The 56035-nt window shown below is 55.3% G+C and carries 60 protein-coding genes and 4 tRNA genes (1 of these 64 cut by a window edge); 12 read left to right on the forward strand and 52 right to left on the reverse strand.

The genetic code is table 11. The features are described from left to right. Positions 1-63: 63 nt before the first annotated feature. The 46 genes from rplQ to ACT3TY_RS07390 all read right to left on the reverse strand — a co-directional run bounded on the left by rplQ (position 64) and on the right by ACT3TY_RS07390 (position 33404). On the reverse strand, positions 64-450 hold the full coding sequence (gene rplQ / locus ACT3TY_RS07165) for a 50S ribosomal protein L17 (RefSeq protein WP_018917717.1): 387 nt from the start codon (positions 448-450) through the stop codon (positions 64-66). A 39-nt stretch (positions 451-489) separates the two neighbouring features. Continuing rightward, positions 490-1485 carry a DNA-directed RNA polymerase subunit alpha gene (locus ACT3TY_RS07170; RefSeq protein ID WP_172117703.1) on the reverse strand — a complete coding sequence of 332 codons (996 nt, stop codon included), beginning with the start codon at positions 1483-1485 and terminating at the stop codon, positions 490-492. A 120-nt stretch (positions 1486-1605) separates the two neighbouring features. After that, positions 1606-2226, reverse strand: coding sequence for a 30S ribosomal protein S4 (rpsD, locus tag ACT3TY_RS07175; RefSeq protein ID WP_087108925.1), 621 nt, complete (start codon positions 2224-2226; stop codon positions 1606-1608). A gap of 12 nt (positions 2227-2238) precedes the next feature. Beyond that, complete coding sequence (rpsK, locus tag ACT3TY_RS07180; protein WP_009099028.1) at positions 2239-2625, reverse strand: 30S ribosomal protein S11; 387 nt, start codon at positions 2623-2625, stop codon at positions 2239-2241. 52 nt (positions 2626-2677) lie between these two features. Continuing rightward, positions 2678-3034 (reverse strand): 30S ribosomal protein S13, encoded by a 357-nt coding sequence (rpsM, locus tag ACT3TY_RS07185; protein ID WP_192536496.1) that lies wholly within the window; start codon positions 3032-3034, stop codon positions 2678-2680. Between the two features lie 123 nt (positions 3035-3157). Beyond that, complete coding sequence (rpmJ, locus tag ACT3TY_RS07190; RefSeq protein ID WP_009099023.1) at positions 3158-3271, reverse strand: 50S ribosomal protein L36; 114 nt, start codon at positions 3269-3271, stop codon at positions 3158-3160. Positions 3272-3321: 50 nt separating this feature from the next. Continuing rightward, complete coding sequence (secY, locus tag ACT3TY_RS07195) at positions 3322-4653, reverse strand: preprotein translocase subunit SecY (protein WP_087108929.1); 1332 nt, start codon at positions 4651-4653, stop codon at positions 3322-3324. Beyond that, positions 4654-5088: a 50S ribosomal protein L15 gene (rplO, locus tag ACT3TY_RS07200; RefSeq protein ID WP_444627775.1), complete on the reverse strand. Its 435-nt coding sequence runs from the start codon at positions 5086-5088 to the stop codon at positions 4654-4656. Between the two features lie 3 nt (positions 5089-5091). Continuing rightward, positions 5092-5274 carry a 50S ribosomal protein L30 gene (gene rpmD / locus ACT3TY_RS07205; RefSeq protein WP_087108933.1) on the reverse strand — a complete coding sequence of 61 codons (183 nt, stop codon included), beginning with the start codon at positions 5272-5274 and terminating at the stop codon, positions 5092-5094. 6 nt (positions 5275-5280) lie between these two features. Beyond that, on the reverse strand, positions 5281-5781 hold the full coding sequence (rpsE, locus tag ACT3TY_RS07210; protein WP_172117708.1) for a 30S ribosomal protein S5: 501 nt from the start codon (positions 5779-5781) through the stop codon (positions 5281-5283). A gap of 11 nt (positions 5782-5792) precedes the next feature. Then, complete coding sequence (rplR, locus tag ACT3TY_RS07215; RefSeq protein ID WP_008959159.1) at positions 5793-6143, reverse strand: 50S ribosomal protein L18; 351 nt, start codon at positions 6141-6143, stop codon at positions 5793-5795. 9 nt (positions 6144-6152) lie between these two features. Further along, positions 6153-6683, reverse strand: coding sequence for a 50S ribosomal protein L6 (gene rplF, locus ACT3TY_RS07220; RefSeq protein WP_193053641.1), 531 nt, complete (start codon positions 6681-6683; stop codon positions 6153-6155). A gap of 9 nt (positions 6684-6692) precedes the next feature. Next, positions 6693-7085, reverse strand: coding sequence for a 30S ribosomal protein S8 (gene rpsH, locus ACT3TY_RS07225; protein WP_444627777.1), 393 nt, complete (start codon positions 7083-7085; stop codon positions 6693-6695). A 32-nt stretch (positions 7086-7117) separates the two neighbouring features. After that, positions 7118-7423, reverse strand: coding sequence for a 30S ribosomal protein S14 (gene rpsN / locus ACT3TY_RS07230; protein ID WP_172117711.1), 306 nt, complete (start codon positions 7421-7423; stop codon positions 7118-7120). Between the two features lie 10 nt (positions 7424-7433). After that, complete coding sequence (gene rplE / locus ACT3TY_RS07235; RefSeq protein ID WP_193053642.1) at positions 7434-7973, reverse strand: 50S ribosomal protein L5; 540 nt, start codon at positions 7971-7973, stop codon at positions 7434-7436. Positions 7974-7991: 18 nt separating this feature from the next. After that, the gene (gene rplX / locus ACT3TY_RS07240) at positions 7992-8306 is read right to left on the reverse strand and encodes a 50S ribosomal protein L24 (RefSeq protein ID WP_009723895.1); all 315 of its coding nucleotides are present in this window, start codon (positions 8304-8306) and stop codon (positions 7992-7994) included. A gap of 14 nt (positions 8307-8320) precedes the next feature. Continuing rightward, a complete protein-coding gene (rplN, locus tag ACT3TY_RS07245) occupies positions 8321-8692 on the reverse strand; it encodes a 50S ribosomal protein L14 (RefSeq protein ID WP_172117712.1) in 372 nt (123 codons plus the stop codon). 51 nt (positions 8693-8743) lie between these two features. Then, a complete protein-coding gene (gene rpsQ / locus ACT3TY_RS07250) occupies positions 8744-9004 on the reverse strand; it encodes a 30S ribosomal protein S17 (RefSeq protein ID WP_009723897.1) in 261 nt (86 codons plus the stop codon). Position 9005: 1 nt separating this feature from the next. Further along, positions 9006-9197 (reverse strand): 50S ribosomal protein L29, encoded by a 192-nt coding sequence (rpmC, locus tag ACT3TY_RS07255; protein WP_027337514.1) that lies wholly within the window; start codon positions 9195-9197, stop codon positions 9006-9008. Continuing rightward, positions 9197-9610: a 50S ribosomal protein L16 gene (gene rplP / locus ACT3TY_RS07260; RefSeq protein ID WP_007112000.1), complete on the reverse strand. Its 414-nt coding sequence runs from the start codon at positions 9608-9610 to the stop codon at positions 9197-9199. The genes rpmC and rplP overlap by 1 nt, the downstream gene beginning before the upstream one ends. Positions 9611-9625: 15 nt before the next feature. Next, positions 9626-10330, reverse strand: coding sequence for a 30S ribosomal protein S3 (rpsC, locus tag ACT3TY_RS07265; RefSeq protein WP_193053643.1), 705 nt, complete (start codon positions 10328-10330; stop codon positions 9626-9628). Between the two features lie 11 nt (positions 10331-10341). Next, the gene (gene rplV / locus ACT3TY_RS07270) at positions 10342-10674 is read right to left on the reverse strand and encodes a 50S ribosomal protein L22 (RefSeq protein ID WP_009723900.1); all 333 of its coding nucleotides are present in this window, start codon (positions 10672-10674) and stop codon (positions 10342-10344) included. Between the two features lie 18 nt (positions 10675-10692). Further along, positions 10693-10968 carry a 30S ribosomal protein S19 gene (rpsS, locus tag ACT3TY_RS07275; protein ID WP_027337511.1) on the reverse strand — a complete coding sequence of 92 codons (276 nt, stop codon included), beginning with the start codon at positions 10966-10968 and terminating at the stop codon, positions 10693-10695. A gap of 33 nt (positions 10969-11001) precedes the next feature. After that, positions 11002-11832 carry a 50S ribosomal protein L2 gene (rplB, locus tag ACT3TY_RS07280; protein WP_193053644.1) on the reverse strand — a complete coding sequence of 277 codons (831 nt, stop codon included), beginning with the start codon at positions 11830-11832 and terminating at the stop codon, positions 11002-11004. Between the two features lie 17 nt (positions 11833-11849). Continuing rightward, complete coding sequence (rplW, locus tag ACT3TY_RS07285; RefSeq protein ID WP_087108950.1) at positions 11850-12146, reverse strand: 50S ribosomal protein L23; 297 nt, start codon at positions 12144-12146, stop codon at positions 11850-11852. Next, on the reverse strand, positions 12143-12748 hold the full coding sequence (rplD, locus tag ACT3TY_RS07290) for a 50S ribosomal protein L4 (RefSeq protein ID WP_172117714.1): 606 nt from the start codon (positions 12746-12748) through the stop codon (positions 12143-12145). The genes rplW and rplD overlap by 4 nt, the downstream gene beginning before the upstream one ends. A 15-nt stretch (positions 12749-12763) precedes the next feature. Next, complete coding sequence (gene rplC / locus ACT3TY_RS07295; RefSeq protein ID WP_172117715.1) at positions 12764-13402, reverse strand: 50S ribosomal protein L3; 639 nt, start codon at positions 13400-13402, stop codon at positions 12764-12766. A 149-nt stretch (positions 13403-13551) separates the two neighbouring features. Continuing rightward, positions 13552-13863, reverse strand: a complete 312-nt coding sequence (gene rpsJ / locus ACT3TY_RS07300) for a 30S ribosomal protein S10 (RefSeq protein ID WP_087108956.1) — start codon at positions 13861-13863, stop codon at positions 13552-13554. 159 nt (positions 13864-14022) lie between these two features. Continuing rightward, positions 14023-15216 carry an elongation factor Tu gene (tuf, locus tag ACT3TY_RS07305; protein WP_444627780.1) on the reverse strand — a complete coding sequence of 398 codons (1194 nt, stop codon included), beginning with the start codon at positions 15214-15216 and terminating at the stop codon, positions 14023-14025. A 29-nt stretch (positions 15217-15245) separates the two neighbouring features. Next, complete coding sequence (fusA, locus tag ACT3TY_RS07310) at positions 15246-17369, reverse strand: elongation factor G (protein WP_444627782.1); 2124 nt, start codon at positions 17367-17369, stop codon at positions 15246-15248. 233 nt (positions 17370-17602) lie between these two features. Next, complete coding sequence (gene rpsG / locus ACT3TY_RS07315) at positions 17603-18073, reverse strand: 30S ribosomal protein S7 (protein WP_018917738.1); 471 nt, start codon at positions 18071-18073, stop codon at positions 17603-17605. Between the two features lie 155 nt (positions 18074-18228). Further along, the gene (gene rpsL / locus ACT3TY_RS07320) at positions 18229-18603 is read right to left on the reverse strand and encodes a 30S ribosomal protein S12 (protein ID WP_009098973.1); all 375 of its coding nucleotides are present in this window, start codon (positions 18601-18603) and stop codon (positions 18229-18231) included. Between the two features lie 188 nt (positions 18604-18791). Continuing rightward, a complete protein-coding gene (rpoC, locus tag ACT3TY_RS07325; RefSeq protein ID WP_193053649.1) occupies positions 18792-23006 on the reverse strand; it encodes a DNA-directed RNA polymerase subunit beta' in 4215 nt (1404 codons plus the stop codon). A gap of 10 nt (positions 23007-23016) precedes the next feature. Further along, a complete protein-coding gene (gene rpoB / locus ACT3TY_RS07330; RefSeq protein WP_172117719.1) occupies positions 23017-27093 on the reverse strand; it encodes a DNA-directed RNA polymerase subunit beta in 4077 nt (1358 codons plus the stop codon). A 257-nt stretch (positions 27094-27350) separates the two neighbouring features. Continuing rightward, positions 27351-27722 (reverse strand): 50S ribosomal protein L7/L12, encoded by a 372-nt coding sequence (rplL, locus tag ACT3TY_RS07335; RefSeq protein WP_087108966.1) that lies wholly within the window; start codon positions 27720-27722, stop codon positions 27351-27353. A 111-nt stretch (positions 27723-27833) separates the two neighbouring features. Next, positions 27834-28337, reverse strand: a complete 504-nt coding sequence (rplJ, locus tag ACT3TY_RS07340) for a 50S ribosomal protein L10 (RefSeq protein ID WP_018917742.1) — start codon at positions 28335-28337, stop codon at positions 27834-27836. A gap of 301 nt (positions 28338-28638) precedes the next feature. Further along, complete coding sequence (rplA, locus tag ACT3TY_RS07345; RefSeq protein ID WP_087108968.1) at positions 28639-29331, reverse strand: 50S ribosomal protein L1; 693 nt, start codon at positions 29329-29331, stop codon at positions 28639-28641. Positions 29332-29333: 2 nt separating this feature from the next. Further along, a complete protein-coding gene (gene rplK, locus ACT3TY_RS07350) occupies positions 29334-29765 on the reverse strand; it encodes a 50S ribosomal protein L11 (RefSeq protein ID WP_018917744.1) in 432 nt (143 codons plus the stop codon). 104 nt (positions 29766-29869) lie between these two features. Beyond that, positions 29870-30403 carry a transcription termination/antitermination protein NusG gene (gene nusG / locus ACT3TY_RS07355; RefSeq protein ID WP_087108970.1) on the reverse strand — a complete coding sequence of 178 codons (534 nt, stop codon included), beginning with the start codon at positions 30401-30403 and terminating at the stop codon, positions 29870-29872. Between the two features lie 8 nt (positions 30404-30411). After that, positions 30412-30795 carry a preprotein translocase subunit SecE gene (gene secE, locus ACT3TY_RS07360; RefSeq protein WP_444627785.1) on the reverse strand — a complete coding sequence of 128 codons (384 nt, stop codon included), beginning with the start codon at positions 30793-30795 and terminating at the stop codon, positions 30412-30414. 70 nt (positions 30796-30865) lie between these two features. Continuing rightward, positions 30866-30941: transfer RNA gene (locus ACT3TY_RS07365), tRNA-Trp, on the reverse strand. Positions 30942-31114: 173 nt separating this feature from the next. Further along, positions 31115-31189 (reverse strand) — tRNA-Thr (locus tag ACT3TY_RS07370). 14 nt (positions 31190-31203) lie between these two features. Then, positions 31204-31277: transfer RNA gene (locus ACT3TY_RS07375), tRNA-Gly, on the reverse strand. Positions 31278-31381: 104 nt separating this feature from the next. Next, positions 31382-31465: transfer RNA gene (locus tag ACT3TY_RS07380), tRNA-Tyr, on the reverse strand. 119 nt (positions 31466-31584) lie between these two features. After that, positions 31585-32424, reverse strand: coding sequence for a type III pantothenate kinase (locus ACT3TY_RS07385; RefSeq protein ID WP_192527310.1), 840 nt, complete (start codon positions 32422-32424; stop codon positions 31585-31587). After that, positions 32421-33404: a biotin--[acetyl-CoA-carboxylase] ligase gene (locus tag ACT3TY_RS07390; protein ID WP_444627787.1), complete on the reverse strand. Its 984-nt coding sequence runs from the start codon at positions 33402-33404 to the stop codon at positions 32421-32423. The genes ACT3TY_RS07385 and ACT3TY_RS07390 overlap by 4 nt, the downstream gene beginning before the upstream one ends. 163 nt (positions 33405-33567) lie before the next feature. Between ACT3TY_RS07390 and typA the strand changes: the two genes are divergently transcribed. The 6 genes from typA to ACT3TY_RS07420 all read left to right on the forward strand — a co-directional run bounded on the left by typA (position 33568) and on the right by ACT3TY_RS07420 (position 41110). Beyond that, complete coding sequence (gene typA / locus ACT3TY_RS07395) at positions 33568-35394, forward strand: translational GTPase TypA (protein ID WP_444627789.1); 1827 nt, start codon at positions 33568-33570, stop codon at positions 35392-35394. Positions 35395-35710: 316 nt separating this feature from the next. Further along, positions 35711-37144, forward strand: coding sequence for a sodium-dependent transporter (locus ACT3TY_RS07400; RefSeq protein WP_444627791.1), 1434 nt, complete (start codon positions 35711-35713; stop codon positions 37142-37144). Between the two features lie 63 nt (positions 37145-37207). Beyond that, positions 37208-37978: an ABC transporter ATP-binding protein gene (locus ACT3TY_RS07405; protein WP_444627793.1), complete on the forward strand. Its 771-nt coding sequence runs from the start codon at positions 37208-37210 to the stop codon at positions 37976-37978. Between the two features lie 62 nt (positions 37979-38040). Beyond that, positions 38041-38766, forward strand: coding sequence for an ABC transporter ATP-binding protein (locus tag ACT3TY_RS07410; protein WP_444627795.1), 726 nt, complete (start codon positions 38041-38043; stop codon positions 38764-38766). A gap of 14 nt (positions 38767-38780) precedes the next feature. Further along, a complete protein-coding gene (locus tag ACT3TY_RS07415; RefSeq protein WP_444627796.1) occupies positions 38781-39785 on the forward strand; it encodes a branched-chain amino acid ABC transporter permease in 1005 nt (334 codons plus the stop codon). After that, complete coding sequence (locus ACT3TY_RS07420; protein WP_444627797.1) at positions 39785-41110, forward strand: branched-chain amino acid ABC transporter permease; 1326 nt, start codon at positions 39785-39787, stop codon at positions 41108-41110. Before ACT3TY_RS07415 ends, ACT3TY_RS07420 begins: the two co-directional genes overlap by 1 nt. Before the next feature lie 137 nt (positions 41111-41247). On the opposite strand, the gene ACT3TY_RS07425 is transcribed toward ACT3TY_RS07420, so the two are convergent. Next, positions 41248-42456 carry an ABC transporter substrate-binding protein gene (locus tag ACT3TY_RS07425; protein ID WP_444627798.1) on the reverse strand — a complete coding sequence of 403 codons (1209 nt, stop codon included), beginning with the start codon at positions 42454-42456 and terminating at the stop codon, positions 41248-41250. A gap of 139 nt (positions 42457-42595) precedes the next feature. Continuing rightward, positions 42596-42832: a hypothetical protein gene (locus ACT3TY_RS07430; RefSeq protein ID WP_172117733.1), complete on the reverse strand. Its 237-nt coding sequence runs from the start codon at positions 42830-42832 to the stop codon at positions 42596-42598. Between the two features lie 67 nt (positions 42833-42899). Here ACT3TY_RS07430 and ACT3TY_RS07435 point away from each other — a divergent pair, with 67 nt between their 5' ends. Beyond that, the gene (locus tag ACT3TY_RS07435; protein ID WP_172117734.1) at positions 42900-43703 is read left to right on the forward strand and encodes a TlpA disulfide reductase family protein; all 804 of its coding nucleotides are present in this window, start codon (positions 42900-42902) and stop codon (positions 43701-43703) included. Between the two features lie 115 nt (positions 43704-43818). Next, a complete protein-coding gene (gene rapA, locus ACT3TY_RS07440; protein ID WP_193053657.1) occupies positions 43819-46764 on the forward strand; it encodes an RNA polymerase-associated protein RapA in 2946 nt (981 codons plus the stop codon). Positions 46765-46768: 4 nt separating this feature from the next. Here the strand turns inward: rapA and ACT3TY_RS07445 are convergent, their stop codons facing one another. After that, positions 46769-47680: a TIGR01777 family oxidoreductase gene (locus ACT3TY_RS07445; protein WP_444627799.1), complete on the reverse strand. Its 912-nt coding sequence runs from the start codon at positions 47678-47680 to the stop codon at positions 46769-46771. Between the two features lie 475 nt (positions 47681-48155). Between ACT3TY_RS07445 and ACT3TY_RS07450 the strand changes: the two genes are divergently transcribed. Further along, positions 48156-49076 (forward strand): MerR family transcriptional regulator, encoded by a 921-nt coding sequence (locus ACT3TY_RS07450; RefSeq protein ID WP_444627800.1) that lies wholly within the window; start codon positions 48156-48158, stop codon positions 49074-49076. Positions 49077-49178: 102 nt separating this feature from the next. Further along, a complete protein-coding gene (gene phrB / locus ACT3TY_RS07455; protein WP_444627801.1) occupies positions 49179-50603 on the forward strand; it encodes a deoxyribodipyrimidine photo-lyase in 1425 nt (474 codons plus the stop codon). Here the strand turns inward: phrB and ACT3TY_RS07460 are convergent. Further along, a complete protein-coding gene (locus ACT3TY_RS07460) occupies positions 50600-52438 on the reverse strand; it encodes a putative bifunctional diguanylate cyclase/phosphodiesterase (RefSeq protein WP_444627802.1) in 1839 nt (612 codons plus the stop codon). The two genes, phrB and ACT3TY_RS07460, sit on opposite strands and share 4 nt — an antisense overlap. A gap of 375 nt (positions 52439-52813) precedes the next feature. Between ACT3TY_RS07460 and fabA the strand changes: the two genes are divergently transcribed. Next, positions 52814-53329 carry a 3-hydroxyacyl-[acyl-carrier-protein] dehydratase FabA gene (fabA, locus tag ACT3TY_RS07465; RefSeq protein WP_087109007.1) on the forward strand — a complete coding sequence of 172 codons (516 nt, stop codon included), beginning with the start codon at positions 52814-52816 and terminating at the stop codon, positions 53327-53329. Between the two features lie 12 nt (positions 53330-53341). Then, a complete protein-coding gene (fabB, locus tag ACT3TY_RS07470) occupies positions 53342-54559 on the forward strand; it encodes a beta-ketoacyl-ACP synthase I (RefSeq protein ID WP_087109009.1) in 1218 nt (405 codons plus the stop codon). Between the two features lie 101 nt (positions 54560-54660). Here fabB and ACT3TY_RS07475 read toward each other — a convergent pair whose 3' ends face one another. Both ACT3TY_RS07475 and ACT3TY_RS07480 read right to left on the reverse strand, forming a co-directional pair. Then, positions 54661-55404 (reverse strand): lysophospholipid acyltransferase family protein, encoded by a 744-nt coding sequence (locus ACT3TY_RS07475; RefSeq protein WP_087109011.1) that lies wholly within the window; start codon positions 55402-55404, stop codon positions 54661-54663. Beyond that, positions 55401-56035: the 3' portion of a sugar nucleotide-binding protein gene (locus ACT3TY_RS07480; RefSeq protein WP_193053663.1), read on the reverse strand. 256 nt of this gene lie beyond the right edge of the window; only the last 635 of its 891 coding nucleotides appear in the window; the start codon falls outside the window, past its right edge; the stop codon is at positions 55401-55403. The genes ACT3TY_RS07475 and ACT3TY_RS07480 overlap by 4 nt, the downstream gene beginning before the upstream one ends.

Here is a 56035-nt window from a genome sequence, read left to right on the forward strand (position 1 = left end):
TAAAAAAAACCGACCCAGCTGGGTCGGTTTTCATTCTGCTTTAAAGAGGCAGCAACTAAAGATTTACTCTTCAGCAGCGGCTTCTTCAGCAACCGGACGGTCTACTAGCTCAACGTACGCCATAGGCGCGTTGTCGCCGGTGCGGAAACCGCACTTGAGAATACGGATGTAGCCACCCGGACGCTCGGCGTAACGCGGACCCAGCTCATTGAACAGCTTGCCAACGGCTTCTTTGGAACGTGTGCGAGAGAACGCCAAACGACGGTTCGCAACGCTATCCTGCTTGGCTAAGGTGATCAGCGGCTCGATAACGCGACGCAGTTCCTTGGCCTTGGGCAGGGTTGTCTTGATGACTTCATGTTCGACCAGCGAGACAGACATGTTCTTGAACATGGCCTGACGATGCGAGCTGGTGCGATTCAGATGACGACCACTCTTACGATGACGCATGGTTGTAATTCCTTACCAAACTGGGACTCAAGTCGACACTCACGCGGTGGCCTTGTCGTCCTTCAGGCTAGCGGGCGGCCAATTTTCCAACCGCATGCCGAGGGACAAGCCGCGCGCCGCCAAAACGTCCTTGATTTCATTCAAGGATTTTTTACCGAGGTTCGGTGTCTTCAACAGCTCAACTTCTGTGCGCTGGATAAGATCACCGATATAGTAAATATTCTCGGCTTTTAGGCAGTTCGCGCTGCGAACGGTCAACTCAAGATCGTCTACGGGGCGCAATAGGATTGGATCAACGTGATCTTCTTCCTCTTCGACTTCCTGCTCTTTATCAGCTTCAAGGTCGACGAAGGCGGCCAGCTGCTCTTGCAGAATGGTCGCACTGCGACGGATAGCCTCTTCCGGATCCAAAGTACCGTCGGTTTCCAGATCGATAATCAGCTTATCGAGGTCGGTGCGCTGCTCAACACGAGCGGCTTCAACCGAGTAGGAAACGCGGCGGACAGGGCTGAAGGTGGCATCCAGCTGCAGGCGGCCAATAGCACGGGTCTCTTCATCAGAGCCACGGGCGTCAGCCGGTTCGTAGCCACGACCCAGCGCTACCTTAAGCTGAATTTTCAGCTCGGCACCTTCATTGACGTGTGCAATGACGTGGTCCGGGTTGACGATTTCGACGCTATGATCAAGCGCAATGTCGCCAGCAGTGACGACGGCTGGGCCCTGCTTGTTCAGCGAGAGCACCGCCTCATCGCGGCTGTGCATCTTGATCGCAACATCTTTCAAGTTCAGGAGGATTTCGATGACATCTTCCTGCACCCCTTCGAGCGCACTGTACTCGTGCTCTACACCCGCAATTTCAGCCTCTACCACGGCAGCGCCGGGCATAGACGAAAGCAGAATGCGACGCAGTGCATTCCCCAGGGTGTGACCAAAACCACGCTCGAACGGTTCGAGAACGATTTTGGCATGATGTGCGCTGATTTCTTCGACCTTGATGTCGCGAGGACGAAGAAACTCTGTCACTGAACGCTGCATATGAACACCTTTCAGGCTGCCAAACGGATACTGAGTTCTTAAGAACCGTACTCAAGAGCATCTGGGCGGTTAGCTTTGCTATCCCGCCCAGGCTTCAAGAAGCAGATTAATTAACGCTGCTTACTTGGAGTACAGCTCGACGATCAGGTTTTCGTTGATGTCGGCAGTCAGGTCACCGCGTTCAGGCAGAGCCTTGAAAGTGCCTTCCATCTTCTTGGCGTCGATTTCAATCCAGAGGATATCGCCACGGTTGGCCGCAATGGTCAACGCGTTTTGAATACGTGCCTGGTTCTTCGCCTTTTCGCGAATAGCAACAACGTCACCCGGCTTCACTTGGTAGGAAGCAACGTTAACGGTGCGGCCGTTCACGGAAATCGCCTTGTGGCTAACGAGCTGACGTGCTTCAGAGCGAGTCGAGCCGAAACCCATACGGTAGACGACGTTATCCAGTCGGGATTCAAGCAACTGCAACAATACTTCACCGGTCGCACCTTTCAGGCGAGCAGCTTCTTTGTAGTAGTTACGGAACTGTTTTTCGAGTACGCCATACATGCGACGTACTTTTTGCTTCTCACGAAGCTGCAAGCCGTAGTCTGAAAGACGCTGACGACGCTGGCCGTGTACACCCGGGATTTGCTCGGATTTACACTTTTTCTCGAAGGGAGTCACGCCACTCTTCAAAAAGAGATCGGTGCCTTCACGACGAGACAGTTTGCACTTCGGTCCAATATAACGAGCCATGAATCTGTCTCCTTAAACGCGGCGTTTCTTAGGCGGACGGCAGCCATTATGGGGAATGGGCGTCGCGTCTACGATGCTTTGCACGCGGAAGCCTGCGGCATTGAGTGCGCGCACGGCGGATTCACGACCGGGACCTGGGCCTTTAACCAGTACGTCTACGTTTTTCACACCATACTCGGCTGCAGCAGTCGCTGCACGCTCGCTTGCTACTTGAGCAGCGAACGGGGTGCTCTTGCGAGAACCACGAAAACCCGAACCACCGGCAGTTGCCCAAGAAAGAGCATTGCCCTGGCGGTCTGTGATCGTCACGATCGTGTTGTTAAAAGAGGCATGGATATGCGCAACGGCGTCCACTACCTGCTTTTTAACCTTTTTACGGTTACTACGCGGGTTAGCCATGTTGATGTCTATTCCTGTCGTTACGCCGGCTCTCTATTAAAGAGCCTGCGTATTATTTGCGGATCGGCTTACGCGGGCCCTTACGGGTGCGCGCGTTAGTCTTGGTCCGCTGACCACGCAGCGGAAGACTACGACGATGACGCAGACCACGGTAGCAGCCTAAGTCCATGAGACGCTTAATGTTCAGCGTAACATCACGACGAAGGTCGCCTTCTACGGTGTACTTACCAACTTCAGAACGCAGGGTATCCAGCTCTTCGCCAGATAGGTCCTGGATCTTGGTAGTCAGCGCGATACCGGCAGCAGCACAGATATGCTGCGCGCGAGTACGGCCAATCCCGAAGATATAGGTCAGCGAGATCGCCGCATGCTTGTTGTCCGGGATATTGACGCCTGCAATACGGGCCATCAGCTTACTCCGAAATTTGAGCGGCTTGCTCGTTTATTCATCTACAAAAGGCGCAACAGCATACCCCTTTAAATGCCCTAAGGCAAGGGGTATGCCGAACACCCACTTAAAACAACGTAGGAATTAACCCTGACGCTGCTTGTGCCGTGGTTCGATGCAGATGACGCGAACAGCGCCATTGCGACGAATGATCTTACAGTTACGGCACATTTTCTTTACGGAAGCTCGAACTTTCATCGCTCTTTCTCCAAAAACGGCTCGCGGCGCGCCAATCGTAAGGCGGCGCCTCAGCGCATGATGCCGCCGCTACCGTAGCCTTTCAGGTTGGACTTCTTCATCACCGAGTCATACTGATGCGACATGAGGTGTGACTGCACCTGAGCCATGAAGTCCATGATGACCACCACCACGATCAGGAGCGAGGTGCCGCCAAAAAAGAATGGCACATTCCACGCAACGATCAGGAACTGGGGCATCAAGGAAACCGCAGTGATATACAGGGCACCGAACAAAGTCAGACGCGTCATGACTTTGTCGATATAGCGAGCGGTCTGCTCGCCGGGGCGAATGCCCGGCAGGAACGCACCTGACTTTTTCAAATTGTCAGCTACATCCTTCGGATTGAAGACCAGCGCTGTGTAAAAGAAGCAGAAGAATACCACTGCCGCCGCGAAAAGCAAGATGTAAAGCGGTTGCCCAGGGGCTAATGCTTGTGATGCACGCTGTAACCACTCCATACCTTCACCTGCACCTACCCACTGACCAATAGAAGCCGGGAAGAGTAGGATACTGGACGCGAAGATCGCAGGAATAACACCCGCCATATTCACTTTCAAAGGCAGGTAGCTGCTTTGGCCTGCATACATCTTGTTGCCAACCTGGCGACGTGGGTAGTTCACTTTCAAGCGGCGTTGACCGCGCTCAATGAACACCACAAACGCGACGGTGGCAATACCTAGCACTGACAGCGCTAACAGCGGAAGGACATTCCAGGCCCCTTCGTTACGAGCAAGTTCAAACGCTTGCCCCACGGCACTGGGCAGCCCAGCGACGATACCAGCGAAGATCAGCAACGAAATACCGTTGCCGATGCCCTTCTCGGTAATCTGCTCACCTAGCCACATCATAAACACCGCGCCTGACACAAACGTAATCACGGCGGTGAAATAGAAGCTGAAGTCAGCGCTGTAAGCGATGCCTTGGCTAGCCAGACCGACCGACATACCGGTAGCCTGGACAAGAGCCAGTATCACCGTGCCGTAGCGGGTGTACTGGCTAATCTTGCGGCGGCCGGACTCACCTTCCTTCTTGAGCTGTTCAAGATGGGGTGAGACCGCAGTCATCAGCTGCATGATAATCGACGCAGAAATATAAGGCATTATGCCCAAAGCGAGGACGCTCATGCGCTCCAGGGCGCCACCCGAGAACATGTTAAACATGCCCAGGATGGTGCCCTGTTGCTCCCTAAACAAGGCAGCAAGCTGGTCAGGATTGATACCGGGAACGGGAATGTGGGCACCGATACGGTACACCACGATGGCGAGGAGCACGAAGCGCAAACGCGCCCACAGTTCACTCAGACCGCTGCCCATCGCCGGCATATTTCCTGACTTGGCCATTTAGTCCTCTACCTTGCCGCCAGCAGCTTCGATCGCTTCACGGGCACCTTTGGTGACCTTGATACCACGAACGGTAACTGCCTTGTTCAGTTCGCCTGAAAGGATGATTTTTGCGTGTAGCGTTGCATCCTTCAGCACGTTGGCTTGCTTCAGCGTTTCCATAGTGACTTCGTCACCGGAAACCTTGGCAAGTTCAGCCAGGCGTACTTCTTCAGAGACCAATGATTTAGCAGACGTAAAACCGAATTTCGGCAAACGACGCTGCATGGGCATCTGACCGCCTTCGAAACCAGGCTTGACGCTACCGCCACTGCGTGATTTCTGACCTTTGTGGCCACGGCCGCCGGTCTTACCAAGACCGGAACCGATACCACGACCAACGCGCTTTTCAGCGGGTTTGGAGCCCGGGGCCGGGCTTAAGGTATTAAGTTTCATGGATTACTCTCCCTCAACACGCACAAGGTAATTTACCTTGTGGATCATGCCGCGAACGGCAGGGGTGTCTTCCAGTTCAACCGAGTGACCGATGCGACGCAGGCCCAAGCCTTTCATAGTAGCCTTGTGCTTGGGCAAAACGCCGATGGTGCTGCGGATCTGGGTAACCTTGATCGTTGCTGCCATGGTGCCTTACCCCGTGATCGCGTCGACAGACAGACCGCGCTTGGCGGCGATGTCTTCCGGTGCATGCATAGCAGAGAGACCTTTAACAGTCGCTCGTACCACGTTAACCGGGTTGGTGGAACCGTAGCACTTGGCCAGTACATCGTGGACGCCAGCAAGCTCTAATACAGAGCGCATAGCACCACCGGCGATGATACCGGTACCTTCGGAGGCTGGCTGCATGTAGACCTTGGAAGCACCGTGACGGGCTTTCACAGGGTACTGCAGCGTGTTGCCTGCAAGGTTAACCTTGACCATGTTGCGACGAGCCTGGTCCATTGCTTTCTGAATTGCGACCGGCACTTCACGCGCCTTGCCACGACCGAAACCAACACGACCTTTACCATCACCTACGACGGTCAGCGCGGTGAAGCCGAAAATACGACCACCCTTGACCACCTTGGCGACGCGGTTAACCTGCACTAACTTCTCTTGCAGATCACCGTTTTGCTGTTCGTTCTTCGCCATCGTAAAACCCTTTAGAATTCCAGGCCGCCTTCACGAGCGGCGTCGGCCAGAGCCTTGACGCGACCGTGATACTTAAAGCCAGCACGGTCGAAGGCCACCTGGGTGATGCCTGCTTCTTTAGCGCGTTCAGCAATCAGAGCACCGACCTTGGAGGCCGCATCTGAGTTACCGGTCGCACCCTCGCGCAGTGCTTTGTCCAGCGTTGAAGCGCTGGCCAACACTTTGCCACCATCCGGCGAGATAATCTGCGCGTAGATGTGACGCGGGGTACGGTTGACGCACAGGCGATACACGCCCAGCTCGCGGATCTTGGCGCGAGCACGGCGGGCACGACGGAGACGAGATTCTTTCTTCGCGTTCATAACCCTGCCTTACTTCTTCTTGGCTTCTTTGCGACGCACCTGCTCGTCGGCGTACCGAACACCCTTGCCTTTATACGGCTCAGGCGGACGGAAAGCGCGGATTTCCGCGGCGCACTGACCGAGCATCTGCTTATCCGCGCTTTTCAGCACGATCACGGTGTTTTTCGGCGTTTCCGCTGTGACACCTTTCGGCAGTTCGTAGTCGACCGGGTGCGAGAAGCCCAGTGAAAGATTGAGCGTCTGGCCCTTAGCTTGGGCACGATAACCGACGCCAACAATTTCGAGAGTTTTTGTGAAACCCTCGGATACGCCCGTTACCAGGTTCTGAACCAAGGCGCGGGTAGTACCGGCCATTGCCCAGCTCTTGGCAGATTCGCTCGGGGCGAAGGTCAGCTGGCCATCTTCTTGACCAATCACCACGTCCTGGTGAATGGGCAGTGACAGCGTGCCTTGGCCGCCTTTGGCGGTCAGCTGGCTAGCATCGATTTTGATCTCGACACCAGCAGGCACTTTAACCGGATATTTCGCTATGCGGGACATTCCAGCCTCCTAGAATACGGTGCAGATGACTTCGCCACCTACACCCGCCTGGCGTGCGGCACGAGCGGTCATGACACCATTAGAGGTGGTGACAATCGCGATGCCCAGACCATCGGCAACCTTGGGCAGGTTGTCCTTGCCCTTGTACTGACGCAAAGACGGCTTGGAAACCCGCTGAATGTGCTCAATGACCGGCTTACCCTCAAAGTACTTGAGAGTGACGGTTAGTGCAGGCTTAGCGCCTTCAGCAACCGCAAAGTCGGTAATGTAGCCTTCTTCCTTTAGCACGCGGGCCACTTCCACTTTCAACTTGGAAGACGGCATGACTGCCGTCTCCTTGGTGGCCATCTGCGCATTGCGGATACGGGTAAACATATCCGCCAGAGTGTCTTGCATGCTCATTTAATGTGCGCTCCTGATGATTCTACGTGGCGTTACCAGCTGGACTTTTTCAGACCAGGGACGTCGCCACGCATGGCGGCTTCACGCAGCTTGTTGCGGCCAAGGCCGAACTTGTTGTAAAAACCGTGCGGACGACCCGTGATACGGCAGCGGTTACGCTGACGTACCGGGCTTGAGTCGCGCGGCAGTTGCTGCAGCTTCAGCGTCGCCTCGAAGCGCTCTTCCTCAGACGTATTCACGCTTGAGATGATTGCCTTGAGCTCAGTACGCTTGGCCGCATACTTCTCGACCAGCTGCGTACGTTTGAGCTCACGCTCTACCATACTTTTCTTAGCCATGATCCAACCCTTATTTCTTAAACGGGAAGTTCAGTGACGCTAGCAGCGCACGACCTTCCTCGTCGGTGTTGGCAGTAGTAGTGATAGTGACGTCCAGCCCCCGAATGCGATCGATTTTATCATACTCGATCTCCGGGAAGATGATCTGCTCACGCACACCCATGGAGTAGTTGCCGCGACCGTCAAAAGACTTCGGGTTAAGACCACGGAAGTCACGCACGCGAGGAATCGCAATGTTAACCAGACGATTCAAGAAGTCCCACATACGCTCACCGCGCAGCGTTACTTTGACACCAATCGGCCAACCTTCGCGCACCTTGAAGCCCGCGATGGACTTACGTGCTTTGGTCACCAGCGGCTTTTGACCGGACAATTTCTCCAGGTCACCGACGGCATTGTCGATCAGTTTTTTATCACTAACCGCTTCACCGATACCCATGTTCAGAGTCACTTTCGTGATCCGGGGTATCTGCATAACGTTGTTGTAGCTGAACTGCTCTTTGAGTTGAGCTACGACCTCGTTTTGATAACGTTCTTTCAAGTTCGCCATTTTGCTACCCGACTCGCGTTAGGCGTCGATCTGCGTCTGCGTCGACTTGTAGATACGTACCTTGGTACCGTCTTCCTTAACTTGGAAGCCGACGCGATCCGCCTTACCGGTCTCCGAATTGAAGATGGCTACGTTGGACGCGTGAATCGGAGCCTCACGCTCGACGATACCGCCCTGATTTCCCGCCATGGGATTCGGCTTGGTGTGACGTTTAATCATGTTCACACCCGATACCACGAAGCGGTTTTCTAATACCCGCTTAACGGTACCACGTTTGCCTTTATCCTTCCCGGCGATGACGATGACTTCATCGTCACGTTTGATCTTTTGCATATCCGCCTCGCTCCTTACAGCACTTCAGGCGCTAGGGAAATGATCTTCATGAACTTCTCATTACGAAGCTCACGAGTAACCGGCCCGAAGATGCGCGTGCCGATCGGCTGTTCGTTGGTGTTATTCAACAAAACCGCCGCATTTCCATCGAAACGGATCAGCGAACCGTCACTACGACGGACGCCACTACGGGTGCGAACCACTACCGCTTTCATGACTTGGCCTTTTTTGACCTTGCCACGCGGAATAGCTTCTTTCACCGTTACCTTAATGACGTCACCAACGCGGGCGTAGCGACGGTGTGAACCGCCTAGCACCTTGATGCACTGCACCCGGCGCGCTCCGCTGTTGTCGGCGACATCCAGCATTGTCTGAGTCTGAATCATCGGTTTTCTCCAAACCTAATCTGACTGCACTGATCGGCAGACTTTAGGTAATTAACCCTTAGCCTGCTCAACCACCTCGACCAGCGTCCAGGCTTTCTTTTTGGAAAGCGGACGGCACTCCTGAATGGAAACCGTATCGCCTGCCTTAGCCTGGTTCGCCTCATCATGGGCGTGCAGCTTGGTGGAGCGCTTAACGTATTTTCCGTAGATCGGGTGACGTTCACGACGCTCGATCATAACGACGATGGATTTATCCATCTTGTCGCTCACCACCTTACCGGTGAGCGTACGGGTTTTTTTCTCTTCGGCCATCTCAATCACCTGCCTTCTCGTTGAGCACAGTCTTAACGCGGGCGATATCCCGACGGACCTGCTTGAGCAGATGAGTCTGGCTCAGTTGGCCAGTGGCCTTCTGCATGCGCAGGTTAAACTGCTCGCGGAGTAGCTCGAGGAGCTGCTCTTTGAGCTCTCCTGCTGACTTTTCACGAATTTCCTGGGCTTTCATCACATCACCGTCCGTTTCGCAAAGGTGGTGGATAAGGGCATCTTCTGTGCGGCCAGTTCAAACGCTTCACGGGCCAGCTCTTCGGATACGCCTTCAATTTCGTACAGGACCCGACCCGGTTGGATCTGGGCTACCCAGTACTCAACAGAACCTTTACCTTTACCCATACGAACTTCGAGCGGCTTCTTGGAAATCGGCTTATCAGGGAAAACGCGGATCCAGATTTTACCGCCACGCTTAACGTGACGTGTGATCGCACGACGGCCGGCTTCGATCTGACGCGCAGTGATGCGGCCGCGACCAGTAGCTTTCAGACCGTACTCCCCGAAGCTGATCTTGCTTCCGCGATGCGCCAGGCCACGGTTGCGGCCTTTCATCATCTTGCGGAATTTCATACGCTTGGGCTGTAACATCGACTCGCTCTCCCCTTACCTGGAACCTTTCTTCTTGGGCGCGTTGCCGGCAGGCTGCTGTTGCTTAGCCTTGGCACGTACTTCCTCGATACCGCCGAGGATTTCGCCCTTGAAGATCCACACTTTAACGCCGATGACGCCATAGGTGGTGTGAGCTTCGTAAGTGGCGTAGTCGATGTCCGCACGCAGAGTGTGCAGCGGAACGCGACCTTCGCGGTACCATTCGGTACGTGCGATTTCGGCACCACCAAGACGACCTGACAGCTGAATCTTGATGCCGCCAGCGCCAAGACGCATTGCGTTCTGTACCGCGCGCTTCATGGCACGACGGAACATGACGCGACGCTCAAGCTGACCCGCTACGTTAGCAGCGACTAGCTTGGCATCCAGCTCTGGCTTGCGAACTTCTTCGATGTTCACATGAACCGCAACGCCCATCATTTCGGTAAGATCGCGACGCAGACGGTCGACATCTTCACCTTTTTTACCAATCACGATACCCGGACGGGCAGTGTGAATGGTGATGCGGGCATTGTTAGCCGGACGCTCGATGTGAATGCGGCTTACGGAAGCGCTTTTAAGACGCTCTTCCAGGAAGCTGCGCACTTCGAGATCGTTATTGAGCTTATCGGCATAGGCGCCGCGCTCGGCATACCAGACAGAAGCATGGTCTTTGACGATGCCCAGTCGAATGCCTGTTGGATTGACTTTCTGACCCATCTGGTCGACTCCTACTTCTCGGCTACCTTGACGGTGATGTGGCAGGTGCGCTTCAAGATACGATCCGCACGGCCTTTGGCGCGCGGCTTGATACGCTTGAGCGTCATGCCCTCATCGACGCAGATGGTCGAGACACGCAGCTCGTCGATGTCCATGCCGTTATTTTCTTCCGCATTCGCGATGGCGGACTGAAGCACTTTCTTGACCAGTTTGGCAGCCTTCTTCGGTGAGAAGGTCAGCAGGTCAATAGCTTCGGCGACCGGTTTACCGCGCACCTGGTCAGCCACCAAACGGGCCTTCTGTGCGGATAAAGCAGCGCCACTCAGCTTAGCTGTGACTTCCATCTCTAAATCCTCTCTGGCTTACCGTTTGGCTTTCTTGTCCGCCACATGCCCGCGATATGTGCGAGTAGCAGCGAATTCGCCAAGTTTATGACCCACCATTTCCTCGGAGACGTGCACCGGGACATGCTGGCGTCCGTTATGGACCGCAATAGTCAGACCTACCATATTGGGCAGGATCATCGAACGACGCGACCAGGTCTTGATCGGTTTACGGTCGTTCTTCTCCACTGCAGCCTCTACCTTCTTCAAAAGATGAAGGTCAATGAAGGGACCTTTCTTTAGTGAACGTGGCACAGCCGTTACCTCTTAAGTTCTTGGCAATTTCGATTAACGCGTCTTGTTACGACGACGGATAATCAGCTTGTCGGTGCGCTTGTTCTTACGCGTCTTGTGACCCTTAGTCGGCATGCCCCATGGGGATACCGGGTGACGACCACCGCTAGAGCGGCCTTCACCACCACCGTGCGGGTGGTCTACCGGGTTCATCGCGACACCGCGAACAGTCGGACGCACGCCTCTCCAGCGCTTCGCACCGGCCTTGCCAAGTTGACGCAGGCTGTGCTCGGAGTTGCTCACTTCACCCAGCGTTGCGCGGCACTCAGCCAGGATCTTACGCATTTCGCCAGAGCGAAGACGCAAGGTGGCGTAGTTACCTTCACGAGCAACCAGCTGAGCGCTAGTACCGGCACTGCGAGCAATCTGCGCGCCTTTACCCGGCTTCAGTTCGATACCGTGAACGGTAGAACCAAGCGGAATGTTGCGCAGCGGCAAGGCATTGCCTTTTTTGATGGGCGCGTTGACACCAGATTCCAGCACGTCACCCGCGCTGACACCTTTCGGTGCAATGATGTAACGACGCTCGCCATCTGCATATTTCAATAGTGCAATATGCGCGCTACGGTTCGGATCGTGCTCAAGACGCTCAACAGTGGCTGGGATGCCATCCTTGGTGCGTTTGAAGTCGATCAAACGGTAGTGCTGACGGTGACCACCGCCCACGTGGCGGGTGGTGATGCGACCGTTATTATTACGGCCACCGGACTTGGACTGTTTTTCCAAAAGCGGTGCATACGCACGGCCCTTGTACAGCCCCTCGCCAACGATCTTGACGACGTGGCGACGACCGGCGGATGTGGGTTTGGTCTTGACGATTGCCATTATCCGTACTCCTGCCCTTATTCGGCGCCAGAGAAGTCTTCGAGCGTTTCACCCGCAGCCAGGGTCACATACGCTTTGCGGTAACCCTTACGCAGGCCAACGCCGTGTGCAGTACGTTTGGTTTTACCCTTAACGTTCAACACTTGAACGCTGCCGACCTGTTTGCCGAACAGTATTTCAACGGCTTTCTTGATCTCGGGCTTGGTAGCATCAGATGCCACCTTGAAAACGTACTGGTTGCGCTCTGCAGCCATCGCGGCCTTTTCGGTCACGTGCGGTCCAAGCAGAACCTTGAATACGCGTTCCTGGTTCATGCCAGCTTCTCCTCGAATTTACGCAGGGCGGAGACGGTGACCAGGACCTTATCAAAGGCAACCAGGCTCACCGGGTCAGCTGCCGCGACATCCACCACGTCAACGTGGGGAAGGTTGCGTGCGGCTAGATAGAGCGTTTCGTCCATTTCTTCAGTGACGATCAACACTTTCTCAAGGTTGAGCTCTTTCAGCTTGGCAGCTACCTGCTTGGTCTTGGGCGCTTCGACGCTGAACTCTTCAATTGCGACTAAACGCTCTTGACGGACAAGTTCAGACAGGATGGAGCGCATCGCCGCGCGGTACATTTTGCGGTTAACCTTCTGGGTATAGTCTTGCGGACGTGCCGCGAAGGTTACGCCGCCACTGCGCCACAGCGGAGAACGGATGGTACCAGCACGTGCACGACCGGTACCTTTCTGACGCCACGGTTTTTTTCCACCACCGCGAACATCGGAACGGCTCTTTTGAGCGCGAGTACCTTGACGGCCACCAGCCAAATAGGCGGTAACAACCTGGTGAACTAGCGCTTCGTTGAATTCTTTGCCAAAAGTGGCGTCGGCTACTTCAACGGTACCCGTGCCTGCAGCAAGATTCAGATTCATTGGTAATTATCCCCTTCAGCCAGCTTTCACGGCGCTGCGAACGATAACGTCGCTGCCGGGTGCTCCCGGTACGGCGCCCTTGATCAGCAGCAGGTTACGCTCGGCGTCAACACGGACGATCTCAAGGCTCTGTACGGTGCAACGGGCGTTACCCATTTGACCGGCCATTTTCTTGCCTTTAAATACGCGACCTGGTGTTTGACACATGCCGATAGAACCCGGCGCGCGGTGCGACAGGGAGTTACCGTGACTGTTGTCTTGGGTACGGAAGTTCCAGCGCTTAACAGCACCCTGGAAGCCTTTACCCTTAGAGGTACCGGTCACATCGATCATTTGACCAGCTTCGAAGAGGGATACGGTGAGTTCGCCACCCACTTCTGGAGCTTCTTCGCCTTCTGCAAGGCGGAATTCCATCAGTGAACGACCAGCCTCAACACCCGCTTTGGCAAACTGACCAGCCTGCGCTTTGGTGAGGTGTTTGGCTTTACGAGAACCTGTAGTGATCTGAATCGCTGCGTAGCCGTCAGACTCAATGGTCTTAACGCGCGTCACACGATTAGGATCAACTTCAATAACGGTCACGGGCACGGATGCGCCATCTTCGGTAAAGACACGGGTCATCCCGGCCTTTGTACCGACTAAACCGATAGTCATACTCAGTCTCCTATAGTGTACGGGGCTATCACCCGCTATGGCTGCCCTTTCCAGAGCATTCCACTAGCACATTGTGTGGCGCCTCACGGCGCGGCGGCTGCTGTTCATGCGATAAATGATGAACGCTGGGCCGCAAGTGTCTAGTGTAATTAGTTGAGCTTGATTTGCACGTCTACGCCAGCGGCGAGATCAAGCTTCATCAACGCATCAACGGTCTTTTCAGTTGGCTCAACGATGTCGAGCACACGCTTGTGCGTACGAATCTCATACTGATCACGCGCATCCTTATTGACGTGCGGTGAAACCAGGATGGTATAACGCTCGCGGTTGGTCGGCAGCGGGATCGGCCCACGAACCTGAGCACCAGTACGCTTAGCGGTTTCAACAATCTCCGCTGTGGACTGATCGATCAGGCGATGGTCGAACGCTTTCAACCGAATGCGAATCTTTTGGTTCTGCATTTGCCCTAAACTCCAATGGATGTCGACGGCGCGAGCCGTCTACCCACGCATTCAAAGGATGCGCATTATAGGCACGCCAAAAGCCCATGTCAAACATTTGCTATTGGTGCGCAGAAAAGGGGGCTCGCGAGAGCCCCCTTCATCGATCAAGTAAATCGATTACTTAACGATTTTTGCCACAACGCCAGCACCAACGGTACGACCACCTTCGCGAATAGCGAAGCGCAGACCGTCGTCCATAGCGATCGGAGCAATCAGGGTAACAACCATCTGAACGTTGTCACCTGGCATTACCATTTCAACGCCTTCCGGCAGTTCACAAGTACCTGTAATGTCAGTGGTACGGAAGTAGAACTGCGGACGGTAGCCCTTGAAGAAAGGCGTGTGACGACCACCTTCTTCTTTGGACAGTACGTAAACTTCGGCTTCGAACGTGGTGTGCGGGTTGATAGTACCCGGCTTGGCCAAAACCTGACCACGCTCAACGTCATCACGCTTGGTACCACGCAGCAACGCACCAACGTTCTCACCCGCACGACCTTCGTCGAGCAGCTTACGGAACATTTCAACACCGGTAACGATGGTTTTCGTGGTGTCGCGGATACCCACGATTTCCACTTCTTCACCGGATTTAACGATACCGCGCTCTACACGACCAGTAACAACAGTACCACGGCCAGAGATAGAGAAGACGTCTTCGATCGGCATCAGGAACGGCTGATCAATAGCACGCTCCGGCTCAGGAATGTAAGCATCCAGAGCTTTGATCAGATTAGCAACGGCGGTAGTACCCATACCGTTCTCATCTTCACCGTTAAGAGCCATCAGCGCTGAACCAGTGATGATCGGCGTGTCATCGCCCGGGAAGTCGTACTCGTCGAGGAGCTCACGAACTTCCATCTCAACCAGCTCAAGCAGCTCTTCGTCATCGACCATGTCCGCTTTATTCAGGAACACAACGATGTACGGAACACCAACCTGGCGAGACAGCAGGATGTGCTCACGCGTCTGCGGCATCGGGCCGTCAGCAGCAGAACATACCAGGATCGCGCCGTCCATCTGCGCAGCACCGGTGATCATGTTCTTGACGTAGTCAGCGTGTCCTGGGCAGTCAACGTGCGCGTAGTGACGCTCTTCAGACTGATATTCCACGTGGGAAGTCGCGATAGTGATACCACGCTCGCGCTCTTCAGGAGCGTTATCGATAGTATCAAATTCACGCCAATCGCCGCCGAAAACCTCAGCAGACACGCGGGTCAGAGCCGCAGTCAGAGTCGTTTTACCGTGGTCGACGTGACCGATGGTGCCGACGTTGACGTGCGGTTTGGAACGTTCGAATTTTTCCTTAGCCACTGCTATAACCTCTTTACGTTAGCTAACGGTTAACCGTTTTGATTGATGACGGCTTCAACGACGCTGGAGGGCGCCTCGTCGTACTTCGAGAACTCCATAGAGTAGCTCGCACGGCCCTGGGTTTGTGAGCGCAGGTCGGTTGCGTAACCGAACATCTCACCCAGCGGCACCGTTGCACGAATGACTTTACCAGAAGAAGAGTCATCCATACCCTGCACCAGACCGCGACGACGGCTCAGGTCGCCCATGACGTCACCCATAAATTCTTCGGGAGTCACGATTTCGACCTTCATCACCGGCTCCAGCAGCACGGCCTTGGCCTTCCTGGCACCTTCCTTCACTGCCATAGAAGAAGCAATCTTGAACGCAGTCTCGTTAGAGTCTACGTCGTGGAAGGAGCCGTCGAACAGCGTCACTTTAACGTCGATCATCGGGTAACCCGCGATGACACCGTTTTTAAGCTGCTCGTAAGCGCCTTTCTCAACCGCGGGGACGTATTCCTTGGGAACCGTACCACCTACGATCTCAGAGTTGAACTTGAAGAAAATCTCATCTTCGCCTTCACCCTTGTCTTCAGCAGTCAGCGGCTCAATACGCAGCCAAACGTGACCGTACTGACCACGACCACCGGACTGACGTACAAACTTACCTTCCTGCTCAATGCTGCCACGAATAGTTTCGCGGTACGCTACCTGCGGCTTACCGATGTTAGCTTCCACCTTAAACTCGCGACGCATACGGTCAACGAGGATATCCAGGTGCAGCTCGCCCATACCAGAGATGATGGTTTGGCCGGTTTCTTCGTCGGTTTTAACCTGGAAAGAAGGATCTTCCTGAGCCAGCTTGCCCAGTGCAATACCCATTTTCTCTTGGTCAGCCTTGGACTTCGGCTCAACGGCTACTGAGATAACCGGATCCGGGAACTCCATGCGCTCGAGAACAATCTTGTTATCGATATCGCACAGGGTGTCACCCGTGGTGACATCTTTCAGACCGATACACGCAGCGATATCGCCAGCGAGTACTTCCTTGATCTCTTCACGTGAATTGGCGTGCATCTGAACGATACGACCAACGCGCTCTTTCTTCTGCTTAACAGAGTTGTATACGCCGTCACCAGATTTCAGAATGCCCGAGTAGACGCGGATAAAGGTCAGCGTACCAACGAAGGGGTCGGTCGCGATCTTGAATGCCAACGCTGCAAACGGCGCGCTGTCATCGGCTTCACGCGTAGCGATGGTGCCGTCTTTATCGTCCAGCTCACCTTCGATCGCCTTAACTTCAGTTGGCGAAGGCATGTACTCGATAACACCGTCCAGCACCGCCTGAACACCCTTATTCTTAAAGGCAGAACCACAGGTAACCAGAACAATATCGTTGGCCAGCGTACGCGCGCGAAGACCAGCCTTGATCTCTTCGATCGTCAGCTCAACGCCTTCCAGGTACTTCTCCATTAGCTCGTCAGAGCCTTCGGCAGCCGCTTCAACCATCTGCTCGCGATATTTCTCGGCAGTCTCTTGCAGCTCAGCCGGAATATCCACGAGTTCGAAATTCATGCCCAGGCTAGCCTCATCCCACAGGATAGCCTTCATCTGAATCAGGTCGATAACGCCCTTAAAGTCTTCTTCCGTACCCCAGTTAATCTGGATCGGCACGGCATTCGCACCCAAGCGCTCTTTCAACTGGTCAACAACCATGAAGAAATCAGCGCCAGTACGGTCCATCTTGTTAACAAAGACCATACGCGGTACTTCGTACTTATCGGCCTGACGCCATACTGTTTCGGTCTGCGGCTGAACGCCGGAAGACCCACACAGTACGACAACCGCACCATCAAGAACGCGCAATGAACGCTCAACTTCGATAGTGAAGTCAACGTGCCCAGGCGTATCGATGATGTTGATACGGTGCTCATCAAACTGCTTGGCCATACCTTGCCAGAAGGTGGTGACAGCGGCAGAGGTGATCGTAATACCACGCTCCTGCTCCTGCTCCATCCAGTCAGTCGTTGAGGCACCCTCGTGTGTTTCACCCAACTTGTGATTCAAGCCGGTATAGAACAGTACCCGCTCGGTCGTTGTGGTTTTACCCGCATCAACGTGCGCTACGATACCAATATTGCGATAACGATTAAGTGGTGTCTTGCGTGCCACGGTGAAACTCCCGTTAGTTGGCGATGCTCGTTAACTTAGCAGTGGCAAAAGTGAGCCTTACGCTACCGCCGCTATCACAGAATGATAACGGCGGGGGTGTTGCAACAAAGCGACTCGACCTACCACTTCCAACGACGCCCTGCTGAAACAACGTGCATATATAAACGCGAACTTTATAAACACTGCGCTTACAAACGCCGTACTTAAAAACGTCACTCTTGAAAGGGACGCTCTTAGAAACGATAGTGCGAGAAAGCCTTGTTGGCTTCGGCCATACGATGCACGTCTTCGCGCTTCTTAACAGCAGAACCTTTACCTTCTGCGGCATCCAGCATTTCACCTGCCAGACGCTGAACCATCGTTTTTTCACCGCGGCGACGCGCCGCGTCTACCAACCAGCGCATAGCGAGCGCTTGGCGGCGAGACGGACGAACTTCAACCGGAACCTGATAGGTCGCACCACCCACGCGGCGCGACTTCACTTCGACCATCGGCTGGATGGTTTCCAGCGCTTTGTCGAAGATTTCCAGCGGCTCTTCACTACTACGCTCGGCAACCTTGTCCAACGCACCGTAAACAATGCGCTCAGCTATGGACTTCTTGCCGCTGACCATCAGGTGGTTCATGAACTTCGCCAGACGCTCACTTCCGAACTTAGGATCCGGCAGGATTTCGCGTTTAGCTACAACTCTTCTTCTAGGCATGATAAGCCCTCAATTAAGGATCCTTCAGGTAAACCCGGAACTCGCGCTTAGTATCGACTACCCTGCACTGCCCGACCTTACTCTTATCAGACCATCATATTCGTGTTGGACATTACGTTACATACGCTGCAAACACAGCGTGACGGCAAGCTGTCTTAAGACTTCGGACGCTTAGTACCGTACTTGGAACGGCCCTGCTTACGATTCTGTACGCCAGAGGTGTCAAGGGCGCCACGAACGGTGTGATAACGCACACCTGGCAAATCCTTTACACGACCGCCGCGAATCAGAACAACAGAGTGCTCCTGCAGGTTGTGACCTTCACCACCAATGTAAGAAGAAACTTCGAAACCGTTGGTCAGGCGCACACGGCAAACCTTACGCAGGGCCGAGTTCGGCTTCTTGGGAGTAGTGGTGTATACGCGCGTACATACGCCGCGCTTTTGCGGACAAGCCTGAAGCGCGGGCACGTCACTTTTAGTAACGGGGCGCTTGCGCGGCTTACGCACTAGCTGATTAATCGTTGCCATGGTGTTTAGCTGACTCCAATGGTTGCCTAGCCTTTAACAAATACGGGCAGCGGATGCGGGCGCACCCACCCCACTGTTAAAGGCTGCGCATTCTAAAGGCTGACCCTAGTCGACGTCAAGTCTTGCCGGCGGTTTTACCGGCAAGATAGCGCTTCCAGGGTCAGATGCTCATTTTTTACTACTCATTTTTAGAGCTCGTCGTCAGAATCAAGTGCTGTCAACTGTGCTCCAAGCTCCTGCTCTACCTCAGTCGCTGAGGGATTGAACAGGCGCTCAACGTCTTCGCGTTTGCGGCGACGTTCAGCGTGGTGAGTCAGACCGGTACCTGCCGGAATCAGACGCCCAACTACCACGTTTTCTTTCAGGCCGCGCAGATAATCGCGCTTGCCGGTAACAGCCGCTTCGGTCAGTACGCGGGTTGTCTCCTGGAAGGAGGCCGCAGAGATGAACGATTCGGTCGCCAGGCTGGCCTTGGTGATACCCAGCAACAAGCGCTGATACTTCGCCGGGAATTTACCTTCTTTTTCGAGACGAGCGTTCTGCTCCAGCACGCGCACAAGCTCAGCCTGGTCGCCGGTGATGAAGTCAGAATCGCCTGAATCGGCAATTTCGACCTTACGTAGCATCTGACGCACAATAACTTCGATGTGCTTGTCGTTGATGCCTACGCCCTGCAGACGGTAAACATCTTGCACTTCGGCCGTAATGTACTTGGCAAGCTCCGCTACGCCGAGCAAACGCAGAATATCGTGCGGATTGCTCGGGCCATCGGAGATGACCTCACCCTTCTCAACACTTTCGCCTTCAAAAACGGCGATTTGACGCCATTTCGGGATCAGCGCTTCAAACGGATCGCCAGACCCTGGCGTAATCGTCAAACGACGCTTGCCTTTGGTCTCTTTACCGAAGCTCACCACACCGCTGATTTCGGCAAGGATCGCCGGTTCTTTCGGCTTACGTGCTTCGAATAGGTCAGCAACGCGTGGCAGACCACCGGTGATATCCTTGTTACCTGATGCTTCAACCGGAATACGGGCAACCACCTCACCCACACCGATGGTGGAACCATCATCAACGGAGATAATGGAATTGCCTGGCAGCAGATATTGCACTGGCGTGTTCGAGCCGGAAACCGACACGTACTCACCGGCCGCATCTTGCAGCATGACCATCGGACGCTTGTCGCGACCAGCCATCGGGCGAGCGGCGGACTCAATGACTTCGATAGAGGAGAGACCGGTCATCTCGTCGACTGAGCGGTGCATGGTGACACCTTCGTCGAGATCGATGAACTGCGCCTTACCCTCTACTTCAGCAATGATCGGATGGGTGTGCGGATCCCACTTGGCAACCATCGCACCGGCATCAACCACGTCGCCGTCGCGTACGGAAAGTTCAGCACCGTAGGGCAGCTTGTAGTACTCACGCTCACGACCGTGATCGTCAGCCACCGCCAGGGCGCTAGAACGCGATACCACGACCAATTTGCCGTCGGCACGCTCTACGTGCTTAATGTTGTGCAGACGAACCTTACCGCCGTGCTTGACCTGTACGCTATCGACGGCCGATGAACGCGATGCCGCGCCACCGATGTGGAACGTACGCATGGTCAGCTGGGTACCCGGCTCACCGATTGACTGAGCGGCGATAACACCGACAGATTCACCGATGTTGACCTGGTGACCGCGGGCAAGATCACGTCCGTAACAGGACGAACATACGCCGTGCGGTGTGTCACAGGTAATGGTTGAGCGTACGATAATCTCATCCACACCCATGGTGTCGAGCTCAGCACACCACTTCTCGTCTAGCAGCGTGTTACGTGGGATCAGAACTTCTTCAGTACCTGGATCAACCACATCCAACGCAACCACACGACCCAATACGCGCTGTGATAGCGGTACGATGATGTCGCCACCCTCGATAATCGGGTGCAGGGTCAGACCGTTTTCAGTACCACAGTCAACCTCGGTGATCACTAGATCCTGGGCCACGTCCACCAGACGACGCGTCAAGTAACCGGAGTTAGCCGTTTTCAGAGCCGTATCCGCCAGACCTTTACGTGCACCGTGGGTCGAGATGAAGTACTGAAGTACGTTCAGGCCTTCACGGAAGTTGGCCACGATCGGCGTCTCGATGATCGAGCCATCCGGCTTGGCCATCAGGCCACGCATACCCGCCAACTGGCGGATCTGAGCGGCACTACCCCGTGCACCGGAGTCGGCCATGATGAAGACGCTGTTGAACGATTCCTGCTCAACTTCGTTGCCATCGCGGTCAATAACGGTCTCTTTGGAAATACCGGTCATCATCGCCTTGGCGACTTTATCGTTGGCCTTGGACCAGATATCGATAACCTTGTTGTACTTCTCGCCCGCAGTTACCAGGCCAGAAGAGAACTGGTCTTCGATCTCTTTGACTTCAGCTTCGGCCGCGTCGACGATCTCGGTTTTGGCATCCGGGATGACGAAGTCGTTAACGCCGATAGAGGCGCCGGACCAGGTCGCCAGACGGAAACCGGTGTACATCAGTTGGTCAGCGAAGATGACCGTCGGCTTGAGGCCGGAGCGGCGATATACTTCGTTGATCAGGCCAGAAATCGCCTTCTTCTTCATCGGCTGGTCGATCAGCGCAAACGGCACGCCTTCAGGCAGAATGCGGAACAACAGCGCACGGCCAACCGTGGTTTCGTATAGACGACGATGGAATGACTTCTCGCCGGTCTCTTCTTCGATGTCGACCTCGTCCAGACGCACCTTGACACGGGCGTGCAGCGATACCGACTGAGTACCGAAGGCGCGCTCAACCTCGTTGAGGTCAGAGAACACCATGCCTTCGCCCTTGGCGTTGATCTTCTCACGGGTCATGTAGTAAAGACCCAGAACAACGTCCTGCGACGGCACGATGATCGGCTCGCCGTTGGCGGGCGACAGCACGTTGTTGGTCGCCATCATCAGCGCACGGGCTTCGAGCTGGGCTTCCAGGGTCAGCGGCACGTGTACCGCCATCTGGTCACCGTCGAAGTCGGCGTTGTAGGCCGCACACACCAGCGGGTGCAACTGGATCGCTTTACCTTCAATCAGCAGCGGTTCAAACGCCTGGATACCCAGACGGTGAAGCGTCGGTGCACGGTTAAGCAGTACCGGGTGTTCGCGGATAACATCGGCAAGGATGTCCCACACTTCCGGCAGCTCGCGTTCAACCATTTTCTTCGCGGCTTTAATCGTTGAGGCGAAGCCTAGCGACTGAAGCTTGGAGTAGATAAACGGCTTGAACAGCTCCAGTGCCATTTTCTTCGGCAGACCACACTGATGCAGGCGCAGAGTAGGACCCACGGTAATCACCGAACGGCCCGAGTAATCGACGCGCTTACCCAACAAGTTCTGACGGAAACGACCCTGCTTACCTTTGATCATGTCGGCGAGCGACTTCAGCGGGCGCTTGTTGGAGCCCGTGATCGCGCGGCCACGACGACCGTTGTCAAGCAAAGCATCGACCGCTTCCTGAAGCATACGCTTCTCGTTGCGCACGATGATATCCGGCGCATTAAGGTCGAGCAGACGCTTCAAGCGGTTGTTACGGTTGATCACACGACGGTAAAGGTCGTTGAGATCGGAGGTCGCGAAGCGGCCGCCGTCCAGCGGTACCAGCGGACGTAAATCCGGTGGCAGGACAGGCAGCACTTCCATGACCATCCACGCCGGCGCATTGCCGGAGTGGTAAAACGCTTCCAGCAGCTTCAAACGCTTGGAAAGCTTCTTGATCTTGGTTTCAGAGTTAGTCTGCGGAATCTCTTCACGCAGGGTGTTTATCTCTTCTTCAAGATCAATATCTTTGAGGAGTTCTTGCACCGCTTCGGCACCCATGCGGGCATCGAAGTCATCGCCGAACTCTTCAAGGGCTTCAAAGTACTGCTCATCGTTCATCAGCTGACCACGCTCAAGCGTGGTCATGCCTGGATCGATAACAACGAAGGACTCAAAGTACAGCACGCGCTCGATATCACGCAGGGTCATATCGAGGAACATGCCGATACGCGACGGCAATGATTTCAAAAACCAGATGTGAGCAACCGGCGAGGCCAGCTCAATGTGCCCCATACGCTCACGGCGCACGGCTGCCTTGGTGACTTCAACGCCACACTTTTCACAAATGATGCCGCGGTGCTTCATGCGCTTGTACTTACCGCACAAGCACTCGTAATCCTTTACCGGGCCAAAAATCTTGGCGCAGAACAGACCGTCCCGCTCCGGCTTAAAGGTACGGTAGTTAATGGTCTCAGGCTTCTTCACCTCGCCAAACGACCAGGAGCGAATCATGTCCGGCGACGCCAGAGTAATCTTGATCGCGTCAAACTCTTCGGACTGAGACTGCGATTTGAGTACTTTCACCAAATCTTTCATAGCACGGCTCCTAGCTCTCTAACTCAATATCGATGCCCAGCGAGCGGATTTCCTTCACGAGTACATTGAAGGATTCCGGCATGCCTGCCTGCATGGTGTGGTCGCCATCCACGATGTTTTTGTACATCTTGGTGCGGCCTTCGACGTCGTCCGATTTGACGGTGAGCATCTCTTGCAGGGTGTAGGCCGCGCCATAGGCTTCCAGCGCCCACACTTCCATCTCACCAAAGCGCTGACCACCGAACTGTGCTTTACCACCCAAGGGCTGCTGGGTAACCAGCGAGTAAGAGCCGGTAGAACGAGCGTGCATCTTGTCGTCTACCAAGTGGTTCAGCTTCAGCATGTACATGTAGCCGACGGTGACCGGGCGATCAAACGCATCACCGGTACGGCCATCGTGCAGCACCATCTGGCCAGACTCAGGAATGTCAGCAAGCTTCAGCAAGTGTTTGATTTCGTGCTCTTCGGCACCATCAAATACCGGCGTGGCCATGGGGACACCGCCTTTCAGGTTTTTCGCCAGCGCGATAACTTCGTCATCACTGAGCGAATCCAGATCTTCAAGGCGCGCACCCGGCGTGTTGTATACCTGGCCAAGGAAGTCACGGATCTCGGCAACCTGCTGGCCGCGCGCATCACGTAGCATAGCGTCGATTTTGACACCCAAACCACGCGCTGCCATTCCCAGGTGAGTTTCAAGAATCTGACCCACGTTCATACGCGACGGTACACCCAAGGGGTTAAGTACCACATCGACCGGCTCGCCCTTCTCATCGAACGGCATGTCTTCGATCGGCATAATCGCGGAGATAACACCCTTGTTACCGTGACGACCTGCCATCTTGTCGCCTGGCTGGATACGGCGCTTGACCGCCATGTAAACCTTGACGATTTTGAGCACGCCAGGCGCCAGGTCATCGCCCTGAGTCAGCTTGCGTTTCTTGTCTTCAAAACGCTCGTCCATCTCTTTACGACGGTTTTCCAACTGCTCGTCGGCCTGTGCCAGAAGCTCGTTGTAAGCCTCATCCTGCATGCGCAGCTTGAACCACTGCTGACGCGGCAGCTCGTCGAGGTAAGCCTCGTCCAGCACGTCGCCTTTCTTGAGGTTCGGACCGCCGTTAACGGCTTGGCCATCCAGCGTACGCTGCAGACGCTCAAACGTTGCGTCTTCAGCAATACGGTAGGTTTCCTGCAGGTCCTTACGCACTTCATCCAGCTGCATTTGCTCGATGGAGAGCGCACGTGAATCTTTTTCAACGCCGTCGCGAGTGAACACCTGAACGTCGATAACCGTACCTTTCATGCCCGTAGGAGCACGCAGGGAGGTATCTTTTACGTCAGACGCTTTCTCACCGAAGATCGCACGCAGCAGCTTCTCTTCTGGCGTCAGCTGGGTTTCACCCTTCGGCGTTACCTTACCGACCAGAATGTCGCCCGGGCCAACTTCAGCACCGATGTACACGACGCCCGCCTCGTCCAATTTACCCAGCGCGGACTCACCGACGTTGGGAATATCAGAGGTGATCTCTTCCGGCCCCAGCTTGGTGTCGCGAGACACACAGGTCAGTTCCTGAATGTGGATCGTGGTGAAACGGTCTTCTTGAACGACCCGCTCAGAGAGCAGAATGGAGTCCTCGAAGTTGTAGCCGTTCCAGGGCATGAACGCGATGCGCATATTCTGACCCAGTGCCAGGTCACCCATGTCAACAGACGGGCCGTCGGCGAGAATATCGCCACGTGCAACGCTGTCGCCAGGACGCACAATGGGGCGCTGGTTCATACAGGTGTTCTGGTTCGAGCGGGTGTACTTGGTCAGATTGTAGATATCAACGCCGGCTTCACCACCGATGATCTCATCTTCGCTAACCCGTACTACCACACGACGCGCATCTACCGAGTCGATAACGCCGCCACGACGCGCCACGGCACATACGCCGGAGTCACGCGCAACGAAACGCTCCATGCCGGTACCTACCAGCGGCTTGTCAGCACGCAGAGTAGGAACGGCCTGACGCTGCATGTTCGCACCCATCAAGGCGCGGTTAGCATCATCGTGCTCCAGGAACGGAATCAGGGCAGCCGCCACCGACACGACCTGGCGAGGAGAAACGTCCATCAGCGTCACTTGCTCAGGACGCATAAAGGTGGTTTCACCACGGTGACGCACCTGAACCAGGTCGTCAGAAAGCTTATTGGACTCATCTACCGCTGCAGAAGCCTGAGCGATGATGTAGTCGCCCTCTTCAATAGCAGAGAGGTGCACAATATCGTCAGTTACCTGACCCGCATTCACCTTACGGTACGGCGTTTCGAGGAAGCCGTAGCTGTTGGTGTGGCTGTAGGTGGCCAGCGAGTTGATCAGACCGATGTTCGGTCCTTCAGGTGTTTCGATCGGGCATAAACGGCCGTAGTGCGTGGCGTGTACGTCACGTACTTCAAAGCCAGCGCGCTCACGGGTCAAACCACCCGGGCCGAGTGCAGACACACGACGCTTGTGGGTAACTTCCGAAAGTGGGTTGTTCTGGTCCATGAACTGGGACAGCTGGCTTGAACCGAAGAACTCTTTCACCGCCGCTGCAACTGGCTTGGCGTTGATCAAGTCCTGGGGCATCAGGCCTTCGCTTTCCGCCATGGAAAGACGCTCTTTTACCGCACGCTCAACGCGTACCAGGCCGACACGGAACTGGTTCTCGGCCATTTCGCCCACACAGCGAATACGACGGTTACCCAGGTGATCGATATCATCAACGTCACCAAAGCCGTTACGGATATTGATCAGCTCGCGCAGCACATCGAGGATGTCCTTGCGATCCAGTACGCCGGAACCCGTGTCGGATTCACGACGCAGGCGACGGTTGAACTTCATGCGGCCAACGCCCGACAGGTCGTAGCGGTCCTCAGAGAAGAACAGGTTGTTAAACAACGTCTCGGCAGACTCTTTTGTGGGCGGCTCGCCGGGACGCATCATGCGATAAATTTCAACGAGCGCTTCAAGTGCTGAGCCAGTCGTATCCAACTTTAAGGTGTCGGAAATGAACGAGCCGCAGTCGAGGTCATTGGTGTAAAGCGTTTCAATGCGCTTGATGCTGCCTTGCGCCATGCGCTCAAGCACTTCAGGCGTAATTTCGGTGTTGCACGGGCAGATCAGCTCACCGGTTTTGGTGTCAATCTGATCCTTGGCCAGCGTTTTACCGAACAGGTATTCCATCGGCACTTCCAGACGCTCAAGGCCGGCTTTTTCAAGCTGACGAATGTGCTTCTGAGTAATCCGACGACCTTCTTCAACAATAATGTCGCCGTTGCCATCCTTGATATCAAAGGTGGCGGTCTCGCCGCGCAGACGCGAGGGCACCAGCTCCACGGAGAAGCCAGACTTCTCGATGTGGAAAACGCTGGTTTCGAAGAACTCACCGAGGATTTCTTCAGTACTCATGCCTAGCGCACGCATCAGCACCGAGGCCGGCAGTTTGCGGCGACGGTCAATACGTACAAACACGTTGTCTTTGGGGTCGAACTCGAAGTCCAACCAGGAACCACGGTAAGGAATTACGCGAGCAGAGTAGAGCAACTTACCAGAAGAGTGGCTCTTGCCCTTGTCGTGATCGAAGAACACACCGGGCGAGCGGTGGAGCTGGGAAACGATAACCCGCTCAGTACCATTGATAACAAAGGTACCGTTCTCAGTCATCAGGGGGATTTCCCCCATGTAGACTTCTTGCTCTTTAATATCCTTGATTGCCTTGTTCGAGGAATCGCGATCATAAATGATCAAGCGAACCTTGACGCGCAGCGGGGCGGAATAGGTCACGCCACGCAGCTGACACTCCTTAACATCGAACGCCGGCGTACCAAAGCGATAGCTAACGTACTCAAGTGCCGCGTTGCCCGAGAAACTCTCGATCGGGAAAACGGACTTGAACGCCGCATGCAGGCCAACTTCGTGACGCTCGTCAGGCGAACGATCTTGCTGGAGAAAGTCGTAATAGGAATCAAGCTGGATGGCCAGCAAGTAAGGCACATCCATCACTTGGGGCAGTTTGCCGAAATCCTTGCGGATGCGTTTTTTCTCAGTATATGAGTAAGCCATCTGTATTCCCCAGCTTGTTCACCATGGGTGACCGATGCGTGGTCATCGCTGCCCTGCGCGGGCGTGTCAGACGCAGACAGCAAGCTCCTAAACCGGTAGCTCGCCGTCGAAAATCTTGATCGATAACAGTATTACAACAACGGTATTACTGTGTTTCTGCTGCAACCTAAACGTTGCAACAGAAAAAGGCCGGCAGCGGGAAAACCCGCCGCCAGCCGTGGAAGCTTACGCAGCGCGTAAAGCCGTCAGCACAAGAATTACTTGAGCTCGACGCTTGCGCCCGCTTCTTCCAGCTTCGCTTTTGCTGCTTCTGCGTCGTCTTTGGACATGGCTTCTTTGATCGTTGCCGGAGCGCCGTCAACAGCGCCTTTAGCTTCTTTCAGGCCAAGACCAGTGATTTCGCGAACGGCTTTGATGACGTTAACTTTCTTGTCACCAGCAGCGGTCAGAACCAGGTCAAACTCGGTTTGCTCTTCTGCAGCAGCTTCGCCGCCAGCAGCCGGGCCAGCCATAACAGCTGCAGCAGCTGATACGCCGAATTTCTCTTCCATTGCTTCGATCAGCTCAACAACTTCCATTACGGACATGTCGGCTACAGCATTGATGATATCGTCTTTAGACAGTGCCATTTTTCATTCCTAACTTTGCGGGAGCCTCGGTCGGCCGAGGACTCAGGATTCATTGCTCGGTTCAGGCAACGTAATCGGCATAGCGTTCACGCCGCCTGCAAAAAGGTCTGCTTACGCAGCTTCTTCTTGCTTCTGATCGCGCAGAGCGGCCAGGGTACGAACCAGCTTGCCAGCGGAGGCTTCTTTCATTACCGACATCAACTTGGCAATTGCTTCGTTGTAAGTCGGTAGGGTTGCCAGACGGTCGATGTCAGCAGCCGGGATCAGTTCGCCTTCGTAGGCCAACGCCTTCACTTCGAAGTTCTGCTCAGTTTTAGCGAACTCTTTGAACAAACGAGCGGCAGCGCCCGGATGATCGGTAGAGAAAGCCAACAGAGTCGGACCAACAAAGCTCTCGTTCAGACACTCCCACTGAGTGCCCTCGAGGGCGCGGCGAGCCAGCGTGTTACGAACAACACGAAGCTCTACACCATTCTCACGTGCCTGCTTGCGCAGATCGGTCATTTTACCGACCGTTACACCGCGAGAATCGGCAACTACGACGGAGAGTGCGCCCTTGGCCGCTTCACTGACCTCGGCAACAATCGCTTTCTTGCCTTCAAGTGCTAGTGGCACAGTGATCACTCCTTCGTGCCGGAGCCTTTTTAAGGCGCCGGAGGTTACCATCTCTTCCAGGCCTACTCTAACCAGCACTGGAAGCCTTAGGGGATGGTGCTCACCAGAAAGCAATGTCGCTAAAAAGCTTCAACCAACTGGCGGCCACACCATCTGCGCAGGCGCTTTAGGCAATTAAGCCGCGTGAGATAAAAACATCCAGCGCGGCACCTGCGGTCTTTGACGGTGCTCCAGTAGGCTTACCTAACTAGAGGACCGCAAAGTTCTTGCTCGGTTCTTACTTAAACCTGTCGACGTCTGCTTATACAAACTCAGAGTGGTCGATAGTCAGACCTGGGCCCATGGTAGTGGACAGGGTGACTTTCTTAAAGTAAATACCTTTAGAGGAACTCGGCTTGAGCCTCTTAAGGTCAGCAACCAGCGCTTCCAGGTTGCCTTGAACAGACGCAGCATCAAACGTCACTTTACCCAGCGTCGTGTGGATAATACCGTTTTTGTCAGTACGGAAACGTACCTGACCGGCTTTGGCGTTCTTAACTGCGGTTGCAACGTCAGGCGTTACGGTGCCAACTTTCGGGTTCGGCATCAGGCCGCGCGGACCAAGAATCTGGCCCAGCTGACCAACAACACGCATAGCGTCCGGAGAAGCGATAACGACGTCAAAATCCATCACGCCTTTCTTCACTTGCTCAGCCAGCTCATCCATACCCACGATGTCAGCGCCTGCTTCTTTAGCAGCATCGGCGTTAGCACCTTGAGTGAAGACCGCTACGCGTACGTCTTTACCAGTACCGTTAGGCATGACGGTTGCGCCACGAACAACCTGGTCAGATTTACGCGGATCAACACCCAGGTTGATCGCGACATCAACAGACTCATTGAACTTAACAGTAGACAGCTCAGAAAGCAGTGCAACCGCTTCTTCCAGAGAGTACGCCTTGTTGGCATCTACTTTCTCGCGAATTACCTTCGCGCGCTTAGACAGTTTAGCCATGATCAGAGACCCTCCACGTTAAGGCCCATGCTACGAGCGCTGCCTGCAATAGTACGTACGGCGGCATCGAGATCAGAAGCCGTCAGATCCGGCTCTTTAGTCTTGGCGATCTCTTCAAGCTGCTCGCGAGTCACGGTGCCGACCTTCTTCTTGTTCGGCTCACCAGAACCCGACTTGATACCAGCGGCTTTTTTCAGCAGCACGGCAGCAGGCGGTGTTTTGGTAACGAACGTGAAGCTACGGTCAGAGTAGACAGTGATCACGACAGGCGTCGGCAGACCCGGCTCAATCTCTTGAGTCGCTGCGTTAAACGCCTTACAAAATTCCATGATGTTCACACCGTGCTGACCCAGTGCTGGGCCTACGGGCGGACTTGGATTGGCTTTACCTGCAGCTACCTGCAGTTTGATATAAGCCTGGACTTTCTTGGCCATGGTAAATACTCCAATTGGGTAATAGCGCCTTGCGGCTCCCCGGGACTAGCGAGACAGCCAACGGCTGCCTCTTACGAATTTACGACGTTTTCTTAACCTGCGCCCTACTCTTTCTCGACCTGAGAAAACTCAAGTTCGACAGGCGTGGCACGCCCAAAGATCAATACACTGACCTGCAAACGGCTCTTGTCGTAGTTGACTTCCTCAACCACACCGTTGAAGTCGGCGAAAGGACCATCGACAACACGCACCGACTGACCCGGCTCAAACATTGTCTTGGGCCGTGGCTTATCAGTTCCGTCTTTAACGCGACGCAAAATAGCGTCCGCTTCACGGGTTGTGATCGCAGCCGGTTTCTCTTTCGTTCCGCCAATGAAACCCATTACACGCGGGGTTTCATTAACGAGATGCCATGTTTCGTCGGCCATTTCCATCTCGACCAGTACGTAGCCGGGATAGAATTTACGCTCGCTCTTGCGGCGCTTACCGTCGCGCATCTCAACGACTTCTTCCGTCGGCACCAGAATCTCGCCAAAACGATCTTCCATACCGTGCATTTTTACGCGCTCAATCAGTGAGCGCATAACATGCTTCTCAAAACCGGAATAGGCGTGGACGACGTACCAACGTTTGGACATGAAAACTCCTAACCAATGACGCCGGACATTGCCCAGCCAAGAAGAGTGTCAATCAACCACAGCATCAACCCCACCACGAGAACCGCCACCAGAACAATCGCAGTGGTTTGAATAGTCTCGGGACGGGTCGGCCATACAACGCGCTGAATCTCTTTCTTGGCGCTTACGGCAAGCTCTGTTAAGTCGCGACCTTTAGTAGTGGTAAGTGCGATAAAACCTGCAAGCACACACAACACCACCACGCCCAATACGCGGTAGAGCAAGCCAATATCGGCGAAATAGGTATTACCAACGACAGCAACGACAAGCAGCGCTGTAACCACCGCCCACTTGAGCCCGTCATGGCGTGCCTGCTGCACCTCGTTACCGTGCTTTACAGAACCAGGCTTCATAAAACGAGACTCCTTGGGGTGCGGCTACAATAAAGGAATTCTGAAAAAAACATGCCAACCTGGGGAAGGTTGGCAGGCCAGGAGGGACTCGAACCCCCAACCTGCGGTTTTGGAGACCGCTGCTCTGCCAATTGAGCCACTGGCCTATCATCGCTGCACAGGCAAATAAAAAGCCTACACAACAGCGGGCGCCATGATAGCGGAGAAACAACCACCTGACAACCCCACCCTGCATCGAACGCTCAAAATATGCAGCGCTCTACGACAGAGACGAACTCAGAAACAAAAAAAGCGAGCTTCGCTCGCTTTTCTCGAAATATGGAGCTCATGGACGGAATTGAACCGTCGACCTCACCCTTACCAAGGGTGTGCTCTACCCCTGAGCTACATGAGCCAAATCACATCAACTGGAGCGGGCGGCGGGAATCGAACCCGCACCATCAGCTTGGAAGGCTGAGGTTCTACCGTTGAACTACGCCCGCGTAACCGCTGCCAGGATTACAAGCCGCTGCACGCCGAACGATAGACAATGCCCACTACCGGCTTTCATCCTACAACACCGACAAACGCCGCTGCTGCTTAAATCTGGTGGAGAGAGAAGGATTCGAACCTTCGAAGCTTACGCGGCAGATTTACAGTCTGCTCCCTTTGGCCACTCGGGAATCTCTCCAGCGTTGGCGGCACATTATGCCAGCCTCCAAAACACTGTCAAGCTAGATATTTACTTAATTTATCGTAGCTTGCGATGCTAGCGCATCTGCTAGCTGCCTTGGAACGCGCTGCATTCTGTCAAAGCAGCATAGAGAATGCAAGCCCTGCGCGAATTTTTTCTAACGATACAGGCTCAGGCACACGCGGCGCACCGGACATCTTTCCTGCTCGCTCAGTGAAGGTAAGCGGAAAACTGGCCTCAAGCCCCCCATACACCATATCAGGCCATACCGCGTGAGGCACCTGTACGCCTCGAGAAACCACGCGTGCATCGCCACCTGTCAGCAGCACGGGTAGCGTAATGCCCTGCTGATCGCACACTTCGCTATAAATACGGTTAATCGCGCTAACAGCCGCCATGTAAATCCCGTGATTAACCGCATCGACGGTGCGACGCCCAGGCTCCAGCAATGCGTCCGCCTCGCTTTCAGGATCAATCGCGACATTGCGGGTACCCAGCTTTAAGCTCTCTTTCATTAGCCGCAGCCCTGGGATAATAAAGCCCCCCAGATGCACACCGCCAGGCAGCACAAAATCAATAGTAATTGCACTACCACAGTCGACCGCACAGCAGCCTCCGGCCAATTGATATCCGGCAAGCGCTCCCATCCATCGATCGACCCCCAAACGAGAGGGCTCCTCATAGCCGTTAACAACGCCCAACGCTTCAGGTGTTGAGTGCGCCACATAGACATGGCGCACCTTGTGGCGCAGCAGCGTAACCGTCTCCTCCAATACAGCGGCCCGGGCAACACTTGAAATACGTACGGCCTCAACTACATCAAGGTCTGGAATGTCCGCCCCCGGGCGCCACTCTTCGCGCGTCCAGACAGCACCGCGCGAGCGTATCTCACTACTTTCGGCATCCTTGAGCCGCCATTTCGACAAGGTATTACCGATATCCAAATCCAGAATCATAAGCGCCTGCGTACGCTGATCTCACCGCCTGCCAAGCGCCGCGAGTGCCCGTTTTCAGTAACCCATAAGTTACCGCTGTTATCGACGTCGCCTGCGATCGCATCGCTGACGCGCTCCCCTTGAATGATGCGCACCGGCGCGCCTGCATACGCATGGCGCGCATTCCACGCATCGCGCCATGCGGCAAAACCGACGTGTTCAAAATCTGCCAGCATACTCAGAAGCCCCGCCACAACATCTGACGCCAACTGATTTCGCGTATGCCCAGCATGCACATCAAACAGCGCGGCTACCGGCTGGTCAATGGCGGCGCGCTGAGACTCGGTTAACGACAGGTTCATGCCCATGCCAATCACGACCTCACAAGGCCCCGCCGCATCGCCCGTCACCTCAATCAATATACCTGCCAGCTTGCTCAGCTCATCGCCTGCATCCACCATCAGAATATCATTGGGCCATTTTAGCTTAGGCGCAGCACCCAACTGCTCAAGCACCTGAGACACAACCACGCCTACCGCAAGGCTTAACCCTTCAAGCGAGGCTACCCCCGCATCAAAGCGCCAGCCTAACGAGAGCATCAGACTTTGCCCCCACGGGGTCGTCCATACTCGCCCACGGCGACCACGACCGGCGGTTTGGAGTTCAACAAGGCACACTTCGCCATGCCCCGCACCCTGATTAAATCGCTGGCGCAGATACTCGTTGCTTGAAGGCAACTGGTCTTCGACAAATAATCGCGTCAACAAATGGCGTGCCTGAGCAGGTAAGTGCTCAACAATCCTGGCGCCCTCCAATGGCTCAAGGCGATGGGCTAGTCGATAGCCTCTCCCCTTGACCGCCACCAATTCCACGCCCAAGGCCTCCAATTTTTTTAGCTGTTTCCATACAGCAGCCCGCGAAACGCCCAGCGTTTCGCCTAATTGTTCACCAGAGTGAACATTGCCATCGCTCAACAAACGCACCAGGTTACCGATGGTCATGTGCTTGCCCCAACTGGGAAAACGCCTATCTTAACGGATGCACGTAGGAGGCGAAAACTGCCGCGTTTGGGTTATTGACTTGGTGCTTTATTTGAGACAAGGCTGGTAGTCGACCATGCCGAGACCCTATAATGCCGCCCTATTTTCCTAGCAGGATCGCGTCGTGATCGAGAATCTTCGTAACATTGCCATCATCGCCCACGTTGACCACGGCAAAACTACCTTGGTAGACAAGCTGTTAAGTCAATCGGGCACACTAGACCGCAAGGCCGAAGGCCAAGAGCGGGTTATGGACTCCAATGACCAGGAGAAAGAGCGCGGCATTACGATCCTGGCCAAAAACACGGCCATTCAGTGGCAAGATGGCAATGGTACGGACTACCACATCAATATCGTTGACACTCCAGGGCACGCTGACTTCGGTGGTGAAGTAGAGCGCGTTATGTCCATGGTGGATTCAGTGCTACTGCTGGTTGACGCGGTTGATGGCCCAATGCCGCAAACCCGCTTTGTGACTCAAAAAGCGTTCTCTCAAGGCCTCCAGCCGATCGTCGTGGTGAACAAGATTGACCGCCCTGGCGCACGCCCTGACTGGGTTATCGACCAGATTTTCGATCTGTTTGACAACTTGGGTGCCACCGACGAGCAGCTCGACTTCCCAATCATCTACTGCTCAGCACTCAACGGCATTGCCGGCATGGAGCCTGACGCACTTGCCGAGAACATGGACCCCATGTTCCAGGCGATTGTAGATATCGTTAAGCCGCCGCAAGTTGAAGTCGACGGTCCCTTCCAGATGCAGATTTCCGCACTGGATTACAACAGCTACGTGGGTGTTATCGGTCTTGGCCGCATCAAGCGCGGCAGTGTCAAGCCGGGCCAACAGATCACCGTCATCACCAAGGAAGGCGCTACCCGTAAAGGTAAAGTCGGCCAGGTCATGACGCACATGGGTCTGGAGCGTGTACAAACGACCGAAGCGACCGCAGGTGACATCGTTTGTATCACCGGCATCGAAGATCTGGCGATTTCCGATACGCTGTGCGACAACAGTGCCGTTGAAGCCCTGCCGCCGCTTTCCGTTGATGAGCCAACCGTGTCCATGACCTTCCAGGTCAATGACTCGCCGTTCGCCGGTAAAGAAGGCAAGTACGTCACCAGCCGTAATATCAAGGATCGTCTTGATCAAGAGCTGATTCACAACGTGGCACTGCGCGTTGAACAGGGCGACACCCCTGAAAAATTCAAGGTTTCCGGGCGCGGCGAGCTTCACTTGTCGGTACTGATCGAAACCATGCGTCGTGAAGGCTTTGAGCTGGCCGTTGGCCGCCCCGAAGTTATCATCAAAGAGATCGACGGCATTAAGCAGGAGCCCTACGAAGAAGTCATCATTGACTGTGAAGAGCAGCACCAGGGCTCGATCATGGAAGAGCTTGGCTATCGTAAGGGTGAACTGACTAACATGAATCCGGATGGTAAAGGCCGTGTTCGCTTGGACTTCATCATTCCTGCACGTGGTTTGATCGGTTTCCGTGGTCAGTTCTTGACCCTGACATCCGGCACCGGCATCTTGACCAGCCGCTTTGACCACTACGGTCCGCTGAAGCCCGATGCGTCTATTGAGCGTCGTAACGGCGTTCTGGTCTCCATGGTAGGCGGTAAAGCGCTGGCCTATGCCCTTTACGCGCTGCAAGAGCGTGGCAAGCTGATCATCGATCACGCTACCGAAGTCTACGAAGGCATGCTGATCGGTATTAACAACCGTGCCAACGACATGGTAGTTAACCCGACCAAGGGTAAAAAGCTCGATAACATGCGCTCCACCGGTAACGATGAAAACATCGTACTGACGCCGCCGATCAAGTTCACGCTGGAACAGGCCATTGAATTCCTGGATTCCGATGAGCTGGTGGAAGTCACGCCGACGCACATCCGCCTGCGTAAGAAGCACCTGACAGAGAACGAGCGTAAGCGCGCTGGCAAGAAATAAGTCAGCTGAGCAAACGCTCAACAAGCTCTAAAGCAAGACCGAAAGCCCGCCACCGTGCGGGCTTCCTTGTATCTGGGGCGCTCTTTGCAAACGTTTGCGCCATTCATTGCCCCGCGGCTACCTCCGCTACTCTTTTTTAAAGCCCCGCCAAGTGCACCAATAAACGCAGCCTAAACGCCAAGGCGCTGGAAAGCGCACGCATTCTACCGCACAGTAGCTTACAACTGGCGACGCCAAAGCTTTCTGCCAAACTGCAATACATACAGGCATTTGGATACCGATCTTTGCCTATCACTTGCACAGGAACACTCTGTACATGAGTGGACACAACGTCTGGACGCACAAGGGTACTTTTTTACTGGCGGCGGTAGGCTCCGCCGTGGGCTTGGGCAATCTTTGGCGTTTCCCGTATTTAACCGGTGAAAACGGTGGCGGGGCGTTTATCCTGGTGTATGCCGCCACCATTTTGGCCGTCGGCACTCCTATCCTGATCGCCGAGACCATGCTGGGCCGCACCAGCCGTCAGAGCCCTATTATGGGCATGCGGCACTTAACCAAAACGCACAAAGCCTCGCGCGCCTGGGAGTTAATCGGCTGGCTGGGCGCGGCTTCGGCTTTTTTGATTTTAAGCTTTTACTCGGTCATCGCTGGCTGGGCACTGCACTACACCGGGCTGATGCTGACCGGCTCGCTTGTGGGTGCCGACGCGCAAACGATGGCGGCGAGTTTTGACGCACTGCTGGCGTCCCCTTCCCTTATGACGCTGTATCACACGCTGTTCATTGCGGCGTCTGCACTCATCGTCAGCATGGGCGTTCACCGAGGAATTGAGACGGGCCTGCGCATTATGATGCCTGCGCTGTTCATTATTCTGACGGTAGTGCTTGCTTACAGCGTGATGAATGGCGATATACATGCGGCGGCGCGCTTTCTGTTGACCTTTAACATCGCGGACCTGAGCCTTGAGGGCTGGCTACAGGCCGTGGGGCAGTCCTTCTTTACGCTAAGCCTGGGGATGGGCGCTATTATGGCCTACGGCGCCTATATGCCCGGCGATGCCTCTCTTACGCGCACCGCCATTGGCGTGGCCGTAGTGGATACGGCGATTGCCATGGTGGCAGGGCTGGCGATTTTCGCGCTGGTATTTGGGGCAGGGCTTGAAACCGGCCAGGGCCCAGGACTGATGTTTGTGACATTGCCACTTGCCTTCGCTGAAATGCCGCTGGGGGCGCTAATCGGCGGCGTCTTCTTTATTTTAGTGCTGGGGGCTGCGATTAGTTCCTCCATCTCGCTTATCGAGCCCGTGGCCGCTTTTCTGGTCGAGCGCTTCAACCTTACCCGGCCCCAGGCAGTCATCATCGTGGTGGTGGCGGCTTGGGCAATGGGACTGCTCACCGTCGCAAGCTTTAACATCGGCGCAGAAGACAGCCTTTTCCACCATCTATTTGGCCGCAGCGCCTTTGATGTTATCGAACTATTGACCAATATCTTTATGCCGCTGGGTGGCCTGATGATTGCGCTATTCGCAGGCTGGGTGCTCACTCAAAGCGAAGTGATGAAAGAGCTGGATACTACCCATGGCTGGTTTATTAGCTGGCGGTTTCTAGTGCGTTTTGTTGCCCCTACCGCGGTCGCGTTTGTCTTTTTACGCACTATTCCTCAGGTTGAGGGCTATATGATTCCTGCGCTTGGCGCCCTGCTACTGGTCGGCCTCTTTGCGCTTAGCCAACGACGCCAAAAACCGCGCTGATCAGCGCCCTACAATAACAATACAGACGACCCAATGGTCGCCTACATCACGAGGGCACTATGTATGCATCCTCTTATTGAAGTACAGCAGGTGAACAAGGCGTTTGGTGGATTACAGGTGATTAACAACTGCTCCATTCGCGTCGAGAAAGGCTCAATTACCGGCATGGTCGGCCCTAATGGGGCAGGTAAATCGACCCTGTTTAATCTGATCGCTGGTTCCCTGACGCCGGATAGCGGCCATGTATTTCTCGACGGTGACGATATTACCGCGCTCAGCGCCAACCAACGCTTCCACAAGGGGCTTTTACGCACCTTCCAGATTGCCCATGAATTTAGCCAAATGAGTGCGCTGGAAAACCTGATGATGGTGCCGCCTCATCAGGCGGGAGAAAGCTTATTCAACACGTGGTTTAAACCGGCACGGGTGCGTGAAGAAGAAGCGGCGGTCCGAAAACGTGCGCTTGAGGTCATCGAGTTTGTCGGCCTGCACCATGTCCGCAATGAGCTGGCGGGCAACCTGTCTGGCGGGCAAAAAAAGCTGTTAGAGCTTGGCCGCACCATGATGACGGATGCCAAGGTCGTGCTGCTTGATGAAATTGCCGCAGGCGTTAACCGCACCCTGCTGGGCGACTTGATCAGCAATATTGAGCGTTTGAATCGCGAGTTGGGTTACACCTTTTTAGTGATCGAACACGACATGGACATGATTGCCCGGCTATGCGACCCAGTGATTGTGCTGGCACAGGGGAGCGTGATGGTCGAGGGGCATATTCAGGATATTCAAAATAACCCTGCGGTGATTGAAGCATATTTTGGCACCGACGCTGCCTGATCAAATGCTCCGTATAAACAACAACAAGCCGCTTAAAAGCGATGCAGCGAGACACTTTTATCATGTCATTAACAACATCAACGACGCCACTGCTAGAGGCACGCAATGTGCACGGTGGTTATGGCGCCATGAACATTCTTAACGGGGTGGACATGTCGCTTTATGCGCATGAAGTAGGCGTTATAGTCGGACCCAACGGCGCCGGCAAGTCGACCATGCTCAAAGCCATATTTGGACTGTTAAACGTTAATCAGGGCGACATTTTGCTTAACGGTGAGCTCATTCATAACCTGGCCTCCAATAAACTTGTTGAGCGCGGAATGGGCTTTGTTCCTCAGGAGAAAAACGTTTTCCCAAGCCTTACCGTTAAGGAAAACCTGGAGATGGGCGCCTATCTCAAGCCCCACAACGTCAAGCGCATGCTGGAGCAGGTATACGCGTTTTTCCCGCCATTGGTAGAGAAGCGCCATCAGGCCGCCGGTGAACTGTCAGGCGGCCAGCGTCAGATGGTTGCCATGGGCCGTGCCCTGATGGCAGAGCCAAGCCTGCTGCTACTTGATGAGCCCACGGCCGGGCTTTCGCCCCTCTACATGAACGAGATTTTCGACCGGGTTAAGCAGATCAATGCGGCAGGCGTAGGCATTTTAATGGTCGAGCAGAACGCCAGGCAGGCGCTTGCCATTGCCGACAAGGGCTTTGTCCTGGCAGCAGGCCAAAACCGCTTTACTGAAACCGGGGCAGCCCTGCTTGCCGACCCAGACGTGGCCAAGAGCTTTTTGGGCGGCTAGCCCGAGGGAATACGATGAACGAACTGATCTTTTTTATTAATAACGTGGTGATCGCAGGTAGTGTTACCGGCTCGATTTACGCGATTGGTGCGATTGGCGTAACGCTGATTTTTAGCATCATGCGCTTTGCCCACTTCGCGCATGCCGACATGATGACCTTTGGTGCCTTTATGGTGCTTTTGCTGACCACGCTATTTCCTGCCGCAGGCGCCAGCATGGGCATCCCTAGCGCACTTTTGATGCTACCTGTTGCCATGCTGCTGACGGCGCTACTGGCGGTAGGCATCGATAAGGTATTTTACAAGCCACTGCGCGCGCATGGCGTTAAACCCATCGTGCTGGTCATTGGCTCTCTTGGCGTCACGCTGATGCTTCAGGGGCTTATTCGCCTGTTTGCGGGCACCGGCGGCCAGAGTTTGTACGTGGATGATCGCAAGGAAATTTTCCGCATCGCCGTGCCGTTTGAAGGGGTACGCGCGCCGATTGTGATCACCGATCCGCAAATCTACCTGTTTGTCATTACCCTGGTGGCCGTCGTTGCCCTGCATCTGTTTTTAAACCGTTCACGGCTGGGTAAAGCGATGCGCGCAATGTCGGATAATCCGGAGCTTGCCCAGGCCTCGGGTATCAATACCAATACGATTGTGGCCGTCACGTGGGTCATTGCAGGCAACCTGGCGGCGATTGCCGGCACGCTGCTTGCCCTGGATGTGACGTTCAAGCCCGATTTAAGCTTTTTCCTGCTGCTGCCTATCTTCGCCGCCGCCATTGTCGGTGGGGTCGGCCACCCTTACGGGGCGATTGCCGGCGGGTTTGTGGTCGGCTTTGCTGAAACCCTGGCCGTGTTTAACTGGAACATGCTGCTGCGCCCCTTCCAGGACAGCTTCCCTGCCTGGCTGGAACTTCCCTCTAACCTGGCGTTTGTGGGTACCGAGTACAAAATTGTGGTGCCGTTTTTCATTCTGGTGGCCATTCTGGTGTGGCGTCCTACCGGCCTCTTTAAAGGCAAGGTGATCTAATGCGCGATTCAAGCAACACCCGCAACCCCGCTTATACACCTAAAGACGCGACACCTGAGCGGCGCTTTCCTGTCCGCGAAGTAGTGCTGTGTGGCACACTCCTCATCGCCATTTTGGCGGTTTATGGCTTAATGGGCGCCGCCTACAGTACGCGCATGCTGGTTGAGGCGGCCTGTTACGCCATTCTTGCCTTGGGCCTGACCATTCAGTGGGGCTATGCCGGGCAATTCAATGCCGGGGTGATGGGCTTTGTGGCGCTGGGCGGTTTCTGCGCCATGCTGTTTAGCGTGCCCGTCAACGATGCCTTTTGGGGCACCGAACTGCCAGGCGAGCTGGGCCGTGTGCTGCTCTATGGCCTGGCAGCCACACTGGTGGTGGTAGGTGCCACCCAGCTTGACCGGCTGGGCGTTCCCAAAAAGCTGCGTACCCTGATGGCTGTTGTGCTCGCGGTCGTGCTGTATCTGGTGGTGATTAGCCTGCTGCGTGATGTGACCAGCCAAATTCAAGCGCAGGCCGGGTTTGTGGGCGGTTTTGGCCTGCCTGCCTGGACCGGCTGGATTATGGGTGGCGCCTTGGCAGGCGGCGTAGGCTACCTGATTGGGCATGTCTGCTTAGGCCTGCGCAGCGACTACCTGGCGATTGCCACGCTGGGCATTGCGGAAATTATTAAAGCGTTTTTGAAAAACTCCGACTGGCTGACACGCGGCACCGCCACGGTATCACCGCTCCCCTGGCCAACGCCCGGGCCGGCGGAGCTTGGCTTTACGCTCTCAAGGGCGTTGTACCTGTCGATCACGGCCATGGTGATTGCGGTGATTTTCTTTCTACTTCACCGGGCCTATCACGCGCCCTGGGGGCGCATGATTCGAGCGATACGCGATAACGAAGTCTCGGCGGCCGCCATGGGCAAGGACATCAACAAGCGCCGCCTGGAGATTTTTGTACTGGGATGCATTTTGATGGGTCTTGGTGGTGGCATACTGGGGACATTTAACAGCCTGTTTGACCCTCAAGGCTATCTGCCGCTTAACCACACATTTTTGGTGTTGGTGATGGTGATATTGGGCGGGCCGGGTAATAACCTGGGCACTATTTTCGGGGCCGTCGCGGTGTATATTATCTGGATTATGTCGGAGCCGTTGGCGCTCTTTTTGATGCAGTTGATCGTCAGCGTAGGTGAAAGCACGTTTGGCTGGGATGCACCGAACAATATGGATAGCCGCGCTCTGCAGGCACGGGTGTTGGTAATCGGCATGTTGATAACCCTGGTGCTGCGCTTTGCGCCTAAAGGGTTGCTGCCCGAAAAAATCACCCATCACGGTTGATGGCAAACTGTCCCAAGGACTGTCACAAGGGCTGCCCCAAGGACCTTCTTAAAAACCTGCCTAGGAAAAAGCCCCGGTGCAAAACACCGGGGCTTAAATGACGTATCGATCCTGATTAAACGGCCTCGCTAAAGCGCTTATAAATCTACCTGCCCTTTGCTGGTAAATTGGCCATCTTCAATCACCATTTCTACGACGACGCCAGGCACATCACCGTATTCATCAAAATCGTGGGCGCCTGAGGCACCTTCGTAATTGATCTCGGTGCCCGCTGCGATTAGCTCGATGGCCTTCTCCCACTCACCCGGTAGAATCACTTCGCCCGGCGCACTGGAAACGCTGCGCAGCGCATCGACCAGCCCTTCGCGCTCGGCGCTGCCGTTTTGCTCAATAGCCAGCGCCAGCAAGAAAGCGGCATCATACGCCTGAGCGGCAAACACCGCGCTGGGGTCAAAGCCTGCGGTTTCAGCGGCCTCGTTGAAAATAGGCGTACCGGGAAGGTCCGGGCTGCCTGGGCGCGTGGCTATCATGCCGTCCAGCACGTCTGCACCTATCGCCTCGACCAGGCTATCGCCGACCATGCCGTCAGCGCCCACATACTGGGTAAACATGCCGCTTTCATACGCCTGGCGAAGCACGGTTTGACCAGAGGTGTCAGCATAGGCCAGCACCACCAGCGTATCGGCGCCACCGGCAGAGAGCGAGCCCAACTCAGAACGGTAATCAGCGCGGTTATCTTCATGGGCAAGATTTTCGGCAATCTCGCCGCCACCGGCTTCAAACGCTACGCTGAACGCATCAGAAAGCCCGCGCCCGTAGTCGTTATTGACATAGGTCACCGCCACGTAGTCGATACCTTTATCAAGCAGCAGCTTGGCCAGGATCTCGCCCTGGAATGCGTCAGAAGGCACCGTACGGAAGACCAAATCGTTGTCATCCAACTCAGAGACCGCAGGCGCCGTCGAGGCAGGCGAGACCATCACCACCCCACCCGGGATCGCCGCGTTATTGGCTGCGGCAATCGTCGCCCCGGTGCAAAGTGCCCCCACAATCGCGGTGACCTGCTCAGAGTTGACCATGCGGTCAGCCGCGTTCGAGGCTGCCGAGGCATCGGCGCAGGTGGTATCGCCCGAAGGCATTACCAGCGTTTGGCCATCCAAAATGCCGCCTTGGTCGTTAACCTGCTGGACGGCAAGCTTTGCCCCTTCAAAGATAGGCGGCGTAAGACTTTCAATTCCCCCGGTAAAACCACCAAGGAAGCCAATTTTCACTTCTGCCTGGGCCACACCCGTTATGGCAAATGCAGAGGCCGCAACGGCAGTGGCTAATGCGAGCTTATTGATCATATTATTTGTCGCTCCCAGTGAGATAACCCGTCCTGCGCTAGCACGCAGAAACTCCCTTTAATCTGGAACCACAACGTTAAAAACACAAGCAACGCTTTCTAACGCTGCTTTGATGTTTATCGACGACGCGCTGCATCCTTTACTCATGGCGGCTATTACCAAGCCGCTGGTCTTGTTGTTTACGCTGTCGATTGCGGCGGTACACGCGCACCAGCGCAATACTTAGCGCCGCTGCTAACATGAAGCCCAAGGTGAGCCCTTGCCAGGGCCGTGCCGCACTTTCCAATAGCGTCTCCAGCGTGATGATAACGATCAGGCCCAACGCCTGAGAGCCAATAGCCAGCGCGCGCAGCACGTCAAAGGCGGGTTGTGACATAGTCAGACTCCGTAATTTTCAACTCACGTGGTATGGTCTCGTAGTGTACCTGCTTATCGGAAAGACCATGAATGCCATCGCCCTTGGGCCGCTATTGATTTCATTACCCAGGTTATACGCCATCGGCTGTGCGCTGCTGGTGTTACTGTCGGCACGTTACTTACTGCGCCTACCACCGCCGCTTTTAAATCGCTGGTTCACCGGGCTAATCCTTGCCTGGTTAATCGGGGCGCGTATCGCGCACATTACGCTTCACCTGGAGAGCTATAGTGCCAATCCGCTTGATGCGCTTAAAGTCTGGCAACCGGGGTACCACGGCATCGGCGGATTATTGACCGGCTTGCTATGGTCCGCTTGGACGCTTCGCAAGCGGCTTTCAGCGTTACTTGGGAGCACCGTCATTCTGCTCTGCGCCTCGGGTCTATGGCTTATGCTGGTATCCCTGTCGCCCTTGGGTAGCGCATCTGCCGTCAGCCAATTACCCGAAATCCACCTGGAAAACGTGGACGGCGCCGATGTGTACCTGCCCGACCTGGCAGACGGCAGCGACCGGGTGATTGTTAACCTCTGGGCCACCTGGTGCCCACCCTGCCGACGCGAAATGCCATTACTCGAAGAGGCTGCCCAGCGCGAAGGCGTAAGCGTCGCGGTCGTTAACCAAGGGGAAGATTTGTTGCCTATCGTGCGTTATTTGGACGCAGAAGGGTTGGATTTTACCCATGCACTGCGCGACCCAGGCCAAACGCTGATGGCCCTGTTTGAAGCGCCCGGGCTACCCACTACAGTGCTTTTTGATGGCCAGGGCACTACCTTGGATATCCACGTTGGCGAGCTTACCCGTGCCCATCTTGAACACTGGTTGGAAGATTGACGCCGATACACCTTAATCCCCCGGCGCCTTTGCGTTAGAATCCCCCGCCCTACCGCTGCTGATGGCGTGCCCTCGGCAGCGTATGACCCGTTTTTGTAGACTTCCCCGAGGCATCATGAGCGATTTTTCACCCGGCCAGCGCTGGATTAGCGACGGCGAAGCCGAGCTTGGGCTTGGCACCGTGCTTAACTGCGACTTCCGTAGCGTTACCATCTTGTTCAGTGCCAGCCAGGAAACCCGAACCTATAACACGCGCCAGGCGCCGTTGACCCGCGTGATGTTCGGCAGCGGCGATCGGGTACTGTCGGCCGATGGCTGGCAGATGATCGTTGATGACAGCAAAGAGTCTCACGGCCTGATTACCTATATCGGTGAGGACAGCGAAGGCACGCCGCGCGAACTTCCCGAAGCCAAGCTGGCTGACACCATGCAGTTTGATCAGGCACGTGATCGCCTGCTGACAGGCCAGGTAGACCGCAACGACTGGTTTGATCTGCGCTTTCGGACGCTGCACCATCACCAGCGCATTGAGCAGCACAACGCCCTGGGCTTTGCCGGGCCGCGCATCGATTTGATTCCGCACCAGCTGTATATCGCCGACGAAGTTGCTCGCCGTCATGCACCGCGCGTGCTTCTGGCGGATGAAGTAGGCCTGGGGAAAACCATTGAAGCCGGACTGATTCTGCACCGCCTGCTGCTGACCGGCCGTATTGAGCGGGCGCTTATCTTGGTGCCCGACAGCCTGACCCACCAGTGGCTGGTGGAGCTTCTGCGCCGCTTCTCGCTGAATGTCAGCCTGCTTGATGAGCATCAAAGCCAGGCCCATGGCAGCGCCAACCCGTTTGAGAGCGCCCAGCTAGTGCTGGCAAGCCAGGGCTGGCTGTTTGCCAACATTCATCGCCAGGACCAGGCGCTAGCCAGCCGTTTTGACCTGCTGATTGTCGATGAAGCTCACCACCTGGACTGGAGCGCCGAGGGTAGCGGCCCAGGTTATCAATGTGTTGAGCAGCTCGCTGCTGAAATTCCTGGCCTGCTGCTGTTAACGGCCACACCTGAGCAAATGGGTATTGAAAGCCACTTTGCCCGCCTACGCCTGCTGGACGCCGAACGCTATCACGACCTGGAGCGCTTCAAAGACGAAGAGCGCCACTACACCGCTGTCGCCAGCGCCATTGACGCTTTAGATGAATTGCCTGCCACGCCGGATGCCCGTGCCCGAATAGATGCCGTCGCCGACGACCGCGACAGCCAGGCGCTGCTGGCAACGCTGTGTAACGCTGAAGCCAGCACAGAGCAGCACGATGCGGCCCGTCATCAACTGCGTGACGCCTTGCTTGACCGCCATGGCACGGGGCGGGTGATGTTCCGCAATAGCCGCCGTCATGTTGGCGGCTTTCCCGAGCGTCGCCTGCACCTCTCCTCGCTTGAGCTACCCTCCGCGTATCGCCGCGTGCTGCGCCGCCTGGAGCGTGATGACGACTACCTGGACGAGCTGCTGATCGAAACCGGCATGGATCATCCGGATGTCTTGATCTATCCGGATGCCATGTACCGTGAGCTCAGCAACGATCCGCTCAACGGTGAAGCCTGGTGGCATATCGACCCACGGGTTAACTGGCTGCTGGATAAGCTCAGCGACGATAGCGAAACAGGCTTTGCCAACGACAAAGTACTGGTCATTGCCCACCATCGTGAAACCGCCGAGGGGCTGGCTGAAGGGCTGCGCGTGCTGGGCGGCTATCAGGCGCCGGTCTTCCATGAAGGGCTTTCACTGGTTGAGCGTGACCGCGCCGCCGCCGCTTTTGCCGATGAAGAAGAGGGCGTGCAGGTACTCGTCTGCTCGGAGATTGGCTCAGAGGGGCGCAACTTCCAGTTCTGCCGCCACTTGGTCATGTTCGATATGCCCCAGCACCCTGACCAACTGGAGCAGCGCATTGGCCGTCTGGACCGTATCGGCCAGAAGCACGCCATTGAGCTTCACGTGCCCAGCTTTATTGGCAGCCCCGGCGAGCGGCTGCTGCGCTGGTATAACGAAGGCATGGATGCGTTCAGTGCCCCCCATGGCATCGGCAGCGACCTCTACGAGGCCTTTGGCGATGCACTTGCCGATGCGCTTCTCGACGATGAAACGCTGGACGAAATCATCGTTGAAACACGGGAAATGTTTACCGCCAAGCTGGCCGAACGCGATGCCGGGCGCAACCGCCTGCTGGAACTTAACGCCTGTAGGCCAGCACGCGCCCAAGAGGTGATTAGCGCTGTACGCGAGTTGGATGAAGATACCGCGCTCCCACGTTATGTAGAGCGCGCGCTGGACGTATTTGGCGTGGACAGCCAGGAGATCGGCAAAGGGCTTCTTCACTTGCAGCCCAGCCAGCATATGCTGGACGGACTGCCTGGCCTGGTGAAAGGCGAAGAGGGCTTTACTGCGACCTATAGCCGTGCCCAAGCGCTTGCGCGGGATGATATTCAACGCCTTTCGTGGGAGCATCCGCTGCTGCGCGAAATGATGGAGCGTATTCTGGACGGCACCATGGGCAACACGGCCCTGGCACTGCTGCGTCACACGGCCATCCCCAGTGGGCGGCTAATGGCAGAGCTTGTCTTCCGCACCCACTGCCCGGCGCCGAAGTCACTGCACCTTAACCGCTTCTTGCCGCCCACCGCCGTACGCGTTCTGCTGGATGAATCAGGTGCCAACCTGACCAGCAAAATCTCGTTCACGGGGCTTGGCAAAAACCTGCAAAAGGTCAATAAATCGCTAGCGCGGGATTTAATTAAAAGCCGCCACGATCAGTTACGTGAGCTGCTTATTCAGGGTGAAGGCGAGGCAGAACGTGAGCTGCCCAGTATTGTAGAGGCCGCTGAAACGCGCATGCGCGCCCAGTTGGATGCCGAGCTTGCCCGCCTAACAGCGCTAGCCGAGCATAACCCCTCGGTACGCGCTGAAGAGCTGGATGCCCTGAAGCAGGAGCGCCAGGCGCTGAGCGAGGCGATAGAAAATACTCGCCTGCGGCTGGACTCCGTTCGGGTCGTGATTACCGTTGACCCCAACGCCTAAGCGCTCAATCTCGCCTTAATATCTCGGCCAGCGCCTTATCGAGTGTCGGGTACTGAAATTCAAACCCCGCCTCGATAAGGCGCGCCGGGCGCATGTCAGCCCCGGTTAGCAGCAGCCGAGACATTTCCCCCAGGCCTGCTTTTAACACAAAGGCAGGCACGGGGAGTATGGCCGGGCGGTTAAGCCGTTTGGCTAGCGTTTTGGAAAACTCGGCATTAGTGGCGGGGTGCGGCGCACTGCCGTTAAAGGCGCCATTAAGGTCCTCTTTTTCCAGCAGGAACACAATCGCGTCCACCAGATCCTCGCGATGAATCCAGGGCATATACTGCTCGCCACTGCCAAAACGTCCGCCTAACCCTAGCTTAAACGGCGGCAGCATTTTCTGGAGTGCTCCACCTCCTGCATCCAGCACCAGCCCCGTTCGTAGAAGCGCCAAACGTACGCCGAGCGCTTCAACAGGCTTTGCGGCCGCCTCCCACTTAACGCATAGCCGGTGGGCAAATTCATCGTGCGCTGCGGTGTCTTCGGTAACGACACGCTTACCTTGATCACCGTAGTACCCCATGGCCGAGCCACTTACCATGACGTTGGGCACAGCCTGCCCATTGGCCTGAAGCTCTTCACATAGCGTAACGAGCTGGTGAGTCATATGGGTGCGTGACTGAATAAGCGTCTCTTTTTGCGCATCACTCCACCGTTTGGCAGCAATCGACTCACCGGCCAGGTTAACGATTGCCTCGGGCGGCGCCTCTAAAAAGTCAAGCACGCTGTCGCGAATATCGCACTCGCGAGGCAGCTGCTTACGCGCTTTCTGCGGGTCTCTTGATACCACTTGTACGGTATGTCCTTGGCCTTGCAACGTTTCACAAAGGCGTTTCCCGACAAAACCGCTGCCTCCGGTGACTAATATACGCATGGTGTTGCTCCTATTGTGACGCCGCGCAAATACGCGCTAGCCACGCGCTTGCTTCTTCATCAGGCATAGCAGGCCATTCCCAGCACGGCAAACATTCAGGCTGGCTTACTACTCACTAATGTAGCGTTAAGCACACTACCTATACACTAACCGCACTTAAACATTCTCAAGGATAGCTTTGGTAGTATCTATGTAGAAGTTGACAGCAATATAACCCTTGGTTATAGGAACATAATAAGTCAGCCAGCCCAGTAACATCACACACTTAGGCCCGACGTGACGTTTCACCAAGACCTCCTGTAAAGACAAAGGTTGTACCTGATAGCGACAAGTTGTACAAAGAGAGCTACGATAGCGCGTTATTTTTATGTTTATTCAAACGACACAACATGGATTGTGAATCATTTCTGCCCCAGAGAACGCAAATAGCCTTTTGTATCCTGCGGCTTCAGACAACCAAGAGGCACAGGCGCCCATGAGCATCAAGGCGACCCACCCACCCGACACCCCGCTCTATCCGATCCGGGAAGTCTCCCGTTTAACGGGTGTGAATTCGGTCACCCTGCGCGCTTGGGAGCGTCGCTACGGTTTGATTCGCCCTAAACGTACGCCTAAAGGGCATCGCTTATACGCCCAGGATGATATCACCCGCATTGAACGTATTTTGCAGTGGCTCAACCGTGGCGTTCCCGTTAGCCAAGTCGTTGACCTGCTTGACCAGCCAGAAACGGTAGAAGCCCCCACGCCCAATGCTGGCGACTGGATTAGCCAGCGTCAGCAGCTGCAGTTGGCGATAGAAGCGCTCGACTTACCCAGACTTGAGGCGCTTTATTATCAGAGCCTGGCCCTGTACCCGCTAAGCACAGCAGTTAGCGAGCTCTGGCAGCCGGTCATCCTGGCACTGGAAACCAAGTGGACGATTCAGCCAGACATTTTGGCACGGCGGACACTTGAAGCCTTTTTACGTAGCCAAGTGGGCACACGCCTTCATTACGCGAACCAGGCCACGCGTGGGCCTTTATTGCTGCTGACTGCCATGCCCGACGATCAAGGCCTTCTATGGGTATTAATGGTCGCCTTGATGGCCAGTGAGCAGGGTTACCGTATACAGATGTTTGATCACACGCTGCCTCTTGAAGCATTGCCCCAAGCGGTGACACGGCTACATGCCTCAATGGTGCTGCTAACGAGCGGCCAACGAGAAAGCGATAGTTATATTCATACGGCGCTACCCAATGCAGCCGAGGCGCTTAGCGTTCCACTGGGTATCTGCGGTGAAGTCGCTCGGCTGCGTGATAGCGAGCTGCGTGATAGCCCCGTGCATACGCTAGGTGATGAGCTCCCCCAAGCCATTGCACGCCTGCGCCCCCTGCTACGTGAGTCTGGCGTTTTATAGACCATTTAACCCCTCGTGCCAGCGATGGACTTTAAATGTCGTTAGATGAGTGGCCGCACGGAGATGGTTTTTGAAATGGTTTTTCACCGCGCCGAAGGCAACATGGACGTTCAATTAGTTTGGTTACGTAGCGATCTGCGCATTCATGACAACACAGCCTTGGCCGCTGCAGCGACTAAAGGCCCGGTGATTGCCGTCTTTCTTCGCAGCGTGGCCCAGTGGCAATCCCACGACCATGGTGCTAACAAGATCGACTTTTGGGCGCGCGGTGTAGCGGCCGTTAAAGATGCCCTTCACGGGCTTAACATTCCTCTCTTGCACCGCGACATCGGCCACTATCGAGAGGCGCCCAAGGCGCTCCTCGACATTGCCCGCGAGCATTCGGTTAAACAGCTGCACTTTAACTACCAATACCCGTTAAACGAACAGCAGCGCGATAACGCGGTGTTGGGCGCCTTTAAAGAAGCCGGTATTACCGCTCATGGATATCATGACAGCGTGGCGTTCGCGCCCGGCACGCTGCTAACCAGAAAAGGCGACTATTACGGTGTTTTTACGCCTTTTTCCAAGGCCTGGCATAAGCAGATCAGTGCTGAACAGCTGGCTTTACGCGATACGCCAGAACCTCAACAGCGTTTACCGATTAAAAGCGATACATTACCAGGTCTCCCCAGGCTCGATGACACACCGGTCGATCATCAACAATGGCCTGCTGGAGCGGAAATAGCAGGCGATTACCTGGCACGGTTTTTACGTTTTCGTGGCCGCCACTACCGCCAGCAACGCGACATTCCAAGTGTATGCGGCACCAGCGAGCTTTCACCCTACCTCGCACTGGGGATGATATCGCACCGCCAGTGCATGCAAGCGGTGATGAGCGAGAACAGCGGACACTTGGCCGATGGCGATGCCGGGCTTACCACATGGGTCAACGAGCTTATCTGGCGCGAGTTTTATCAGCACGTTGCGGTAGGCTTTCCTGAGGTATGCCGCCATCAACCGTTCCAGAAGCATACCCAACAGCTTGCCTGGCGCGATGATGACGCAGGTTTTAACGCCTGGTGCGAAGGGCGCACAGGCTACCCATTGGTGGATGCCGCGATGCGCCAGTTGGTCGCCACGGGATGGATGCATAACCGACTACGCATGGTGACAGCGATGTTTTTGAGCAAGCATTTGCTGATCGATTGGCGACGCGGCGAGGCGTTTTTTATGCGCCACCTGGTAGACGGTGAGTTTTGCGCTAATAACGGTGGCTGGCAATGGGCGGCGTCAACAGGCACCGACTCAGCACCTTATTTTCGAATCTTTAACCCTACCACCCAATCCAAACGCTTTGACCCAGACGGGGAGTTTATTGCTCGCTGGCTTCCTGAGCTTGGCACATTGCCAGCCAAGGCACGTCATGCGCCGCCGCACAATATGCTTACCCAGTTGGATTACCCTGAGCCCATCGTTGAGCATAAGGCAGCTCGTCAGCGGGCGTTAGATGCCTTTAAAGCCCTTTCCAAATCGCCAGACGGCTAGACCGCTGCCGCTGCAAGGAGTGGCGGTGCCCAGCGCTGTTCCAGCTCAGCGGCAGGCAACGGCCTGGCGAAATAGAAGCCTTGTACGATAGTGCAGCCCGCATCCACCAGAAACTGGCACTGCTCTTGGGTTTCGACCCCTTCGGCGATGACATCAAGCCCCATACCAGCGGCCATGGCGAGCACCGCCTTGACGATAGCAGCATCGGCCTTGCTATTGGGCAGTTCTCGGATAAACGCACGATCCAGCTTGATCTTGTCGACCGGCAGCCGCTTAAGGTAACCAAGCGACGAGTAGCCGGTTCCAAAGTCATCAATGGCTATGGCATATCCCTGCTCACTTAGCGTTTTTAATCGAGGCCCCATATCGCCTGCGCGTTCATCCAGCAGTACCGACTCGGTTAGCTCCAGGCCAATCTGCGAAGGTTCCAGCTGGTAGCGCTTTAAGCAGGTGTTTAGCTGCGTCTCTAAATCGCCCTGGAAAAGCTGCAACGCGGAAATATTGATCCAGATGATCAATTTTGGCATGCCGCTGTGTTGCCAATGGGCCTGCTGGGCGCAAGCCTTTTCAATCACCCAGCTTCCCAGTTCTGCCATTAACCCATGGCGTTCGGCCAAGGGGATAAAATCGCCCGGTGAAATCATGCCATCCAAGGGATGGCGCCAGCGTAATAGCGCCTCCATCCCCAACAACTCACCGGTGCCGGGGTGGTGCTGGGTTTGGTAATGTAGCTCAAGTTGATCACCAGATATCAGCGCGGCACGCAGGTCACTGACCAGAGCAAGCTGTGGGTTATCCTGCTTATCCAGCGCCGGGCGAAAACGAAGGCTATGGTTACGGCCTAATCGTTTGGCGCTGTAAAGCGCCGACTCCAAACGCTGAAAAAGAATTCCCGAGTCACGCCCATCTTCTGGTGCGCGGCAGCTGCCAATGGTAACGCCCAAACGCAGCAGGTGATCACTCACTTCAAAAGGCCGACACATATGCTCACGCAGTGATACAATCCATGGGTCGTGATCATCAAACGTGGTAGTACGGATAACCATGAATTCATCACCACCCAAACGCCCGACCACGCTACCCGCGACATAGCCTGCAAGCCGCTGGGCAAAACGCGCCAGCAGACGGTCGCCTTGCTCGACGCCCAGGCTGTCGTTAACCGACTTCAAGCCGTCGATATCGATCAGGGCGATATCCAAACTCTCGCCTGCACGTAGATGGCGCAAACGAGATGTCATTAAGTCGTGCAGACGGCGACGGTTGGGCAAGCCGGTTAAGGGATCTTCATATCCGATACGCCGCAAATCATGCTCGCGGGCTTTTTGCGCTGAGATATCAGTGAACAGGCTAATAAAGTGGCTAATATTGCCCTGCTTATCGGTAACCGCGCGTACTTTTAACCATTCAGGATACTCATCGCCGTGCTTGCGATGATTCCACATTTCCCCTTCCCAACGCCCCGTCGCTTTTAGCGTGCTCCAAAAGTTTTGATAAAACGCTTTATCGTGACGAGGAGCGGCCAGTGTTTCCAGCTTGCGGCCCACTATTTCCTGGCTGTTATAGCCGGTAATTTCCGTAAAAGCTGGATTAACGGCCATGATCCGATTATCGGCATCACAGACCACTATCGCATCGCTTGCCAGGTTAATTGCGCTTTGGGACAGTTGATAACGCTGGCGCTGCTGACGCACTTGGCGCCACACATCCCACACCCCAAAAATAACCAGGCTCGCAGCTACCATGCGTAACATCGCATCGGTTAACCAGATACAAGCTGGCAGCGCCGCTAATGCTACCCAAACCAACGGTCGATTAAGAGAAATTGGTAGCCACATGGCGATTCGCTATATCCTGTCACTGGAAACTAACACTAATTAAATAAATATAATTTTCTAGCAGCATACCCATTATGCCCCTGGGCCAAATGCTTGAATAACGCATATAACGTTAATAAGCCGTTTATCCAAACCAACTCACTGATGCCGATGGGACGTAAAAGCTTACCTTAAAACCTCTATTACTTAATAAAAAAACGTTCGATGTACGTGATAAGTAGTGACTTACGTGCATTCGTCTGTTTCGGGAAGTAGACTAGCTAGGCCTTGCGGGCCGTGTCTCGACACTGCACTTCCGTGCTATGCTCCGGTGCTACGACTCGGCTATAGGTGCCGCACGCGGCCAACAATCATTTTGAAACTCGGAACGATTCAGTGACCAAGCAACATTCCTTTGATCGCGAAGAACTGCTGGCCTGCTCACGCGGCGAGCTATTTGGACCTGGTAATGCGCAGCTGCCAGCTCCCAACATGCTAATGCTCGACCGTATCGCACACATTCATGAAGAAGGCGGTGAGTACGGCAAAGGCGAGCTGATCGCCGAGCTGGATATCTCTCCTGACCTGTGGTTTTTTGACTGCCACTTTCCAGGTGATCCGGTGATGCCCGGCTGCCTGGGCCTGGATGCCATGTGGCAGTTAGTGGGTTTCTACCTGGGTTGGCTGGGTCACCCGGGGCGTGGGCGCGCGCTTGGCTGTGGCGAGGTAAAATTCAGTGGCCAGATCATGCCAAATGCGAAAAAAGTAACTTACCGTATTAATATAAAGCGTATTATTACCCGTCGACTTATTTTGGGCATTGCTGACGGCACCGTTTCCGTCGACGGACGCGATATATATCAGGCTAATGATTTACGCGTTGGCCTATTCACCTCTACTGCGAATTTCTAACAGGAGGCTCCCATGCGACGAGTGGTAGTCACCGGCCTTGGCATTGTGTCGTGCTTAGGCAACGACCAGCAACAGGTCCTGGACTCGCTCCAAAACGGGCGCAGCGGTATTCGTTTCAAGGATGAGTACGCTGAGCGTGGCTTTCGTAGCCATGTCGCGGGCAGTGTCGATATCGATCTTGACACCCTTATCGACCGTAAACTGCGCCGCTTTATGGGCGATGCTGCGGCGTATGCCTATGTGTCCATGGCCCAGGCCATTGAAGACTCAGGGCTTTCCGAAGAACAGGTCTCCAACGAGCGTACCGGCCTTATTGCGGGCTCCGGCGGCGCCTCTAGCGCTAATCAGGTCGAAGCTGCTGACGCCATGCGCGAGAAAGGCTTGCGCCGCGTTGGTCCTTATCGCGTTACCCGCACAATGGGCAGCACGGTCTCAGCCTGTTTAGCTACTCCGTTTAAAATAAAAGGCGTGAACTACTCAATCTCATCTGCCTGTGCCACCTCGGCACACTGTATCGGCAGCGCGATGGAGCAGATTCAGCTCGGTAAGCAAGACGTGGTTTTTGCCGGCGGCGGTGAAGAGGAGCACTGGACCCTCTCGTGCCTGTTTGATGCCATGGGAGCGCTCTCTACCCATTACAATGATACGCCTGAAAAAGCCTCACGCCCCTACGATCAAGCCCGCGACGGCTTTGTTATCGCGGGCGGCGGCGGCATGCTGGTATTAGAAGAGCTGGAGCATGCCAAGGCCCGCGGCGCTAAAATATATGGTGAGTTGGTAGGCTATGGCGCCACCTCTGACGGCCATGACATGGTCGCTCCTTCCGGCGAAGGCGCGGTACGCTGCATGCATCAGGCAATGGCCACGGTCAGTGGGGATATTGACTATATCAACACTCACGGCACCTCAACGCCTGTTGGCGATGTAGCTGAGCTAAAAGCGGTACGTACCGTGTTTGGTAACTCCACGCCTGCGATGAGCTCAACCAAGTCGCTTACGGGCCACTCACTGGGCGCTACCGGTGTTCAGGAAGCCATCTATTCACTGCTGATGATGCAACACAACTTTGTTGCCGCCTCTGCCAATGTTGAACACCTCGACGAGCAGGCAGACGGTTTTGACATTGTGACAACACGGCGTGACGATGTGACGCTTGAACGCATCCTGTCGAATAGCTTTGGTTTTGGCGGCACTAACGCCTGCCTGGTATTCCAGCGCTATAACGGCTGAGTCGTTGTAGTAGTAGTAATAAAAACGGCGCCTTATCAAGGCGCCGTTTTTGCTGTTAGCGTTTGCCGTTATTCATTGCGAGCTATCCGCCCTGTATCGGCTCAGGATCTTTGGCTAGTCGACGGGCGCGGCACCTCTGAAATCTCCTGCAACTGCGCCTCTATCCAGGCTTCAACGTCGGCCAGTACCTCATCAGGTGTGCGCCCTTCGGTCTCAATTGGCGGACCAATGCGTACCCGCAGCACCCCAGGCTGCTTCACCCAGTGGCGCCCAGGCCAGCGTTCGCCTGCGTTATGTGCGATTGGTAGCACCGGCACACCCGCGCGGCAAGCCACCACGCTGCCGCTCTTGTTATAGCGCTTACGCACACCGGGGTCGACTCGCGTTCCTTCCGGGAAAATCAGCACTGAAAGACCCGTTCCTAGCCGCTCCACACCTTGCGTCAGCACCTGTTTCAAGGCACGCGCGGGCTTGGAACGGTCCAGGCTAATCGGTTTTAGCAGGCGCAATCCCCAGCCAAAAATCGGGATATGCAGAAGCTCCTGCTTAAGCACCGTGCATACCGGCGGCTTCATGACTTGAAGAAAAACCGTTTCCCACTCGCACTGATGGTTCGCCTGAATCACACAAGGCCCATCCGGAATACGCTCGCGCCCCTGAATATCGTAGCGAACCCCACAGGCTAGTTGAAACCAGGCCACTAAAAAGTGGTTATACAGGTTCAACAGCCGGTAGCGGCCTGCCAACGGTAAAAAAGGGGCGATGGGTAGAAACAGCACGCCAATAATCAGCATGGCAAGAAAGTACCCGGCATAAAACACCAGGCTACGAACCACATTGGTCAAACGGACTCTCCTGTACTAGCGTCTTGCTGGCCATCACGCGTTAAACACCAGGCATCCAGCATACGCCCCACCTCTAGCCGCCACGGCTTTTGATGCACACCAAAGACATCCAGCACCCGGCGACAATTTAAAACACGCCGCAGTTTTGCATCGTGATGATGATTAAGGGCCGTGACTTCGCCAAGCTCAATTTGCTCACCACGGCCTTCCAGATGCGTTGCCAACTGAGTACGCACCATGGAGCTAAACGTAAACACACTGACAGGTTCAGTGCCTGCCAAATGGTAGGCCCCCCACGCGTTGGCGCCACACGCCTGCTGCTGAAGCATGCCTACCAGTGCCATAGCGACCGCATCGGCTGACGTTGGGCAACACACGACATCTTCTGCGGCCCGCACACTTTGCCCTGTCACCAGGCTATCCAGCATTTCATTCAACCAGGCGTGGCTACCTTCAAGCGCAAACAAGGGACCCAGACGAATGATCAGATGGTGATGGTGCTCGGCCCGAATACGGTCACCCGTGGCAACCAGACGCCGCAAACACTCATCACGCGGAGTAGGTACTACGTGCTCGTCGATAGGCTCATCAAAGCCATCCTCATAGAGCTGGTCTGAAACACACCACACCA

It is taken from the genome of Halomonas sp. AOP22-C1-8 (genome assembly GCF_052378905.1).
Taxonomy (GTDB): Bacteria; Pseudomonadota; Gammaproteobacteria; order Pseudomonadales; family Halomonadaceae; genus Vreelandella; species Vreelandella citrativorans.

What these genes read in the sequence shown, in the direction of transcription:
- rplQ (WP_018917717.1), bottom strand. Translation starts at nt 450, where the DNA reads ATGCGTCATCGTAAGAGTGGTCGTCATCTGAATCGCACCAGCTCGCAT.
- ACT3TY_RS07170 (WP_172117703.1), bottom strand. Translation starts at nt 1,485, where the DNA reads ATGCAGCGTTCAGTGACAGAGTTTCTTCGTCCTCGCGACATCAAGGTC.
- rpsD (WP_087108925.1), bottom strand. Translation starts at nt 2,226, where the DNA reads ATGGCTCGTTATATTGGACCGAAGTGCAAACTGTCTCGTCGTGAAGGC.
- rpsK (WP_009099028.1), bottom strand. Translation starts at nt 2,625, where the DNA reads ATGGCTAACCCGCGTAGTAACCGTAAAAAGGTTAAAAAGCAGGTAGTG.
- rpsM (WP_192536496.1), bottom strand. Translation starts at nt 3,034, where the DNA reads ATGGCCCGTATTGCAGGCGTCAATATCCCGGACAACAAGCATGCGGCG.
- rpmJ (WP_009099023.1), bottom strand. Translation starts at nt 3,271, where the DNA reads ATGAAAGTTCGAGCTTCCGTAAAGAAAATGTGCCGTAACTGTAAGATC.
- secY (WP_087108929.1), bottom strand. Translation starts at nt 4,653, where the DNA reads ATGGCCAAGTCAGGAAATATGCCGGCGATGGGCAGCGGTCTGAGTGAA.
- rplO (WP_444627775.1), bottom strand. Translation starts at nt 5,088, where the DNA reads ATGAAACTTAATACCTTAAGCCCGGCCCCGGGCTCCAAACCCGCTGAA.
- rpmD (WP_087108933.1), bottom strand. Translation starts at nt 5,274, where the DNA reads ATGGCAGCAACGATCAAGGTTACCCAGATCCGCAGCACCATCGGCGTT.
- rpsE (WP_172117708.1), bottom strand. Translation starts at nt 5,781, where the DNA reads ATGGCGAAGAACGAACAGCAAAACGGTGATCTGCAAGAGAAGTTAGTG.
- rplR (WP_008959159.1), bottom strand. Translation starts at nt 6,143, where the DNA reads ATGAACGCGAAGAAAGAATCTCGTCTCCGTCGTGCCCGCCGTGCTCGC.
- rplF (WP_193053641.1), bottom strand. Translation starts at nt 6,683, where the DNA reads ATGTCCCGCATAGCGAAATATCCGGTTAAAGTGCCTGCTGGTGTCGAG.
- rpsH (WP_444627777.1), bottom strand. Translation starts at nt 7,085, where the DNA reads ATGAGCATGCAAGACACTCTGGCGGATATGTTTACCCGTATCCGCAAT.
- rpsN (WP_172117711.1), bottom strand. Translation starts at nt 7,423, where the DNA reads ATGGCTAAGAAAAGTATGGTAGAGCGTGAGCTCAAACGTACGCAGCTG.
- rplE (WP_193053642.1), bottom strand. Translation starts at nt 7,973, where the DNA reads ATGGCGAACTTGAAAGAACGTTATCAAAACGAGGTCGTAGCTCAACTC.
- rplX (WP_009723895.1), bottom strand. Translation starts at nt 8,306, where the DNA reads ATGCAAAAGATCAAACGTGACGATGAAGTCATCGTCATCGCCGGGAAG.
- rplN (WP_172117712.1), bottom strand. Translation starts at nt 8,692, where the DNA reads ATGATTCAGACTCAGACAATGCTGGATGTCGCCGACAACAGCGGAGCG.
- rpsQ (WP_009723897.1), bottom strand. Translation starts at nt 9,004, where the DNA reads ATGGCCGAAGAGAAAAAAACCCGTACGCTCACCGGTAAGGTGGTGAGC.
- rpmC (WP_027337514.1), bottom strand. Translation starts at nt 9,197, where the DNA reads ATGAAAGCCCAGGAAATTCGTGAAAAGTCAGCAGGAGAGCTCAAAGAG.
- rplP (WP_007112000.1), bottom strand. Translation starts at nt 9,610, where the DNA reads ATGTTACAGCCCAAGCGTATGAAATTCCGCAAGATGATGAAAGGCCGC.
- rpsC (WP_193053643.1), bottom strand. Translation starts at nt 10,330, where the DNA reads ATGGGTCAGAAAGTCAATCCAACAGGCATTCGACTGGGCATCGTCAAA.
- rplV (WP_009723900.1), bottom strand. Translation starts at nt 10,674, where the DNA reads ATGGAAGTCACAGCTAAGCTGAGTGGCGCTGCTTTATCCGCACAGAAG.
- rplB (WP_193053644.1), bottom strand. Translation starts at nt 11,832, where the DNA reads ATGGCAATCGTCAAGACCAAACCCACATCCGCCGGTCGTCGCCACGTC.
- rplW (WP_087108950.1), bottom strand. Translation starts at nt 12,146, where the DNA reads ATGAACCAGGAACGCGTATTCAAGGTTCTGCTTGGACCGCACGTGACC.
- rplD (WP_172117714.1), bottom strand. Translation starts at nt 12,748, where the DNA reads ATGAATCTGAATCTTGCTGCAGGCACGGGTACCGTTGAAGTAGCCGAC.
- rplC (WP_172117715.1), bottom strand. Translation starts at nt 13,402, where the DNA reads ATGACTATCGGTTTAGTCGGTACAAAGGCCGGGATGACCCGTGTCTTT.
- rpsJ (WP_087108956.1), bottom strand. Translation starts at nt 13,863, where the DNA reads ATGCAGAACCAAAAGATTCGCATTCGGTTGAAAGCGTTCGACCATCGC.
- rpsG (WP_018917738.1), bottom strand. Translation starts at nt 18,073, where the DNA reads ATGCCTAGAAGAAGAGTTGTAGCTAAACGCGAAATCCTGCCGGATCCT.
- rpsL (WP_009098973.1), bottom strand. Translation starts at nt 18,603, where the DNA reads ATGGCAACGATTAATCAGCTAGTGCGTAAGCCGCGCAAGCGCCCCGTT.
- rpoC (WP_193053649.1), bottom strand. Translation starts at nt 23,006, where the DNA reads ATGAAAGATTTGGTGAAAGTACTCAAATCGCAGTCTCAGTCCGAAGAG.
- rpoB (WP_172117719.1), bottom strand. Translation starts at nt 27,093, where the DNA reads ATGGCTTACTCATATACTGAGAAAAAACGCATCCGCAAGGATTTCGGC.
- rplL (WP_087108966.1), bottom strand. Translation starts at nt 27,722, where the DNA reads ATGGCACTGTCTAAAGACGATATCATCAATGCTGTAGCCGACATGTCC.
- rplA (WP_087108968.1), bottom strand. Translation starts at nt 29,331, where the DNA reads ATGGCTAAACTGTCTAAGCGCGCGAAGGTAATTCGCGAGAAAGTAGAT.
- rplK (WP_018917744.1), bottom strand. Translation starts at nt 29,765, where the DNA reads ATGGCCAAGAAAGTCCAGGCTTATATCAAACTGCAGGTAGCTGCAGGT.
- nusG (WP_087108970.1), bottom strand. Translation starts at nt 30,403, where the DNA reads ATGTCCAAACGTTGGTACGTCGTCCACGCCTATTCCGGTTTTGAGAAG.
- secE (WP_444627785.1), bottom strand. Translation starts at nt 30,795, where the DNA reads ATGAAGCCTGGTTCTGTAAAGCACGGTAACGAGGTGCAGCAGGCACGC.
- ACT3TY_RS07385 (WP_192527310.1), bottom strand. Translation starts at nt 32,424, where the DNA reads ATGATTCTGGATTTGGATATCGGTAATACCTTGTCGAAATGGCGGCTC.
- ACT3TY_RS07390 (WP_444627787.1), bottom strand. Translation starts at nt 33,404, where the DNA reads ATGACCATCGGTAACCTGGTGCGTTTGTTGAGCGATGGCAATGTTCAC.
- ACT3TY_RS07400 (WP_444627791.1), top strand. Translation starts at nt 35,711, where the DNA reads ATGAGTGGACACAACGTCTGGACGCACAAGGGTACTTTTTTACTGGCG.
- ACT3TY_RS07405 (WP_444627793.1), top strand. Translation starts at nt 37,208, where the DNA reads ATGCATCCTCTTATTGAAGTACAGCAGGTGAACAAGGCGTTTGGTGGA.
- ACT3TY_RS07410 (WP_444627795.1), top strand. Translation starts at nt 38,041, where the DNA reads ATGTCATTAACAACATCAACGACGCCACTGCTAGAGGCACGCAATGTG.
- ACT3TY_RS07415 (WP_444627796.1), top strand. Translation starts at nt 38,781, where the DNA reads ATGAACGAACTGATCTTTTTTATTAATAACGTGGTGATCGCAGGTAGT.
- ACT3TY_RS07420 (WP_444627797.1), top strand. Translation starts at nt 39,785, where the DNA reads ATGCGCGATTCAAGCAACACCCGCAACCCCGCTTATACACCTAAAGAC.
- ACT3TY_RS07425 (WP_444627798.1), bottom strand. Translation starts at nt 42,456, where the DNA reads ATGATCAATAAGCTCGCATTAGCCACTGCCGTTGCGGCCTCTGCATTT.
- ACT3TY_RS07430 (WP_172117733.1), bottom strand. Translation starts at nt 42,832, where the DNA reads ATGTCACAACCCGCCTTTGACGTGCTGCGCGCGCTGGCTATTGGCTCT.
- ACT3TY_RS07435 (WP_172117734.1), top strand. Translation starts at nt 42,900, where the DNA reads ATGAATGCCATCGCCCTTGGGCCGCTATTGATTTCATTACCCAGGTTA.
- rapA (WP_193053657.1), top strand. Translation starts at nt 43,819, where the DNA reads ATGAGCGATTTTTCACCCGGCCAGCGCTGGATTAGCGACGGCGAAGCC.
- ACT3TY_RS07445 (WP_444627799.1), bottom strand. Translation starts at nt 47,680, where the DNA reads ATGCGTATATTAGTCACCGGAGGCAGCGGTTTTGTCGGGAAACGCCTT.
- ACT3TY_RS07450 (WP_444627800.1), top strand. Translation starts at nt 48,156, where the DNA reads ATGAGCATCAAGGCGACCCACCCACCCGACACCCCGCTCTATCCGATC.
- phrB (WP_444627801.1), top strand. Translation starts at nt 49,179, where the DNA reads ATGGACGTTCAATTAGTTTGGTTACGTAGCGATCTGCGCATTCATGAC.
- ACT3TY_RS07460 (WP_444627802.1), bottom strand. Translation starts at nt 52,438, where the DNA reads ATGTGGCTACCAATTTCTCTTAATCGACCGTTGGTTTGGGTAGCATTA.
- fabB (WP_087109009.1), top strand. Translation starts at nt 53,342, where the DNA reads ATGCGACGAGTGGTAGTCACCGGCCTTGGCATTGTGTCGTGCTTAGGC.